General features: G+C 70.7%; 53 protein-coding genes and 1 pseudogene (1 of these 54 running past the window's edge). 27 read left to right on the forward strand and 27 right to left on the reverse strand.

Annotation, left to right across the window (positions count from 1 at the left end):
- The 12 genes from ACO0E0_RS12575 to ACO0E0_RS12630 form a co-directional block, all read right to left on the reverse strand.
- Positions 1–657, reverse strand: partial view of a zinc-binding dehydrogenase gene (locus ACO0E0_RS12575; protein ID WP_422871773.1) — the 5' portion only. Its footprint begins 381 nt before the window's first position; only the first 657 of its 1,038 coding nucleotides appear in the window; the start codon lies at positions 655–657; the stop codon falls past the left edge of the window.
- Between the two features lie 75 nt (positions 658–732).
- On the reverse strand, positions 733–1,698 hold the full coding sequence (locus tag ACO0E0_RS12580; protein ID WP_422871774.1) for a ketopantoate reductase family protein: 966 nt from the start codon (positions 1,696–1,698) through the stop codon (positions 733–735).
- A gap of 53 nt (positions 1,699–1,751) precedes the next feature.
- Positions 1,752–3,494 carry a DUF885 domain-containing protein gene (locus ACO0E0_RS12585; RefSeq protein WP_422871775.1) on the reverse strand — a complete coding sequence of 581 codons (1,743 nt, stop codon included), beginning with the start codon at positions 3,492–3,494 and terminating at the stop codon, positions 1,752–1,754.
- A gap of 24 nt (positions 3,495–3,518) precedes the next feature.
- The gene (locus ACO0E0_RS12590; protein ID WP_422871776.1) at positions 3,519–4,238 is read right to left on the reverse strand and encodes an SDR family NAD(P)-dependent oxidoreductase; all 720 of its coding nucleotides are present in this window, start codon (positions 4,236–4,238) and stop codon (positions 3,519–3,521) included.
- Entirely contained in the window at positions 4,235–5,197 is a 963-nt protein-coding gene (locus ACO0E0_RS12595) for a MurR/RpiR family transcriptional regulator (protein WP_422871777.1), read from the reverse strand. The genes ACO0E0_RS12590 and ACO0E0_RS12595 overlap by 4 nt, the downstream gene beginning before the upstream one ends.
- Before the next feature lie 129 nt (positions 5,198–5,326).
- Complete coding sequence (locus tag ACO0E0_RS12600) at positions 5,327–6,289, reverse strand: isoaspartyl peptidase/L-asparaginase family protein (protein WP_422871778.1); 963 nt, start codon at positions 6,287–6,289, stop codon at positions 5,327–5,329.
- A gap of 1 nt (position 6,290) precedes the next feature.
- Positions 6,291–7,124 carry a M55 family metallopeptidase gene (locus tag ACO0E0_RS12605; protein WP_422871779.1) on the reverse strand — a complete coding sequence of 278 codons (834 nt, stop codon included), beginning with the start codon at positions 7,122–7,124 and terminating at the stop codon, positions 6,291–6,293.
- Positions 7,121–8,419, reverse strand: a complete 1,299-nt coding sequence (locus ACO0E0_RS12610; RefSeq protein ID WP_422871780.1) for an oligopeptide/dipeptide ABC transporter ATP-binding protein — start codon at positions 8,417–8,419, stop codon at positions 7,121–7,123. Before ACO0E0_RS12610 ends, ACO0E0_RS12605 begins: the two co-directional genes overlap by 4 nt.
- Positions 8,416–9,435, reverse strand: coding sequence for an ABC transporter ATP-binding protein (locus tag ACO0E0_RS12615; protein ID WP_422871781.1), 1,020 nt, complete (start codon positions 9,433–9,435; stop codon positions 8,416–8,418). The genes ACO0E0_RS12610 and ACO0E0_RS12615 overlap by 4 nt, the downstream gene beginning before the upstream one ends.
- Before the next feature lie 2 nt (positions 9,436–9,437).
- Positions 9,438–10,322, reverse strand: a complete 885-nt coding sequence (locus ACO0E0_RS12620; protein WP_422871782.1) for an ABC transporter permease — start codon at positions 10,320–10,322, stop codon at positions 9,438–9,440.
- Positions 10,319–11,278, reverse strand: a complete 960-nt coding sequence (locus ACO0E0_RS12625) for an ABC transporter permease (RefSeq protein WP_422871783.1) — start codon at positions 11,276–11,278, stop codon at positions 10,319–10,321. Before ACO0E0_RS12625 ends, ACO0E0_RS12620 begins: the two co-directional genes overlap by 4 nt.
- A gap of 102 nt (positions 11,279–11,380) precedes the next feature.
- Positions 11,381–12,946 carry an ABC transporter substrate-binding protein gene (locus tag ACO0E0_RS12630; protein ID WP_422871784.1) on the reverse strand — a complete coding sequence of 522 codons (1,566 nt, stop codon included), beginning with the start codon at positions 12,944–12,946 and terminating at the stop codon, positions 11,381–11,383.
- Between the two features lie 677 nt (positions 12,947–13,623).
- Between ACO0E0_RS12630 and ACO0E0_RS12635 the strand changes: the two genes are divergently transcribed.
- The gene (locus ACO0E0_RS12635) at positions 13,624–14,238 is read left to right on the forward strand and encodes a hypothetical protein (protein ID WP_422871785.1); all 615 of its coding nucleotides are present in this window, start codon (positions 13,624–13,626) and stop codon (positions 14,236–14,238) included.
- A 241-nt stretch (positions 14,239–14,479) separates the two neighbouring features.
- Here ACO0E0_RS12635 and ACO0E0_RS12640 read toward each other — a convergent pair whose 3' ends face one another.
- Positions 14,480–14,890 (reverse strand): ester cyclase, encoded by a 411-nt coding sequence (locus ACO0E0_RS12640; RefSeq protein ID WP_422871786.1) that lies wholly within the window; start codon positions 14,888–14,890, stop codon positions 14,480–14,482.
- A gap of 121 nt (positions 14,891–15,011) precedes the next feature.
- Here ACO0E0_RS12640 and ACO0E0_RS12645 point away from each other — a divergent pair, with 121 nt between their 5' ends.
- A complete protein-coding gene (locus ACO0E0_RS12645; RefSeq protein WP_422871787.1) occupies positions 15,012–15,455 on the forward strand; it encodes a hypothetical protein in 444 nt (147 codons plus the stop codon).
- Positions 15,456–15,614: 159 nt separating this feature from the next.
- Here the strand turns inward: ACO0E0_RS12645 and mgrA are convergent, their stop codons facing one another.
- Positions 15,615–16,655, reverse strand: a complete 1,041-nt coding sequence (gene mgrA, locus ACO0E0_RS12650; RefSeq protein WP_422871788.1) for an L-glyceraldehyde 3-phosphate reductase — start codon at positions 16,653–16,655, stop codon at positions 15,615–15,617.
- A 39-nt stretch (positions 16,656–16,694) separates the two neighbouring features.
- Positions 16,695–17,288 carry a TetR/AcrR family transcriptional regulator gene (locus ACO0E0_RS12655; protein ID WP_422871789.1) on the reverse strand — a complete coding sequence of 198 codons (594 nt, stop codon included), beginning with the start codon at positions 17,286–17,288 and terminating at the stop codon, positions 16,695–16,697.
- Between the two features lie 267 nt (positions 17,289–17,555).
- On the opposite strand from ACO0E0_RS12655, the gene ACO0E0_RS12660 reads away from it, so the two are divergent.
- The 5 genes from ACO0E0_RS12660 to ACO0E0_RS12680 all read left to right on the forward strand — a co-directional run bounded on the left by ACO0E0_RS12660 (position 17,556) and on the right by ACO0E0_RS12680 (position 23,468).
- Positions 17,556–18,728: a peptidoglycan DD-metalloendopeptidase family protein gene (locus ACO0E0_RS12660; protein WP_422871790.1), complete on the forward strand. Its 1,173-nt coding sequence runs from the start codon at positions 17,556–17,558 to the stop codon at positions 18,726–18,728.
- A gap of 225 nt (positions 18,729–18,953) precedes the next feature.
- Positions 18,954–20,141 (forward strand): zinc-dependent alcohol dehydrogenase, encoded by a 1,188-nt coding sequence (locus ACO0E0_RS12665; RefSeq protein WP_422871791.1) that lies wholly within the window; start codon positions 18,954–18,956, stop codon positions 20,139–20,141.
- Positions 20,138–21,157: an NAD-dependent epimerase/dehydratase family protein gene (locus ACO0E0_RS12670; protein WP_422871792.1), complete on the forward strand. Its 1,020-nt coding sequence runs from the start codon at positions 20,138–20,140 to the stop codon at positions 21,155–21,157. The genes ACO0E0_RS12665 and ACO0E0_RS12670 overlap by 4 nt, the downstream gene beginning before the upstream one ends.
- A gap of 131 nt (positions 21,158–21,288) precedes the next feature.
- Positions 21,289–22,755 (forward strand): hypothetical protein, encoded by a 1,467-nt coding sequence (locus ACO0E0_RS12675; protein ID WP_422871793.1) that lies wholly within the window; start codon positions 21,289–21,291, stop codon positions 22,753–22,755.
- Between the two features lie 5 nt (positions 22,756–22,760).
- Positions 22,761–23,468 carry a pentapeptide repeat-containing protein gene (locus tag ACO0E0_RS12680; RefSeq protein ID WP_422871794.1) on the forward strand — a complete coding sequence of 236 codons (708 nt, stop codon included), beginning with the start codon at positions 22,761–22,763 and terminating at the stop codon, positions 23,466–23,468.
- 134 nt (positions 23,469–23,602) lie between these two features.
- Here ACO0E0_RS12680 and ACO0E0_RS12685 read toward each other — a convergent pair whose 3' ends face one another.
- The gene (locus ACO0E0_RS12685; protein ID WP_422871795.1) at positions 23,603–24,196 is read right to left on the reverse strand and encodes a TetR/AcrR family transcriptional regulator; all 594 of its coding nucleotides are present in this window, start codon (positions 24,194–24,196) and stop codon (positions 23,603–23,605) included.
- A gap of 147 nt (positions 24,197–24,343) precedes the next feature.
- Here ACO0E0_RS12685 and ACO0E0_RS12690 point away from each other — a divergent pair, with 147 nt between their 5' ends.
- Both ACO0E0_RS12690 and ACO0E0_RS12695 read left to right on the forward strand, forming a co-directional pair.
- A complete protein-coding gene (locus tag ACO0E0_RS12690) occupies positions 24,344–24,985 on the forward strand; it encodes a TetR/AcrR family transcriptional regulator (protein ID WP_422871796.1) in 642 nt (213 codons plus the stop codon).
- A gap of 66 nt (positions 24,986–25,051) precedes the next feature.
- Positions 25,052–27,745 (forward strand): MMPL family transporter, encoded by a 2,694-nt coding sequence (locus ACO0E0_RS12695; protein ID WP_422871797.1) that lies wholly within the window; start codon positions 25,052–25,054, stop codon positions 27,743–27,745.
- Between the two features lie 945 nt (positions 27,746–28,690).
- On the opposite strand, the gene ACO0E0_RS12700 is transcribed toward ACO0E0_RS12695, so the two are convergent.
- Positions 28,691–29,683 carry an NAD(P)/FAD-dependent oxidoreductase gene (locus ACO0E0_RS12700; protein WP_422871798.1) on the reverse strand — a complete coding sequence of 331 codons (993 nt, stop codon included), beginning with the start codon at positions 29,681–29,683 and terminating at the stop codon, positions 28,691–28,693.
- Between the two features lie 66 nt (positions 29,684–29,749).
- Between ACO0E0_RS12700 and ACO0E0_RS12705 the strand changes: the two genes are divergently transcribed.
- The 3 genes from ACO0E0_RS12705 to ACO0E0_RS12715 all read left to right on the forward strand — a co-directional run bounded on the left by ACO0E0_RS12705 (position 29,750) and on the right by ACO0E0_RS12715 (position 32,697).
- The gene (locus ACO0E0_RS12705; RefSeq protein ID WP_422871799.1) at positions 29,750–30,361 is read left to right on the forward strand and encodes a helix-turn-helix domain-containing protein; all 612 of its coding nucleotides are present in this window, start codon (positions 29,750–29,752) and stop codon (positions 30,359–30,361) included.
- Positions 30,362–30,479: 118 nt separating this feature from the next.
- The gene (locus ACO0E0_RS12710) at positions 30,480–32,234 is read left to right on the forward strand and encodes an MDR family MFS transporter (protein ID WP_422871800.1); all 1,755 of its coding nucleotides are present in this window, start codon (positions 30,480–30,482) and stop codon (positions 32,232–32,234) included.
- Between the two features lies 1 nt (position 32,235).
- Positions 32,236–32,697, forward strand: coding sequence for a MarR family winged helix-turn-helix transcriptional regulator (locus tag ACO0E0_RS12715; protein ID WP_422871801.1), 462 nt, complete (start codon positions 32,236–32,238; stop codon positions 32,695–32,697).
- A 3-nt stretch (positions 32,698–32,700) separates the two neighbouring features.
- Here ACO0E0_RS12715 and ACO0E0_RS12720 read toward each other — a convergent pair whose 3' ends face one another.
- Positions 32,701–32,919, reverse strand: a complete 219-nt coding sequence (locus ACO0E0_RS12720) for a hypothetical protein (protein ID WP_422871802.1) — start codon at positions 32,917–32,919, stop codon at positions 32,701–32,703.
- A 121-nt stretch (positions 32,920–33,040) separates the two neighbouring features.
- Here ACO0E0_RS12720 and ACO0E0_RS12725 point away from each other — a divergent pair, with 121 nt between their 5' ends.
- Complete coding sequence (locus ACO0E0_RS12725) at positions 33,041–33,718, forward strand: HAD family hydrolase (RefSeq protein WP_422871803.1); 678 nt, start codon at positions 33,041–33,043, stop codon at positions 33,716–33,718.
- Between the two features lie 124 nt (positions 33,719–33,842).
- Positions 33,843–34,355: a GNAT family N-acetyltransferase gene (locus ACO0E0_RS12730; protein ID WP_422871804.1), complete on the forward strand. Its 513-nt coding sequence runs from the start codon at positions 33,843–33,845 to the stop codon at positions 34,353–34,355.
- A gap of 64 nt (positions 34,356–34,419) precedes the next feature.
- On the opposite strand, the gene ACO0E0_RS12735 is transcribed toward ACO0E0_RS12730, so the two are convergent.
- The 5 genes from ACO0E0_RS12735 to ACO0E0_RS12755 are packed head-to-tail and all read right to left on the reverse strand — an operon-like array spanning position 34,420 to position 37,873.
- Entirely contained in the window at positions 34,420–35,103 is a 684-nt protein-coding gene (locus ACO0E0_RS12735) for a zinc metalloprotease (RefSeq protein ID WP_422871805.1), read from the reverse strand.
- Positions 35,100–36,563, reverse strand: a complete 1,464-nt coding sequence (locus tag ACO0E0_RS12740) for a hypothetical protein (protein ID WP_422871806.1) — start codon at positions 36,561–36,563, stop codon at positions 35,100–35,102. Before ACO0E0_RS12740 ends, ACO0E0_RS12735 begins: the two co-directional genes overlap by 4 nt.
- Positions 36,560–36,835 (reverse strand): hypothetical protein, encoded by a 276-nt coding sequence (locus ACO0E0_RS12745; RefSeq protein ID WP_422871807.1) that lies wholly within the window; start codon positions 36,833–36,835, stop codon positions 36,560–36,562. Before ACO0E0_RS12745 ends, ACO0E0_RS12740 begins: the two co-directional genes overlap by 4 nt.
- The gene (locus ACO0E0_RS12750; RefSeq protein ID WP_422871808.1) at positions 36,822–37,625 is read right to left on the reverse strand and encodes an ABC transporter ATP-binding protein; all 804 of its coding nucleotides are present in this window, start codon (positions 37,623–37,625) and stop codon (positions 36,822–36,824) included. The genes ACO0E0_RS12745 and ACO0E0_RS12750 overlap by 14 nt, the downstream gene beginning before the upstream one ends.
- The gene (locus tag ACO0E0_RS12755) at positions 37,622–37,873 is read right to left on the reverse strand and encodes a hypothetical protein (protein ID WP_422871809.1); all 252 of its coding nucleotides are present in this window, start codon (positions 37,871–37,873) and stop codon (positions 37,622–37,624) included. The genes ACO0E0_RS12750 and ACO0E0_RS12755 overlap by 4 nt, the downstream gene beginning before the upstream one ends.
- Positions 37,874–37,981: 108 nt before the next feature.
- Here ACO0E0_RS12755 and ACO0E0_RS12760 point away from each other — a divergent pair, with 108 nt between their 5' ends.
- Both ACO0E0_RS12760 and ACO0E0_RS12765 read left to right on the forward strand, forming a co-directional pair.
- The gene (locus tag ACO0E0_RS12760; protein WP_422871810.1) at positions 37,982–38,614 is read left to right on the forward strand and encodes a TetR/AcrR family transcriptional regulator; all 633 of its coding nucleotides are present in this window, start codon (positions 37,982–37,984) and stop codon (positions 38,612–38,614) included.
- Entirely contained in the window at positions 38,611–40,422 is a 1,812-nt protein-coding gene (locus tag ACO0E0_RS12765; protein WP_422871811.1) for an MDR family MFS transporter, read from the forward strand. The genes ACO0E0_RS12760 and ACO0E0_RS12765 overlap by 4 nt, the downstream gene beginning before the upstream one ends.
- Here ACO0E0_RS12765 and ACO0E0_RS12770 read toward each other — a convergent pair.
- On the reverse strand, positions 40,376–40,876 hold the full coding sequence (locus tag ACO0E0_RS12770; protein WP_422871812.1) for a hypothetical protein: 501 nt from the start codon (positions 40,874–40,876) through the stop codon (positions 40,376–40,378). The two genes, ACO0E0_RS12765 and ACO0E0_RS12770, sit on opposite strands and share 47 nt — an antisense overlap.
- Before the next feature lie 276 nt (positions 40,877–41,152).
- Between ACO0E0_RS12770 and ACO0E0_RS12775 the strand changes: the two genes are divergently transcribed.
- The 3 genes from ACO0E0_RS12775 to ACO0E0_RS12785 are packed head-to-tail and all read left to right on the forward strand — an operon-like array spanning position 41,153 to position 43,628.
- Complete coding sequence (locus ACO0E0_RS12775; protein WP_422871813.1) at positions 41,153–41,680, forward strand: hypothetical protein; 528 nt, start codon at positions 41,153–41,155, stop codon at positions 41,678–41,680.
- 35 nt (positions 41,681–41,715) lie between these two features.
- Entirely contained in the window at positions 41,716–42,690 is a 975-nt protein-coding gene (uriH, locus tag ACO0E0_RS12780; RefSeq protein WP_422871814.1) for a uridine-preferring nucleoside hydrolase UriH, read from the forward strand.
- Entirely contained in the window at positions 42,687–43,628 is a 942-nt protein-coding gene (locus ACO0E0_RS12785; protein ID WP_422871815.1) for a ribokinase, read from the forward strand. Before uriH ends, ACO0E0_RS12785 begins: the two co-directional genes overlap by 4 nt.
- Before the next feature lie 50 nt (positions 43,629–43,678).
- On the opposite strand, the pseudogene ACO0E0_RS12790 reads toward ACO0E0_RS12785, so the two are convergent.
- Positions 43,679–44,275 (reverse strand): annotated as a pseudogene (locus ACO0E0_RS12790) (antibiotic biosynthesis monooxygenase).
- 92 nt (positions 44,276–44,367) lie between these two features.
- Complete coding sequence (locus tag ACO0E0_RS12795; protein WP_422871816.1) at positions 44,368–44,877, reverse strand: HAD family hydrolase; 510 nt, start codon at positions 44,875–44,877, stop codon at positions 44,368–44,370.
- Positions 44,878–45,175: 298 nt separating this feature from the next.
- Between ACO0E0_RS12795 and ACO0E0_RS12800 the strand changes: the two genes are divergently transcribed.
- From ACO0E0_RS12800 to ACO0E0_RS12815, 4 genes are read left to right on the forward strand one after another with little or no spacing between them, the layout of a single operon-like run.
- Complete coding sequence (locus ACO0E0_RS12800; protein ID WP_422871817.1) at positions 45,176–45,499, forward strand: hypothetical protein; 324 nt, start codon at positions 45,176–45,178, stop codon at positions 45,497–45,499.
- Positions 45,500–45,555: 56 nt separating this feature from the next.
- Positions 45,556–46,161, forward strand: a complete 606-nt coding sequence (locus ACO0E0_RS12805) for a DUF5819 family protein (RefSeq protein ID WP_422871818.1) — start codon at positions 45,556–45,558, stop codon at positions 46,159–46,161.
- Positions 46,158–47,123, forward strand: a complete 966-nt coding sequence (locus ACO0E0_RS12810) for an HTTM domain-containing protein (RefSeq protein WP_422871819.1) — start codon at positions 46,158–46,160, stop codon at positions 47,121–47,123. Before ACO0E0_RS12805 ends, ACO0E0_RS12810 begins: the two co-directional genes overlap by 4 nt.
- A 28-nt stretch (positions 47,124–47,151) precedes the next feature.
- The gene (locus ACO0E0_RS12815; RefSeq protein WP_422871820.1) at positions 47,152–47,952 is read left to right on the forward strand and encodes a serine hydrolase domain-containing protein; all 801 of its coding nucleotides are present in this window, start codon (positions 47,152–47,154) and stop codon (positions 47,950–47,952) included.
- A gap of 433 nt (positions 47,953–48,385) precedes the next feature.
- On the opposite strand, the gene ku is transcribed toward ACO0E0_RS12815, so the two are convergent.
- Complete coding sequence (ku, locus tag ACO0E0_RS12820) at positions 48,386–49,417, reverse strand: non-homologous end joining protein Ku (RefSeq protein WP_422871821.1); 1,032 nt, start codon at positions 49,415–49,417, stop codon at positions 48,386–48,388.
- A gap of 243 nt (positions 49,418–49,660) precedes the next feature.
- On the opposite strand from ku, the gene ACO0E0_RS12825 reads away from it, so the two are divergent.
- The 4 genes from ACO0E0_RS12825 to ACO0E0_RS12840 are packed head-to-tail and all read left to right on the forward strand — an operon-like array spanning position 49,661 to position 55,174.
- Positions 49,661–50,230, forward strand: coding sequence for a helix-turn-helix domain-containing protein (locus ACO0E0_RS12825; protein ID WP_422871822.1), 570 nt, complete (start codon positions 49,661–49,663; stop codon positions 50,228–50,230).
- On the forward strand, positions 50,227–51,639 hold the full coding sequence (locus tag ACO0E0_RS12830; protein ID WP_422871823.1) for an MFS transporter: 1,413 nt from the start codon (positions 50,227–50,229) through the stop codon (positions 51,637–51,639). The genes ACO0E0_RS12825 and ACO0E0_RS12830 overlap by 4 nt, the downstream gene beginning before the upstream one ends.
- A 53-nt stretch (positions 51,640–51,692) precedes the next feature.
- A complete protein-coding gene (locus ACO0E0_RS12835) occupies positions 51,693–52,592 on the forward strand; it encodes an SDR family oxidoreductase (protein WP_422871824.1) in 900 nt (299 codons plus the stop codon).
- 29 nt (positions 52,593–52,621) lie between these two features.
- Positions 52,622–55,174 (forward strand): ATP-dependent DNA ligase, encoded by a 2,553-nt coding sequence (locus ACO0E0_RS12840; protein WP_422871825.1) that lies wholly within the window; start codon positions 52,622–52,624, stop codon positions 55,172–55,174.

Genomic DNA, 55,174 nt, shown 5'->3' on the forward strand with positions numbered 1-55,174 from the left:
GGCGATGACGTCCGTCGCACCGTACGCCCGGCCGAGTGCCGCTCGGTCCTCGTGCCGACTCATCAGGATGACGCGCTCGGCACCGAGGACGTTCCGAGCACCGAGGACCGCCGCGAGTCCGACGGCGCCGTCACCGACGACCGCGACCGTGGAGCCCTCGGTGACGTCGGCGAGGACGGCCCCGTGCAGTCCCGTCCCCGCGACGTCGCTCAGCGCGAGGAGTGACGGGTACAGGGACTCGTCCGCGCCGCCGGGCACGACCACGAGCGTCCCGTCGGCCTCGGGCACGCGGACCGCCTCGCCCTGGCCGCCGTCGGTCCCGGGCGCGCCGAACGTGCCGCCGTGCTCACAGCGGGTGTGGATGCCGTCCTGGCACGCCGGGCACGTGCCGTCGGACCACTGGAAGGGTGCGACGACGAGGTCACCGACCGCGACTGTGCGGACGTCGGCACCGATCTCCTCGACCACGCCGATGAACTCGTGCCCGAGGCGCGATCCCGGCTGGCGCTGGATGACGCCGCGCCACGACCAGAGGTCGGACCCGCAGATGCAGGACCGGAGGACGCGGACGACCGCATCGGTCACGGACTGGAGGGTCGGGTCCGGAACGTCCTCGACGGTCACGTCCCCGGCGGCTCGGTAGACGGCTGCGCGCATGGTGCTGCTCCTCGCTGATGGGTGCTGGTGGTGGTGCTGGTGTGCGTTCGTTGGTGACGGGTGTCGGCGGGCGGTTCAGGACCGCCCGGCGACGAAGTCCGCGAGCTCGTCCAGGTTCCGGACCTCGCACGTGCGGCGGCCCTCCTCGATGTCGTGGATCATCGCGACGACCCGGTCGAACACCGGCCCCTGGATGTCCTTGTGCACCTCGTCGATCTCGGTCTTCCGCTTCCGGACCATGAGGTCGCGGTAGATGCCCGAGCGGGCCTTCGCACTCCGCCGGTTGAAGGCGGCGAGGCGGTCGAGGGACCCGGGCAGGTCGTCGGGCTCGAACCCGTCGAAGGACTCGACCTGGACGGGCGACTGGTCGATCGCCTCTTGTGCGACGGCGATCATGAGGTCGCGGTACCGGGGGAGGGAGAGCGAGTCGGCGATGGTGAGGTCGGACACCGCACCGGCCCAGAGCATCGCGCCGTAGGCCTCCTTGCCCCACAGGTACCCGAGGACGTTGTCGGTCGGCAGTGCGTACGGCAGCGAGTCCGCGAGGAGTCCGACCCGCGGGGTGATCGGGCCGCCCGCGAGCTCGCCGATCCGGAACGCGGCGATGTTGCCCTGCAGGATGCGCCCGGGCTCGAGGTAGTCCGCCCCGACGTTGATGAAGCTCGCGACGACCCGCTCGGCTCCGACGGCGGTGGACAGGGTGTCCGCGGTGAGGCCGTTCTGCGTGGTGAGCACGAACCCGTCCGGCGCGAGGAGGTCGGGCAGGAGGGCGGCGGCCGATGCGGTGTGCAGGCTCTTCACGGCGACGACGGCCGCCCCGATCCCGCCGGAGCCGACTCGGGCCGCCAGCTCGTCCGGGGTGACGGCCTCGACCTGGACGGTGAACTCCTCGACCGGTCCCTCGATGTGGAGTCCGTCGTCGTTGATGGCTCTGACGTGGTCGACGTCGGCGTCGACGAGCAGGACGCCGTGCCCGGCACGGACCATGTGCGCGCCGATGGTGCCGCCGATGGCGCCGGCGCCGATGATGGTGATGTCCACGGGGTGGCTCCTCAGGGTCGGGGTGTGTCGGGCAGTCGGTGTCGCAGCGGGTCTCAGCGTGCGGCGAGGACGTCGTCCTGCCAGCGGCCGACGGCCCCGGCGAGGACGGTGAGCGGCACGGCTCCGTTGCCGAGCACCGCCCCGTGGAACGCCCGGATGTCGAAGGCGTCGCCGAGGGCCTGCTGTGCGCCGGATCGCAGCCGCAGGATCTCCCGCCGGCCGATCATGTACGCGAGCGCCTGTCCCGGCCAGGCGATGTACCGGTCGACCTCGCTCCGGACGTGCTCCTCGGTGGTGGCGGTGTTCGCGAGCATGAACTGCACGGCGCGCTCCCGGGACCAGCCCTTCGCGTGCATGCCGGTGTCGACGACGAGGCGGCAGGCCCGGACCGCGCGCATCGAGAGCATGCCGAGGCGCGAGAGGTCGTCGGAGTACAGCCCGGCGTCGTCCGCGAACTGCTCGGAGTACAGCCCCCAGCCCTCGTTGAAGCTGCAGGCCTCCACGTCGAGGTGCCGACGGTAGCGCGGGATGTCGAGTCGCTGCGCCATCGCGAGCTGCATGTGGTGCCCGGGCACGGACTCGTGGAACGTCAGGGCCTCGTACTCGTACCGGTAGTGGGTGGCCGGCGCCGACGCGTTCACGAAGAACGTGCCCGGCCGCGAACCGTCGACCGCGGGCGGCTGGTAGTAGCCGAGGGCGCTCGAGGCGGCGTCGATCTCGTTGATCGGCTCGATGACGCACACCGAGATGTCGTCCTCGGGGAAGTACCGGTCCCGCACGGACTCGGCCCGGTCGAGCGCGGTGTGCGCGACGGCCATGATCTCGTCGCTCGTGGCGAACCGGAGGGCCGGGTCCTGGCGGAGCCGATCCGCGATCGCCGCGAAGTCCCGCTCGCCGAACAGGCGCTCGCCGATCGCGGCGGCTTCGTCGCGGAGGATCTCGAGCTCGTCGAGCCCGATCTGGTGGACCTCGTCCGGCGTCAGGTCGGTCGTCGTGTGCCGTCGGACGGCGGCGGCGTAGCCCTCCGCCCCGCCCGGGACCTCGGTGATGCCGACGTGGTCGTCGTCACGAGCGGACGGGAGGATCGTGGTGCGCAGGCGGTCCGCCAGCGCTGCCATGCCGGGCCGGACCTCCTGCTCCAACAGCGACGTCGCCCGGTCGAACAGCGCTGCGACGGTCCCGTGGCCACCGCGGACCGGGTCGAGCAGGGCGTCGGCTTCGAGCGGCTGGCCGAGGTACCCGTCGAGCTGCTCGATCGCGTGCTCCACACCCATCCGCGTGGGGACGCGTCCGTCGGCGCGCTCCTCCGCGTAGCGCTCGCCGAGGGAGCGGAACATCGCGCCGAGGCCACCGAGTCGGGAGAGGTACCGGTCGGCGGCGTCCGGGTCCGCGACGGTCATCGTCGGGACGGCCTGGAACACGAGCCCCTGTCGGCTGACGTACCCCTTGGCGGACACGTTCGCGGCCCAGAGCGCGTGGTGCGCGTCCTCGGCGGCACCGCGGGCGAGAGCGACGAGGACGTCGCGGTCGACCTGTCGTGTCGCGTCGAGCTCGGCCTCTGGCAGCGCAGCGGCCTCGTCGGCGATGGCCCCGAGCGCCGCGGCGGCACGGTCGCTCGCCGCGCGCGAGGGGTCGCCGGCGAGCCCGTCGAACTCCGCGATGCCGAGCAGCGTCGCGTTGTACGGGTCGTAGGTGTGCTCGGCGACGAAGTACTCTTCGCCGAGCTCCGCGAGCCGGGCGGCAGCGGCAGTCGTCGTCGGGCCGGTGGCGTCCGTCGTGGCGTCAGGGTTCGTCATGGTGTCTCCCGGGGGTGTCGGTCATCAGAAGAGTGCGGTCCCGCCGTCGATGGAGAGCGTCTGTCCGCTCACCCATCCGGCATCGGGGGCGACGAAGAACGACACCCCGCGGGCGATGTCGGCGGCGGTCCCGGTGCGTCGGACAGCGATCCGCTCGACGAGTGCCCGCTGACCGTCGGGGCCGTAGGAGTCCCACTGCGCCTGGGTCGTCGGGTTCGACAGGACGAACCCGGGCGCGATGCAGTTCACCGTGATCCCGTGCTGTCCGAGCTCGTGCGCCATCTGCCGGGTGAAGCCGATCTGCGCTGCCTTCGACGCCGTGTACGCCTGGATGCCGGTGAGGCTGACGCTCCGGCCGGCACCCGAGGCGATCATCACGATCCGGCCGTACCCACGCTGTTTCATCACCCGGGCGGCGGCGCGGGTGCAGTTCCGCGTCGTCGTGAGGTTCGCGGCGAACACGGCGTCCCAGGCGTCGTCGGTCAGCTCGTCGATCGGGGTGTGCGTCTGCCCGACGACCCCACCGGCCACGTTGACCAGGACGTCGACCGGGCCGATCCGTGCGAACCACGCCTCGGTGTCGGCGGTGACGCTGAGGTCGACGTCGTCGCGGTCGACCCGGTGCACCGTTGCGCCGTCCGACTGGAGCCGGTCCGCGATCGCGGAGCCGATGCCCTGCGCCGCACCGGTGACGACCGCGACCTGCCCGGCGAGTGCTGCCCCGGGACTCCGGTCCGTGGTCATGACGCGCTCCCCACCGGAGCCAATGTGTGTGCATCGAGTGTTCCGGCACCGACCTCGCGCGGCCCGGTGCCGGTGCCGGATCCGCCCTGGTCCGGGTCGGAGCCGTCGGCGGACGCCGGTCTCGAGGCGCGGGTGATCCGTACCGAGTCCTCCCACTGTCGCATCCGGTCGAGGCCCCGCTGCCCGGTGGCGCGGAGCACACCCTCGACCAGCGCTTCGATCAGGACGAGCAGTGGTGTCATCGAGTCGAACGGGATGCCGTCGACCATGACCGGCAGGACGACGTCGGCGTGCTCCACGACCGGCGACAGCGACGTGTCGGTGATGAGCACGACGGTCGCGCCCTGCCGTTTCGCGGCGGCGGCGGCCTGCTGCGCGACGAGCTCATGGCGACGGAAGTCCATGATCACGGCGACACCGCCACGGCCCAGCCGGAGGAACGTGCCGACGTCGTGGCCGAGTGGTTCCGCGACGAAGTCCACGTTCGGCAGGATCTGGTCGAGCTGCCCCGCGAGCACCATCGCGAAGTACCGGCTGAAGTACCCGCCGAGCAGTGCGACGTGCTTCGGGCGGTCGGCGAGGACGGCGACGGCGCGGTCGAACTCGCTCGGCGGCACGCTCGTCGCGAGCGATCCGACGAGCGCGATCCGGTCGGCGATGGCGCGGCCGAGCGTGCTGCCGTCGCCGTGCGCGATGCCTGCCTGCGATCGGCGCAGCGGGCTGTTCAGGTGGTCGGCGATCTCGTAGCGGATCCGCGTCTGGAACTCCGGGTAGCTGCCGAAGCCCAGGCGACTGGCGAGCCGCAGCACGGTCGGCGTGCTCGTCCCGGCGGTGCGTGCGAGGCTCGCCGCGCTCTCGAGTCCCGCGCCCGGCCACGCTGCCAGGAGTGCCCGCGCGACCTTGCGCTCGGCCGGACTCAGCTCGTCCATCCGCGCGAAGATCTCGTCGTTGATCGGCATGGGTTCCTCCTGGAGGTCGGTGGGTCGGTCGCAGTTCGAGAGCTTTCCAGGTCTCGGTCCCCGCGGGGCAGCGATCCGCCCCGCCTGTGGAGAACGGCAGCGGCCTGGCAGCTGTGGACGAGTGACCGCTCAGGTCCGGAGCACGAGCCCGCTGCCGTCGTGGAACGCCGCGAACATCGTCGGGGAGTTGTGTGCGACGACGACCCGGCCGTCCGCCGAGACGGCCACGAGTCCGCCGCTGGCATGCTCGGCGGTGAGCTCCTCGGCGATCGTGGCGGTGACGGCGTCCGCGAGCCCGGCGTCGAGGTACCGCATCCGCGCGACGATGTCGTAGGACACGACCCCGCGGATGAACGCCTCGCCCTCACCGGTGCAGGACACCGCGGCCTGTCCGTCCATCGCGTACGTCCCCGCACCGATCACGGGGGAGTCGCCGACCCGGCCGTCCTCCTGGTTCGCCATGCCGCCGGTCGAGGTGGCCGCCGCGACGGACCCGGAGGCGTCCCGAGCGACCGCACCGACCGTGCCGTGCCGCGGTGCGACGAGACCGTCGCCGAGGATCCGGGCGAGCTGTGCCCGTCGGGCCTCGGTCACGAAGTAGTCCTGCTCCGCCGTCGCGAGCCCCCACGAGTCGACGAGCGCCCGCGTCGGGTGCACGAGGAAGAGGTGCGCGGACCGCTCCATGACGGCGCGGGCGAGCATGATCGGGTTCCGGGCGTGCCGGGAGGCGGCGATCGCCCCCGCCAGGCCGGTCGCGCCGTCCATCACGGAGGCATCGTGCTCCGCGTCGCCGTCCGTCGTGAGCGCGGCACCACGGCCGGCGTTGAACAGCGGGTCGTCCTCGAGCTGTTCGACCGCAGCGCACACCGCGTCGAGGGCCGTGCCGCCGCCGCCGAGCACCGCGGCTCCGGCGTCCCAGGCGCGGGTGAGCCCGGCCTCGAACGCCTCACGTTCCTCGGCCGCGAGCTCCTGGATCCGGCCGCCGGCACCGCCGTGCAGCGCGAGGGACCAGTCCCCGATCGGCGGGACCTCGAACAGGACGGTGTCCCGCGGCGGTGCGATCGACTCCTCGCCGGGCCCGGGCTGCCCCATCTCAGCGACCCCCGGCCTGACGGGTGATGTAGTTCACGGCGACGAACCGGGTGAACACGGACAGCAGGTCGTCGCCGGAGATGGCGACGGTCCGGTCGGCGATCCGGTCGACCCCGCCGACCCAGGTCGCGACGTCGGCCATGTCGGCGGTCTGCACGTCGAGTTCGAGGGTCGCGGTGCCGTCGATCGGCCGGTCGCGCATCGAGCCGACGCGCGACACTGCGGTCGAGGCGGCTGAACGGATCCGCCGGCAGGACTCCGTCGGGTGCAGGTTGTCGGCGCTCGCGCGGGTGATCGACGTCTTCGTGAGCACGTGCTCGGCGTCGGGGGCGAAGGGCTCCGTCTCGTCCCAGGTGACCTCGTCGCCGGTGACGAGGGCGATCGGCACGCCGAAGTGCGACGTGACGAGGGCGTTGATCCCGCTCTCGCCGACCCAGGTCCCGTTGACGCGCGCCCCCGAGAACACCTGCGGGTTGTAGGTGTGCGACATCGTGGACGGTGCTCCGGAGATCGAGCCGTGGTAGCCGATCAGGAACGCGCCGTCGACCGACTCGTCGAGCCCCTGCATCATGTACAGCGGCTTGTGGCGGCCGGTGACCATCCGCACCTTGTCCGGGTGCACGACGAGCCGCGGGTCGAGGTTCGACATCGTGCTGTGCGAGTCGTTCAGCAGCACCTCGGTCGCACCGCCGGCGACGGCACCCTCGATCGCGGCGTTCACCTCGTCGAGGAGCAGCGCACAGCCGAGCGGGTAGGCGGGACTCCCGGGGCGGCACTGGTCCCAGTCGACGATGCCGGCCACGCCCTCCATGTCGTACGAGATCCAGATCTTCATGCGCGGCCTTCTTCCTGGTGGTGCGGTGCGCCCGCGGCGGGGTCGAGGAGCACGTCCTCGTGGGTCAGGGCGGGGTCGTCGAGCTCGATCGCCGGCTCGCGGAGTGGGTCGACGTCGCCGAGTTCGTCGGACCGGATGCAGGCGGCGACGTGCGCGCCGGGGCCGAGCGCGGAGGTCGCGACCGACGAGGCGGACGCGGCCGTTCCTCCCGTCCGATCACCAGCAGACGGCTGACCGTCGGGCGACGGCCGCCGCCCCAGCACCAGCGGCACCGCCGCGAGCGACGGGTCGGTCGACCGGCACGCGTCCACCGCGTACGGGCACCGCGGGTGGAACCGGCAGCCGGTCGGGATGTCGAACGGACTCGGCGGGTCGCCCTGCAGCGCGAGCCGCGCGTTGACGCTCTCCGCCCCCATCCGCGGGATCGAGTCGATGAGCGCCCGCGTGTACGGGTGCCGGGGGTTCCGGAACAGCTCCTCGGTGTCCGCGACCTCGACGATCCGCCCGAGGTACATCACGGCGACCCGGTCGCTGAGGTGCTGCACCACGGCGAGGTTGTGGGCCACGAACAGGATGCTCAGCCCCAGCGTCCGACGGAGCTCTGCGAACAGCTCGAGGATCGTCGCCTGCACCGACACGTCGAGCGCCGACACGGGTTCGTCCGCGATGAGGACCTCCGGCCGGACGGCGATGGCACGGGCGATCGCGATGCGCTGCCGCTGCCCACCGGAGAACTGGCTCGGGTAGGCGTCGAGTGCGTCCTCCTCGAGGCCGACGAGGTTGAGGATCCGGATGCTCTCGGCACGCACCTCGTTCCGCGGCACGATCTTGTGGAGCAGCAGGAGTTCTCGGAGCATCGACCCGACCGAGATCCGCGGGTTCAGAGACGAGTAGGGGTCCTGGAACACCATCTGGATGCGGCGCGCGGCCTCGCGGTCGCGGCGCGCCGGCACGGGCGACCCGTCGGCGTCGAGGCTGCCGGTCGATGCGGGGACGCTCCCGACGAGGATCTTCGCGAGCGTCGACTTGCCCGATCCGGATTCCCCGACGAGGGCGAGGATCTCGCCCTTCCGGAGCTCCAGGTCGACCCCGTCGAGCGCGGTGAGGGCCGTGCGGCCCGCCTTCCGGACCCGGTCGATGACGGTGGTGGGGAGTTGGTAGCGCTTCGTCACGCCGATGGCCTGGAGGACCGGGGCGGCTCCGTCGGTCGGCCTGCGATCCCGCAGGGCGGTCGCGCCGGTACCCCCGCTGGTCGCCTCGGTGCTGGACGGCTCGGTGCTGGACGGCTCGGTCATGCGACGGCCTCCTTCGCGAGCTCGTGCGTGCGGATGCAGGCAGCGGTGCGGCCGGGGCCGACGTCCTCCTGCGGCGGCATCGCCGTGGTGCACTCCTCGATCGCGAAGCGGCAGCGCGGAGCGAACGGGCAGCCGGACGGGCGCGCGGCGAGGTTCGGCGGGAACCCGGGGATCGGGACGAGCTCGCGGTCCGGGTCGTCGAAGTCCGGCGCCGACTCGAGGAGACCGCGGGTGTATGGGTGCCGCGGGTCCCGGAAGACCTCCTTGACGGGCCCCGCCTCGACCCGGTGCCCGGCGTACATCACCGCGAGGTCGGTGCACGTCTGGTTCACCACCGCGAGGTCGTGCGTGACGAACGCGAGCGCGGTGCCGGTCTCCTCGCAGAGCTCCTCGATGAGCTGGAGCACCTGGTGCTGCACCGTGACGTCGAGCGCGGTGGTCGGTTCGTCGCAGAGCAGCAGGCGGGGCGAGCACGACAGCGCCATCGCGATCATGACGCGCTGGCGGAGGCCACCGGAGAGCTCGTGCGGGTAGGCCTTGAGCCGACGTGCGGGGTCGGGGATGCCGGTGCGGCGCATCATCTCGACGGCGACGTCCATCGCGTCCGCGCGGGAGAGCCCGAGGTACCGCCTGGGGCCCTCCGCGATCTGGTCACCGACGCGGATGACCGGGTTGAGCGCGGTCATCGGCTCCTGGAACACCATCGCGATCTGCGGGCCCATGAGCCGGCGTCGCGCGTGGACGGACATGGTGGCGAGGTCCTGGCCGGCGTACCGGATGGCACCCGACAGCACCTCGACGCCCTTCGGCAGGAGCCCGGCGATCGCGCGGAGCGTCAGGGACTTGCCGGAGCCGGACTCGCCGACGATGCCGAACCGCTGACCGGCCGCGATCGTGAACGACAGGTCCTCGACGATCCGGACGTCCTGCTGACCGCGGCGACGGATGCCGATGGTCAGGGAGTCGACCTCGAGCAGCGGGGTCTGGGCGTTGGTGCTGGTGGTCGTGTCGTCCACGGTCACTTCCTCCGGTCCGGGCTGAGCAGGTCGCTGATGCCGTCGCCGAGCCACGACAGACCGAGGCTCGTGACGACCACGACGAGTCCGGGGATCGTCGTCTGCTGCCACTGGGTGGTGATGAACTCCTGGCCGTCGACGATCATCGAGCCCCACTCGGCGGTCGGCGGCTCGATGCCGAGCCCGAGGTACCCGAGGGTGACGATCGCCATGATGTCCATCACGATGTCGCTCATCGCGTAGATCACGGCCTGGGACATCACGTTCGGGGCGATGTGCCGGACGAGGAGGCGCGAGTGCGACATCCCGCCGAGCCGTGCCGCGACGACGTAGTCCTGTTGGCGGGCGACGATCACCTCGCCGCGGACGATCTTGGCGTACGAGACCCAGGACACGGCGGCGATCGCCAGGTAGATGCTCGTCTCGCCGGCGCCGAGCACGAAGACCAGGACGATCACCATGATGTAGAAGGGGAACGCGAAGAACACGTCGACGATGCGCATCAGGATCGTGTCGACGATGCCCCCGACGTACCCGGCGATCGCACCGACGATGCTCCCGACGACGAACGGGATGAGCACCGCGAGGAACCCGACCCGGAGGTCGACCCGGGCGCCCCAGATGAGGCGGGAGAGGACGTCTCGGCCGTACTTGTCGGTGCCGAGCCAGTGCGCCGCGCTCGGCGACTCGAGGGCCTGCTGCAGATGCTGCTCGATCGGGTCGTACGGGGCGATGACCGGGGCGAGGACCGCGACGAGCACGAGCAGGCCGGTGATCACGATGCCCGCCATGAGGGACCCGTTGCGGTACCAGGCGCGGAGTGACCGGCTCTTCGACGCACGGCGGCGTTGCTTGAACCCGACGAGGGCGGCGGTGGGGGTCGTCATGCGGTTGCGCCTCCAGCGAGGTCGACCCGGGGGTCGAGGAGCGTGTAGACGACGTCGGTGAGGATGCCGACCACGACGACGAAGATCGCGACGAAGAGCGTCACGCCCTGGATCGTCGGGAAGTCGCGGGCGAAGATCGCGTTCACCATGAGCGAGCCGAGCCCGGGGAGCGCGAACACCTTCTCGATGACGAGCGAGCCGCCGACGAGGTACCCGAGATTGACGCCGATGATCGACACCGTCGGGATCGCGGCGTTCCGGAGCACGTGGTCGCGGAACAGTGGGAACCCGTACGCCCCCTTCGACTTGGCGGTCCCGACGTACTCCGACTCGAGCACGCCGATCATCGAGGCCCGGAGGCTGCGGATGATGGTCGGGGACATCGCGATCGCGAGCGTCAGGGCCGGCAGGAACAGGAAGTAGAGGTGCTCGCCCGCGCCGTCGCCGTAGCCGCCGACGGGGAACGCCCGGACGGTGACGCCGAGCAGCAGGATGAGCATGATGCCGACCCAGAACTGCGGCATGCCCTGGCCGAGGAGGGTGAAGCCGCGGGCGACGAGGTCACGGCCGCCGTTCGGTCGGGTCGCGGCCATCGCGGCGAGCGGGATGCTGATGACCAGGGACATGAGCAGCGCGAGCCCGAGCAGCGACAGTGTGACCGGGACGGCCTGCATGACGAGCTGCCCGACGGGGAGCTGGTACGTGAGGCTCGTGCCGAGGTCGCCGTGCAGGATCTGTCCGAGGAACCGGAGGTACTGCTCCCAGAGCGGCTGGTCCAGGCCGAGCTGCTTCGTGAGGGCTGCGACGCTCGCCTTCGTCGCGCGTTCGCCGAGGAGCGCGAGGGCGGCGTTCCCGGGGAGCAGGTGCGACAGGAAGAACACGATGATCGTGACGCCGAACGCGACCGGGATCGCCTGGACGAGTCGACCGGGGATGAACCGGAGCCGATGGATCATGACGGCCTTTCGGGGCTCGCGAGCAGATGGAGCAGGGTGGGACGGTGGGGCCCGGCAGGAGGACCGGACCCCACCGGGTCTCGGGAGGAGGCGGTGCCGCCGCTACTTGGACTTCGAGACGTCCTCGAGCTGGTAGTTGCCGAGCGGGGTGACGTGGAAGCCGGACACCTCGTCCGTCGTCGCGAACACGTACGGCGAGTAGTAGAGGTAGGCGAGGAACGCGTCGTCGCCCGTCTTCTGCTGCAGCTCGGAGTACAGCTCCTGACGCTTCGAGGGGTCGGTCTCCTGCTGCGCCTGCCGGTTGATCGCGATGACCTCCGGGTTGTCGTAGTGCGTGAAGGCCGAGTCGGAACCGCCGTCGGGGTCGACCGCGAACGAGGTCCACTCGTCGGGGTCCGGGATGTCCATCGTCCAGGCGGACCATGCCATGTCGAAGTCCCCGGCCAGTCGCGCCTGCTTGTTCGCGGTCGGGTCGAGCTGCTTGATCTTCATCGTGATGCCGATCTTCTGCAGTTCGGACTGCATGATCTGCGAGATCGACGTCTGGTTCGGGTCACCCGACCGGATGAGCAGCGTCGTCGTGAACCCGTTCGGCTGCGAGGACTTCGCGAGCTCGGCCTTGGCCTTCGACACGTCGTAGGTCGGGCCGTCCGCGTTCTTGTCGTAGTACGGGGTGCCGGGGGAGAGCAGCGAGTTCGCCGCCGTGCCGTTGCCGAACAGGACCGCCTTGACCATGGCCTTGCGGTCGATCGCGTAGGCGATCGCCCGGCGGATGTGCACGTCGTCGAACGGCTTCCGGGTCTGGTTGAAGGCGATGTAGTCGAGCTGCGTCGAGTCGAACGTCTCGGCCTTGACGCCCGACGCGGACTTCAGCGACGCGAGGCTCGACCAGTCCGGGGTGTCGTCGATGTCGACCTGTCCGCCCTGGACCTGGAGCTTCCGGGTGTTCGCGTCCGGGACGACGGTCCACTTGACCCCGTCGAGGTACGGCTTGCCGGACTGCCAGTAGTCGTCGTTCTTCGTGAGGGACAGCGACTGCCCCTTCTTCCAGGAGCCCCAGACGAACGGGCCGGTGCCGACCGGGTGCGTGTAGAACTCCTCCTTCGACTCGCCGCCGTAGTTCGCCGGGACGATGCCGTTGCTGAACAGGGACAGGTCCGCGATGAGCGGTGCCCACGCGTACTTGAGCTTGATGTCGACGGTGTCGTCGTCGACCACGGAGACGGTGTCGATCGCGGCGTTGATGTAGCCCCAGCCGGACGACCCGGTCGCGGTGTCGGCGTCGATCGAGAACTTGACGTCCTTGGCGGTCATCGGGTCGCCGTTGGAGAACTTCACGCCCTTGCGGAGGTGGATCGTGTAGTCCTTCTTGTCGCTCGAGATGTCGTAGCTCGTCGCGAGCCACGGCGTGAGCTTCTTGCCGTCGGCGCTGACGTTGAACAACGGCTCCATGATCTGCTGCTGCACGTGGATGGAGTTGTTGTCGAACGTCGTGGTGTTGTCCATCGAGATGATGTCGGCCGACCGTGCCATCGTCAGCGTGCCGCCCTTGGGGTGCGCGCCGGAGGACGTGTCGGAGCCGGCACTCGCGCCGTTGCTGCAGCCGGCGAGGACCAGGGCTGCCGCAGCGGTCACCGCGGCCACGGCGATCCGGTTCCGTTGTCTCATGGTTGCCTCTTCACTTCCGTGCACCGATCGGGTGCGTCGTCGTCGAACTCGGGGAGGTGCTGTACAGAAGATTACAGTAAGGCTAATTCATCCCCCGATTGTTACGTTTGGAAGAAGATGACGAAGAACGTCGCGGGACCGCTCCGCGCGCGATGGAGGCGGCCGGGAGGCTCGACCGCGTGATGCTCGGACCGCACCTCCGCGGTCAGCGGCTCGCGAGCGTGCGCTCCGCATCGGCGGACGGGGCGGATGCGGCCGGGCGGATGCGGACGAGGCGGCTGCGGTCGAGCGGATGCGGGCAAGGCGGATGCGGGCGAGCGGTGGCGACGAGGAGGCTGCTGACGGATCCGACCGACCGGCCGCGCGTGACGCCCGTGCTCGTGCTCCGCATGACGCCCGTTATCGTGCTCCGCGCGACGCCCGTGTCGCGCTGACGTGTGCAGGGGCAGATCCCAGGGAAGACCCGCCCCCGGTGATCGACGCTACTGGCCCTCCTGAGCGTCCGTCATGTCGGCACTTCGACCCACAGCCGCGACGTTCCCGCCGACCGTGGTGCCACCGAGCCGACCGTGCAGTCGTGCCCCGTCTCCGCGAGGAGCACCGGGCACGACTGCACGGTCGGCGGATCGCACCGCGCGGACTCGCAGACCGCAGCGAGGTGCGGAGTAGGCAGGAGCATGCAGTTCTACGCGACCACGCCCTCCCGACGGATCCGACAGGTGCTGGCGGACGTTGTCGCCATCGTCGTCATCGTGCTCGCGATCGTCCTCGGGACCGCCGTCGGCAGGTCGATCGCCGCCCTCGGCGCGGTGGGCGTCCGGATGGAGTCCGCCGGATCGGGGTTCCAGTCCACCATGTCCGACGCGGCGAAGCGTCTGGCGGACATCCCGTTCGGCGGGCAGGCGCTCGGTGCACCGTTCCGGAAGGCGAGTGACGCCGCTGCCGGACTCGCGGCCGCGGGACGGGACCAGCAGGCGGCCGCCGAGCACACGGCGCTCCTCGTCGGACTAGTCATCACGGTCCTGCCGAGCCTCGTCGTCCTCGCACTGTGGGCGTTCGGCCGAGGCGGCTTCATCCGGCGCGCGGCGGCGATCCGGGCATTGCTCAGGACGCCGCTCGGGGAGGAGGCGCTCGCGGCGCGAGCCCTCGCGCACGCTGATGCCCGAGCGCTCCGGGACATGGACCCGTCGATCGTGGAACGGTGGCGGGCCGGGGACCCGGAGGCGGTGTCGACCCTCGCCGGCATCGCCGTCCGGCGGGCGGGCGTGCCGGAGCGGCTCCTCCCGCGCTGAGCGGCTCGGACCGCCCTGCTCCGCGGGTCGCCGCCCTGCCCTCCGAGCCGCCGCCCTGCGCCCACTCGCCGCCGCCCTGCACCGACCGTGCAGTTGTGCCGCGTGTCCGAGCCGGGGACGCGGCACTGTTGCCCTCTCGGCGGAGCGCGCGCGGCGGAGTGCGCTCGGCGTGAGGGCGCACGGAGCCGGGCGCACGGAGCCGGGCGCCCCGAACCCGGCGCCCGCCCCGCGCCAGCCCGCCCTAGATGAGGCCGAGCTGCTGGAGGATCCCGAGCTGGTCGGTGGAACCCCAGCGGTCGACCGCCCGGCCGTCCCGGTAGCCGATCACCTGCACGTTCCGCACCGTGAACCGCTTGCCCGTCGGCGCGTGCCCCATGAACTCACCGGTGTGCGTGCCGGAGAGGTCCATCACGGTGACGATCTTCGTCGGGGTCGCGATCGTCTCGATGACGTCGCGCTCGAGGTCGGAGAACGACTCGCCGAACCGCTCCCAGAACCACGCGATGCCGCTGCCGTCGGACGGCTGCCCGGGTGCCGGGTCGTGGTCGGTGAAGTCCGGGTCGAACCGGTCCTCGAGTGGTGCGTCCTGGTCGCGCATGCGGTCCCGTGCGTCGAGGGTGGCCTGGCCGCCCTCGGTGATCTCGGTCGCCATCCGATGTTCCTTCCCGGGCCCGGTGTCTCCGTGCCCACATCCGTTCGTACGCCGTTCGTCCAGTCGACCTGCGCGAGACTGGAACGTCCACAGGAAACGCACCACCTGCACAGAAGGTCACATGCTCCACCTCAGCTCCACCACACGTTCCACCTCCACGAAGGCCGTCAGCGCCGGTGTCACCGTGCTCGCGGCGGCCGCACTCCTCTCCGGATGCGCGACCGGTCCGAGCGGTTCCTCCGCCACCGGTCCGGCGTCGGCGTCCTCGACCTCCACCCCGTCCTCGGCAGCGCAGGAGCTCCCGGCGAACTTCCCGAAGGCGGTCCCCCTCGTCGACGGCGACGTCATCGTGGCCCGCGGCGACGCCGACAACGGCTGGAGCGCCACCATCTCCCCGGACACCAAGGGCGGCTTCGCACGTGCTGCCGCAGCGCTCGAGAAGGCCGGGTTCACCAAGAGCGACGGCGGCTCGGGGACGCAGGCGACCTACACCGACGCCGACTACTCGGTGAGCATCAGCACGCCGGGCACCTCGGTCTCGTACCTCATCTCCACGACGCACTGACGGCCCGCCGCACTGACGGCCCGCGCCGCGCTGACGGCGCCCGACGCACTGACGGCCCACGACGCACTGACGGCCCACGACGCCGGACGGGAGGCCCCACCCGCGTGACCGACGCCGGTCACGCGGGTGGGGCCTCCCGTCCGTCAGCCGTCGGTGGGCTCAGACGTCACCGACGCGCGCACCCGCCCACAGGTCGACCCCGGCGGCCTCGACGGCGTGCTCGTCGATCGTGCGGAGCTCGTCCTCGGTGAAGGACAGGTTCCCGAGCGCGGCGACGTTCTGGTCGACCTGCTCGACCCGCGACGCGCCGATCACGAGCGACGTGACGCGTTCATCGCGGAGCGCCCACGCGAGGGCGAGCTGCGCGAGGGACTGTCCACGGGCGGCCGCGATCTCCGACAGCGCGCGGAGGTGTCCGACGACCTCCTCGGTGATCACCGACGGGTCGAACGAGTCGCCCTTCGACGCCCGCGACCCCGCCGGGACGCCATCGAGGTACTTGTCGGTCAGCAGCCCCTGTGCCAGCGCGGTGAAGCCGATGACCCCGGCGCCGACCTCCGCCGTGGCGTCGAGGAGTCCCTCGGTCTCGATCCAGCGGTTCAGCATCGAGTACGACGGCTGGTGGATGAGGAGCGGCGTCCCGAGGTCCCGGAGGATCGCGGCGGCCTGCCGGGTCCGCTCGGCGTCGTAGGACGAGATCCCGACGTACAGCGCCTTGCCCTGCTGGACGGCCGTGTGCAACGCGCCCATCGTCTCCTCGAGCGGCGTCGACGCGTCGAGCCGGTGCGAGTAGAAGACGTCGACGTGGTCGAGACCCATCCGCCGCAGGGACTGGTCGAGCGAGGCGAGCATGTACTTCCGGCTGCCGCCACCCTGGCCGTACGGGCCGGGCCACATGTCCCAGCCGGCCTTCGTCGAGATCACCATCTCGTCGCGGTACGGGCGGAAGTCCTCGCGCATCAGCCGACCGAAGTTGACCTCGGCCGCACCGTACGGCGGGCCGTAGTTGTTCGCGAGGTCATGGTGGGTGATGCCGAGGTCGAACGCCCGGCGGCTGATGGCGCGCTGGGTCTCGAACGACCGGTCATCGCCGAAGTTGTGCCAGTAGCCGAGGGAGAGCAGCGGGAGGTCGAGGCCCGAGCGACCGGAGCGGCGGTAGGGCATCGAGTCGTAGCGGTCAGGTGAGGCGACGTAGGTCATGGGACAAGCTTGCCCGGGATCGACCGCGGGTGTGACCGCTCAGGGTGCGGGTGTCGCCGGCGGTGCGTACGCCGTGTTCCACCCCCACCGGAACCGTGCCACCGCCCGGTCCCACGTCGGCAGCAGGTCCGTCACCGCGCCGAGGGCGTGCTGCAGCTGGAGTCCCTCGTAGAGCGCAGTGAGCTGGTGCGCGGCGGACGCAGCCGACATCGTCCGCGGCTCACGGTGACCGATCACGTCCCTCGTCAGGAACAGTCCGACGTCCTGCACGAACGCGTCGTACTGCTGCCGGTACCAGCCGCTCGCCGGGTAGGTCGGTTCGGACGCGGCGACGAGCACCGCGAGCCGGACCCGGACCATCGCCGGGTCGGCGGCTGCGTCCTCGAGCATCGCTCGTAGGTAGGCGACGGTGCCGTCCTGTTCGGCGACCGAGCGCAGCGCTCGCCGCGACGCACCCTGCCACCGGTTGACCACCGCGACCACGAGCAGTTCCCACACCGGGAACGCCCGGGACACCTCCGCGACGGGCACACCGGCGCGTTCGGCCACCGTCTCCGGGGACACCGACGCGAACCGCTCCCCGCGGAACGTCTCGATGGCAGCGTCCGTGATCGTGCTCCGGAGCTCCGTCAACCTCGTTGCGTCGTCCACTGCTGCGCCCCCGCTCAGTGCGCCGATCCTGATCTGGTGACCCCGGCGACCCCGTCGGCATCGGCGGCATCGGCGCTGGTGAGGATGCTAGCCGGATCGCCGGTCGGATGGGTCGCGACCTCCTCCGCCTGCACAGCTCCCGCGTCGCGGCCAGCCCCCCGAGGTGGGACTGCCGTTCGTCCGCGGCTGCGACGAGCATGCTCTGACGGGCCCCACCGGGTCGCGGGAGACCAGCAGGGGACCACCACCATGACCACGACGCGCACACCTCGGACGCTCGTCCTCCTCGTCGCCCTCGTCGTGAGCATCGTGCTCACGGCGGTGGCGCTCGTCAGCGGTGTCCCCGCGCAGGCGGCGCCGGCACCGTACGTCGGGAGCGTGCCAGCCGGGACCGTGCTCGTCGGCGGGAGCGTCGTGACGTCGCCGAACGGGCAGTTCCGGCTCACGGCGCAGGGCGACGGCAACCTCGTCATGTACGGCATCGGGAACCGGGTGCTCTGGGCGAGCAACACCTCCACCGCGACCGGGGCCACGTTCGTCCCGCAGGCGGACGGCAACCTCGTCATCTACCGCGGGACCGGCGCCGTCTGGTCGACCGGGTCGAGCGGCCGCGGTGCGACGGCGCTGGTCGTCAATGACGACGGCGACTTCGGGATGGCCCAGGGCAACGGCGGGACGGCGTGGCACGCGAGTGCGTTCCAGGACCGGGTGGCCGCGGGGCAGGTGCTCCTGCCGGGCACGACGCTCCGCGCGGCGGCGAACAGCGGCATGCGCCTGTCGATGCAGCCGGACGGCAACCTCGTGCAGTACGACGGCGCCACGGCGGTCTGGTCCACGGGGACCTCGCGGTTCCCGGGGTCGACGGCCGCGGTGCAGACCGACGGCAACCTGGTGGTCTACGGCCCGGACCGCCGAGCGGTGTGGGCGAGCGACACGAGTCGAGCCGGGGCCGGGCAGCTGCTGGTGCAGGTCGACCGCAACGTGGTCCTGTACGGCGCATCCGGGGCACGGGCGTGGTCGAGCCGTCCGGTCGCCGGGCTGCGGTGGCCGGTCGTCAGCCAGCGGATCACGGGTCGGTTCGGCGACGACCGCGGCGTCGGACACGTGCCGCGCTACCACGAGGGCACCGACGCCGGGGTGGGCACCGGCACGACGGTCTTCGCGTCCGGGACCGGCACCGTGACGACCACGGTCATCGGCAACGCGACCTACGGCAACTACGTCGTCGTCACGTACGGGCTCACCACCGTCCTGACCGCGCACCTCAGCGCGATCTCGGTCACGCCGGGCCAGACGGTCGCGCTCAGCACGGTTCTCGGCGCCTCCGGGGCGACCGGCCAGGTGACCGGACCCCACGTGCACGTCGAGACCCGGGTGAAGGGCGTCCTGGTCGACCCGTTGTCGATCCTGTCGTTCCGGTGACGACCTGACCGCGTGCCCGAGCGCGGGGGCGTGGCGGTGCGCTGCCCGAGCGCGGGGGCGTGGCGGTGCGCTGCCCGAGCGCGGGGGCGTGGCGGTGCGCTGCCCGAGCACGGGGGCGTGGCGGTGCGCTGCCCGAGCACGGGGGCGTGGCGGTGCGGGAGCAGGCCAGTGCGTGAACAGGAGGGTGCCGGGCCGACTCGGAGCAGCCCGGCGTAGTCAGGCCCCATGCGAGCACTCACATGGCAGGGCACCGAGAAGGTCAGCGTCGAGACGGTCCCGGACCCGACGATCGAACAACCGACGGACGCGATCATCCGGATCACCTCCACCGCGATCTGCGGCTCCGACCTGCACCTGTACAAGGTGCTCGGGCCGTACCTCGACAAGGGCGACGTCCTGGGACACGAGCCGATGGGCATCGTCGAGGAGGTCGGGTCCGCCGTCTCCCGGCTCAAGGTGGGCGACCGGGTCGTCATCCCGTTCAACATCGCGTGCGGCCACTGCTGGATGTGCGAGCGCGGGCTCCAGTCGCAGTGCGAGACCACCCAGGTCACCGAGTACGGCTCCGGCGCGTCGCTGTTCGGCTTCTCCAAGATGTACGGCCAGGTCCCCGGTGGCCAGGCCGAGCTCCTCCGCGTCCCGCTCGCCGACAACAACCACATCGTCATCCCGCCGGAGGGTCCCGACGAGCAGTACCTGTTCCTCAGCGACATCATCCCGACGGCCTGGCAGGGCGTCGACTTCGCGAACGTCCCCGAGGGCGGCACCCTCGTCGTGCTCGGCCTCGGCCCCGTCGGCCAGTTCGCCGCCCGGATCGGCGTGCACCGCGGGTACCGGGTCCTCGCGGTCGAGCCGGAGGCCGTCCGACGTGCGATGGCGGAGCGCCACGGGGTCGAGACGTTCGACATGCAGGACGACATCGCCGACCGGCTCCGCGACCTGACCGACGGTCGCGGCCCCGACGGGGTCGTCGACGCGGTCGGGATGGAGGCGCACGGCAGCCCCGCGGCGTCGGCCATCCAGACCGTGGCGGGGCTCCTCCCCGACAAGCTCGCGCAGAAGGCCTTCGAGACCGTCGGTGTCGACCGGCTCGCGGCGGTCACCACCGCGATCGACGTCGTCCGTCGCGGCGGCACGATCTCGCTGAGCGGGGTCTACGGCGGGGTCGCCGACCCGATGCCGCTCAAGACGATGTTCGACAAGCAGATCACCCTCCGCGAAGGGCAGTGCAACGTCCTCCGCTGGATCGAGGACATCCGCCCGCTCGTGGAGGACCCCGCCGACCCGCTCGGCACCCTCGACCTGACGACGCACCGCGTCGGACTCGATGCGGCACCGCACATGTACGAGGTCTTCCAGAAGAAGGAGGACGGCTGCGTGAAGGTCGTGCTCGACCCGGCGATGACGACATGACCAGGATCGCGGTCATCGGTGCGACCGGCAACGTCGGCACCGCGGTGCTCCGGCGGCTGCACCGGGAGCCGGACGTGCAGATCGTCGGCGTCGCCCGGCGGATCCCCGACCGGGCCGTCGCACCGTACGCGGACGTCGAGTGGCACAGCCTCGACGTCTCGCTGCCGACGGCAGCCGATTCCCTCGTCCCGGTCCTCGACTCGGTCGACGCGGTGATCCACCTCGCGTGGGCGCTGCAGCCGACCCACGACATCCCGGTGCAGTACGCCACGAACGTGGACGGCACCGCTGCGGTGCTCGACGCGGTGGCGCGGGCGGGCGTCGCGCAGGTCGTCGTCGCCTCGAGCGTCGGTGCGTACCGGGCGGCGGACAAACGGCTCCGCGTCGACGAGTCCTGGCCCGTCGACGGCATCCCGACGGCGACCTACAGCCGACACAAGGCCATCAACGAGGCCGTGCTCGACGAGTTCGCGGCCGCACACCCCGACGTCGTCGTCACGCGGCTCCGGCCGGGACTCATCTTCCAGCGGGCCGCTGCCGCCGAGATCCGCGGGCTGTTCCTCGGCCGGGTCGTGCCCATGCGGATCGTCGAGTGGATCCGCTGGGCGGTGCTGCCACTGCCCGGGCCGTTCGTGTTCCAGGCCGTGCACGCCGACGACGTGGCCGAGGCGTACTGGCTCACCGTCGCCGAGCGCGCTCCCGGAGCGTTCAACATCGCCGCCGGGCCCGTCATCACACCGCCGCGCATCGCCGCGGTGCTCGGGATGCGGCGCGCGGTCCGCATCCCGCTCGGGTTGCTCCGGGGCATCGTGACCGCGACGTGGCGACTGCACCTGCAGCCGACCGACGCGGGGTGGATCGACATCGCGGCCGGTGTCCCGATCATGCGCACCGACCGGGCGCGGCAGGAACTCGGATGGGAGGCGCGCCACACGTCCGTCGAGGCGCTCGCCGACCTCGTCGCCGGGTTCCGGGACGCCGCCTCCGAGCCGGCGTCGGCGCCGCTGCGCGGCTGACCTCCAGCTGCGGAGTCGGCCGTGTCGGGCGCGTCGGCGCACGATCGGCGGTCCCGGGGAGTTTGCTGGACGGAGGGCGTTCGTTCCACGCGCCCGCACGCGATCCGGCCGACGGCCCCAGGAGGACCACGATGAGCGATCCCGACGACGACCGACGCCCGATCCCGGCGGACGGTCAGCACGACGAGCACCGCGGGGACGCTGCGGCGGACGCTGCGGCGGGCGACCAGCAGGGCCAGCGCGACGGCGACCAGTACGGCGGCGGGCACGACGGCGGCGAGCAGCACGACGGCGGGCACGACGGTGGCGGGCACGACGGCGGCGAGCAGCGTGACGTTGCGCGGTACGACGAGCGTCCGGACGCCGAACCGCCGGTCGAGCCCGGTTCCGACGAGTCCGTCCCGGCCGACCGTCCCGCGGTCGACCCTGCCGATGCACCGAGCGGGGTGTCGGCGGCCGAGCGCGTCGACGACGGAGCGCACGACGCCGGGCAGCACGACGCCGCCCCGGACGAGGTCGCGGCTGCGGACCCGGACTTCGGCTCGATCGAGCAGCAGGCCGGAGACGACTCCCTCGCGGCCCCCGGCACACCGCCACGCACGATCGACATCGACGACCCGACCGCGGACGAGACCCGGCCGAACCCGATGGCCGACGCTCCCGACGTCGTGGAATCCACCGACGCGCGCGATGACCAACCGACCGCGGCGTACGACCGCCTGCCGGCCGAGGCTGCCGCCCCTCCACTCGTCGAGCCGGCACCACCGGAGCCGACGCGCGCGATGCCGATCGGTCCCTACGACCCGCTCGACGAGCCGACCCCCGCACCGTCCAGGCAGGACGAGCCGGTCGCGGACGACGCCCAGACCGCCCGGTACCCGGCTGCCGCGCCCCTGCCCCCGGTCGGAGCGCCGGTCGTGCCGCCCACCGCGGCGCCCGCCACCGAGCACCAGGACTCGCTCCACTCGTACTTCCCGGAGGACGCGCAGGACGGCACGACCGCCGCGGTCCCGTCGGGTCCCCTCACGCGCGAGGAGATCCTCGACCGGCAGAAGGAGTCGTTCTCCGGCTTCAAGTTCGGGTCCGCGTTCTTCGGAGCGATCGTCACCACGGGTGTCTTCGTCATCCTCAGTGCGATCGTCGGCGCCGTGGTCGTCGGCCTCGGGCTCCGGTCCGGTCGGCCCATGACGGCGAGCAACGGCGACCTGTCCGTCGAGGCGATCGTCGGAGCCTCGATCGTCGCCGTGGTGCTGTTCCTGGCGTCGATGGCCGGCGCCTACGTGACCGGACGCATGGCGCGGTTCGCGGGCGTGAAGCAGGGCCTCGCCACCTGGTTCTGGGGCATCCTGTTCGCGGTCCTGGCCGGCCTCTACGGCTGGTACCTCGGCGCCGACCGGACTGGCTCGTTCATGGGACGCGGCACGACCGGCGCGGACATGGACCTCGGGCGTCAGCTCGACGGCGGAGCCTGGTGGGTGGGCGTCGTGGCGATCGTCGTCGTCCTCGCCGTGACGCTCCTCGGCGCGATCGCCGGTGGCGCCCTCGGCATGCGGTACCACCGCAGGGTGGACCGCGCCGGGTTCGAACCGCTGGTCTGAGTGCGATGGCGAGCACGGGCCGGATGCGGTCCGGTGGTGTCCGGGCGCCCCGCCACGACCGGGTCGACCCGCAGCGCCTCCAGTCGGGGCTCCCCGGTGGATCGCTGGACGCGCCCGCCGGACCGGCCGACCTGCGTCCAGGTGACGTGCTCGAGCGGCGGGACGTCGGCGATCTCGACGTCGGCGGACGCGTCCTGACCGAGCTCGACATCGAGGAGTGCGCCATCGGCGTGCTCCGGGCCGACGCTGCCGACCTCCGCGGGCTGCGGATCCGCGACGCCACCATCGGCGTCCTCGACACCCCGGTGCTGCGCGCCCCGGGGTCGATCTGGCGCGGTGTCCGGGTGGCCGCGGGTCGGGTCGGGTCGGTGGAACTCCACGACGCCGTGCTCGACGACGTCCGGATCGTCGGTGCGAAGCTCGGGTTCGTCGACCTCCGCACGTCGACCATCCGCGACGTCACGTTCGAGGACTGCGTGATCGACGAGCTCGACCTCGGGTCCGCACAGCTCGAGCGCATCGCGTTCCCGGGCTGCCGGATCCGCGAACTGACCGCGTCCGGGGCTCGGCTCCGCGACGTCGACCTGCGCGGCGCGGACATCTCGGTCATCGCGGACGCTGCGCAGTTGCGCGGTGCCGTCCTGGACCGCGAGCAGGTCCTCGCGATGGCCGCGGCCCTCGCACGGGCGGTCGGGATCGTCGTCGAGGACTGACCGTGCCCGGGGCGGGGACACCCGCGTCCAGACCCGCGGCACGCCGCCCGGACCCGCAGCACACCGCTCCGACCCGCGCCAGGCCCCGCGGCACCCTGCGCTCAGCACCGGGTTACCCGCGCCGGCGAGCACGCCTACAGCTCGGCTGCGACCTCGACCCATCCGCGGCGCAGGGCTGCGACCCCCTGGTCGAACGCGACCTCGATGGGGACGTTCGGGACCAGGAGCGACTGCAGGCGGAACCCGTCGTAGAGGGCCAGGAGCTGACGGGCCGCGTGCTCCGCCGACACGGCGGAGACCTCGCGCCCGGACGCGAAGTCGCGGACCAGGGACTCCCGGATGGTGGTCGCGAACCGGTGGTAGATCTCGCGGTAGTAGGCCGCACCCGGCGAGTGCGGGTCGGTGGCCGCGCCGAGCACACCGGCGATGAGCTGCATGAGCTGCGGTTCCCGGGCGAAGGTCGCGACGAGGGCCTGCAGGTAGGCGACCGTGCCCTGCTCCGTGGCGATCGGCAGCAGCGGGTCGGTGAGCGCTCCGCCCCAGCGGTCGACGACGGTGGCGGTCATGCTGTCGCGGCTCGGGAACTGGTCCTCGACCACCGGGACGTCGACCCCGGCGAGCTCGGCGACCCGTCGGGACGAGAGCGCCGTCGGTCCGCCGTCGATGACGCAGATCACCGCCGCGTCGATGATCCGCGCGCGGAGCTGGGCGGTGGCGTGGGGGTCCATGCCTGTCATTCTGTCAAGGGATCGAGGTCCGCGTGGCACCGGCCGGTCCGGTGACGGTTCGTGGATGACGGTCGGCGGGTCACCCGTGCCTGAGAGTCCTCCGAATCAACGTGCACGACGTGCATCGTTGCACTTAGTGTCATGAGGGTGACCAGTCCCGCGCTCGACCGTCGTGCCGCCCTCAAGGCCCGGCACCGTGACGCGATCGTCGACGCCGCGCGCGAGCTGGTCGACGAGCGTGGCGGGCCCACGTTCACGGTCGACGAGCTCGCCACCCGCGCCGACGTCGCACGGCGCACCGTCTTCAACCACTTCACCTCACTCGACGAGATCATGCTCACCGTGTGCGAGCACGCCCTCTCCGACGTGGTCGACGCGTTCCTCGCGCGCATCGACCGGACGCCCGTCGGCGACGGCAGCCGTGCGGCGATGTTCGACGAGATCGCCTCCGCGATGCGCGCGAGCGACCTCGTCACGGCGATCAGCACCATGGTCCGGATCCTCGGCAAGCCCGAGAAGACCGACGACCGCGCCGGAGCGCTCACCCAGTCCGCGTTCGCCCGGGTCAGCGGTCGTCTGCTGGCCGAGGTCGGCCGCCGGCACCCCGGCGTCGACGCGCTCGACGCAGAGCTGCTCGTCGACTCCCTGATGGGCGGTCTCGTCGTCATCGCGAGTCACTGGGTGGAGACGACGAACGGCATGACCGGCACCTCGGCCCGCGCCGCCTGGGACACGCTCCTCGATCGCCTGATCGTGAGCGTCCGGACCGGGTACCTGCCCGAGCACTGACAACCCCTGGGGTCCACCGGCGCACCCCGTCACCGCGATCAGCATCACCGAAAGGAACGGACCCGCATGGCCGGTCTCCTCTACCGACTCGGACGGTTCGCCGCCCGGCGCCACTGGCTCGTCATCGTCAGCTGGATCGTGATCCTCGGCGTCAGCGGCGGCACGTACGCGCTGTTCGCGGGCACGATCTCGTCGAGCATCAGCATCCCCGGCACCGCCACCGAGAAGGTCCAGAACCAGCTCGCGGACAAGTTCCCGAAGGCGGACGGCGGCTCCGGCACCCTGGTGTTCGAGACGAAGGACGGCAAGTCGTTCTCGGCGAGCCAGAAGGCCGACGTCAAGACGTTCCTCGACGGTCTCGCCGACATGAAGGGCGTCAAGAACGCATCCGACCCGTTCACGCTGCAGCAGCGGATCGACTCCCAGCGCAGCAAGCTGAGCAACGGGGAGTCCCAGATCACGGCGGCCGAGCAGCAGATCGCGGACGCGCAGTCGAAGCTCGACGCCGGCAAGCAACAGCTCGCCGCTGCGCAGTCCCAGCTCGACGCGCAGAAGGCCCAGGCCGAGGCGGCAGGTGGCGCCGCGGCGTCCGCCGCTCAGGCACAACTCGCCGCCGCTCAACAGCAGCTCGACGCGCAACAGGCACAGATCACCTCCGGACAGCAGCAGATCGACACCAACACCGCGAAGCTGCAGGACCAGAAGCAGCAGCTCTCGCAGGGTGCGGCGCTGCTCGACCTGTCGAAGAACATCCGGTTCGTCTCGAAGGACGGTTCCGCCGGTCTCGCCACCGTCCAGTTCACCAAGTCGACGTTCGAGGTCCCGCAGACGCTGAAGACCGCGATCGGGGCCAAGGCCGACGCGGCCGACATCAGCGGCGTGGACGTCTATGTGTCGAACGACATCGCCCAGGGCGTCCCGAGCGTCCTCGGCCCGGGCGAGGTCGTCGGACTCATCGTGGCGGCGGTCGTCCTCGTCGTCCTGCTCGGCACCGTGCTCGGTGCGGCCCTCCCGCTCGCGAGTGCGATCCTCGGCGTCGCCGTGGCGTCGCTCGCAGCGCTGTCCTTCTCGAGCCTCGTCCAGTTCATCTCGGTCACCCCGGTCCTCGGGGTGATGCTCGGGTTGGCGGTCGGCATCGACTACTCCTTGTTCATCCTCAACCGACACCGGACCCAGCTCAAACAGGGCATGTCGCTGCACGAGTCGATCGGCCTCGCGAACGGGACGTCCGGGAACGCGGTCGTGTTCGCGGGGGCGACGGTCATGATCGCCCTGCTCGCCCTGAACATCACGGGGGTGCCCTTCCTCGGCCTGATGGGCACCGTCGGGGCGGTCGCGGTGTTCGTCGCGATCTGCGTCGCGATCTCGTTCACACCGGCGATGGCCGGCCTCGTCGGGATGCGACTGCTCCGCCGGAAGGAGCGCGCCGCGATCGGCACGACCGGCGCCGTCCGCGTGCCGAACACGCCGATGCCCACGTGGCGCGCCCTCGTGACGCTCGTGGTCGGCATCGCGGTGCTCGGCACGATCGCGCTCCCCGCGATGCACATGCGCCTCGGACTCCCCGACGGCTCGTCGGAAGCCACCGACTCCAGCCAGTACAAGGCGTTCAAGGTCGCGGAGGAGAAGTTCGGCGGGGGTCAGAACGGCCCGCTCGTCGTCGTCGCGGACATGCCGAAGGACGTCGCGGAGTCGGACGTCACCGCCCGCGAGGTCACGATCGGTCAGGCCATCGCGAAGCAGGACGACGTCGCTGCGGTCGCACCGATCGGCGCCTCCTCGGATGGTTCGGTCATCGCGTTCCAGGTCGTGCCGAAGTCGGGCCCGTCGAGCGTCGGCACCGAGCAGCTCGTCAAGGACACCCGCGACCTCACGGTGCGGACCGACGAGGGGACCGTCACGCTCGGGGTCGCCGGCAACGCCAGCGCGAACATCGACGTGTCGGAGAAGCTCGGGAACGTGCTGCCGCTCTACCTCGTCGTCGTGGTCGGGTTGTCGCTCGTCATCCTGATCATCGTGTTCCGGTCCTTCCTCGTCCCGATCACGGCGACTGCCGGCTTCGTCCTGTCGCTCCTCGCGGCCTTCGGCGGTCTGACGGCGATCTACCAGTTCGGCTGGCTCAGCGCGGTGTTCGGGGTGCACGACCCCGCCCCGATCCTCAGCTTCCTGCCGATCCTCGAGGTCGGGATCCTCTTCGGGTTGGCGATGGACTACCAGCTGTTCCTGGTCTCCGGCATGCGCGAGGCGTACGCCCACGGCGCGTCGGCCAAGGTCGCTGTCCAGCGCGGACTGCACGCTGGCCGGGCCGTGGTCACGGCCGCGGCGATCATCATGATGTCGGTGTTCTCCGGGTTCGTGTTCTCCGACTCGTCCACGATCCGGCCGATCGGGTTCGGGCTCGCCTTCGGCGTCCTGGTCGATGCGTTCGTGGTCCGGATGCTCCTGATCCCGGCGGCGATGCACCTGCTCGGTCGGTCGGCATGGTGGTTCCCGAAGTGGCTCGACCGCATCGTGCCGGACGTCGACGTCGAGGGAGCCGGGCTCGAGCGAGCACATCCGAGCACGGCCACCGGCTCGACGCCGACGGCCACGGGCGCCCCGCAGGACGCGGTCGGGCACGGCTCGCACGCGGCGGACGTCCCGGTCGACGAGCCGGCCGCGACGTCGCCGCACCCGCACCACGGCGCGCACGCGGCCGGTGCCGAGGGGCCTGCCACGACGGGGCCCACCCCGCACCACGGCGCGCACGCGGCGGAGTGAGCGGAGCAGCCTGCCCCGCGCAGGTCGCGACGTGACCGCACGGGAGGCGCGACCCGCCCTGACAGGTGAGTCGCGCCTCCCGTGCGTGGTCCGGCCGTGCTGCCCGCGTGCATCGCTGCGGTCGTGCCGCGCCCGTCGAGCTCGTGACCCCGCTCGATGCATACGCACGAGGCGACATCCCGTGGCTCGAGCGACGTCGCATACCCCACGCGATGTCGCTCGATGACCACGTACCGGATGCGTCCGCATGGAGCGACATTCCGTGGCTGGAGCGACGTCGCTTATCCCACGCAATGTCGCTCGATGCACGGTCATGGAGCGACGGGTGCCTCTCCACGGAGCGACGGAAGCGGCAGGTGCGTCCGCATGGAGCGACATTCCGTGGCTGGAGCGACGTCGCTTATCCCGCGCAATGTCGCTCGATGACTGGTCATGGAGCGACGGGTGCGACTGCGCGCAGCGACGGGCGCGGCAGGTGCGTCCGCATCGAGCGACATTCCGTGGGTAGAACGACGTCGCATACCCCACGCAATGTCGCTCGATGACCACGTACCGGATGCGTCCGCATGGAGCGACATTCCGTGGCTGGAGCGACGTCGCTCATCGCACGCGATGTCGCTCGATGACTGGTCATGGAGCGACGGGTGCCTCCCAATGGAGCAACGGGTGGCTCCGGCCGGAGCGACGGGTGCCTCCCAACGGAGCAACGGGACCGACGGGAGCGGCAGGTGCGTCCGCATCGAGCGACATCCCTCGGCTGGAACGACGTCGCACACCCCACGCGATGTCGCTCGATGCAAAGTAGTGGAGCGACCAGCGAAACGAGATCATCCCTCAGGACTATTGCCCGGGCATCCGACCTGTGGGAATCTCAAGCCGCACCTGTCGAGGGCCCGGGTCTGGACGTCGAGTCCATGGGGGGACGTCCAAGCCCGGCCCCGCAGGTCATCCGGCCGGGACGGCGTCCCGCAGGGCCAGCTCGACGTCCTCCGCCACGAGGTCGGCGTGGACCTGGGCGCCCACCCCGGTCCCTGCCGCACTCGCCGCGATGACGATCGTCGCCACGTTCGTCGGGTTCCCCGCGGCCCAGACACCGCGCACCGAGGTCTCCCCGGTGGGCCCGGTCGGCAGGACGCTCCCGAACCGCGCGCCGTTCACCACCTGGTCCTCCGGCTCGAGTCCGAGCCCGGCGAGGAAGTCGACCCGAGCCTCGACCGTGCTCGACGCGGCGAGGGCGTCCACCTCGACCAGGCGTCCGTCCGCGAGCTCGACGGCGGTCAGTACGTCGTCCGTCGACACGACCCGCGCGACGGGCCCGTCGACCACGACGATCCCGCGCACGTCCAGACGACGTCGCGCATCGTCGTCCAGGAGCGCGGGATCGGTCGCGAACACCGTGACGTCGTCGCTGAGCTGGCGGAACAGCTGCGCCTGGTGGACCTGTATCGCCGACGTCAGCAGCACACCGATGCGCCGGTCGCGGACCTCCCACCCGTGGCAGTACGGGCAGTGCACGACGCCGCGGCCCCACTGCTCGGCGAGCCCCGGGACGTCGGGCAGCACGTCGACGGAGCCGCTCGCCACGACGAGGCGACGGGCCTCGACGACCCTGCCGCTGTCCAGGACCACCCGGAAGGCCGGTCGGTGGTCCCCGTCCGCGGTGTCCGCGCGCACGGCGGACGCGGCCACGACCCTCCCGTCCGCGATCTCGACCCCGTACCGCGTGACCTCGGCACGCCCGATCCGGGACAGCTCCGCCGGCGCGGTGCCCTCCTGCCCCAGGTAGTTGTGCACGCCTGCGGCCCGCGCGTTCCGCGGGTCGCCTGCATCCACGAGGAGGACGGAGCGGCGGGACCGCCCGAGGACGAGGGCTGCACTGAGGCCGGCGGCACCGCCGCCGACGACCACGACGTCATGTCGGTCTGTGTTCTGTTCCATGCGCCCACTGTGGGCGTCTTGAGAACAGATCGGCAAGTGCATTTGCCACCCTGGCAAGATGGGGCCATGCACGGACAGGAGGCGCAGCCCACCCCAGCCACGACCGATGCGGTCATCGACGCGGTCGGCCCGCGACTGCGCGCACTCCGCTCCCGCCGGGACACCACCCTCGCGGAGCTGTCCGCGCAGACGGGCATCTCGGTGAGCACGCTCTCACGCCTGGAGTCCGGGCAGCGTCGTCCGACCCTCGAACTCCTGCTGCCGTTGGCCCGGGCCCACCGCGTGGCGCTCGACGACCTCGTCGGTGCCCCGGAGACGGGCGATCCGCGCGTGCACATGCGGGCGAGGACCCACAACGGCATGACGATCGTGCCGCTGACCCGGCGCACCGGCGGTGTCCGCGCGTTCAAGCAGCTGTTCCCGCCGCACTGGCCCGGCGGTGAGCCCATGGCGAACACCCACGAGGGCCACGAGTGGATCTACGTGCTCTCCGGCCGACTGCGCCTCGTGCTCGGCGGCCACGACTTCGACCTGGTGGCGGGGGAGGTCGCCGAGTTCGACACGCGGACGCCGCACTGGATCGCGAACGAGACGGACGCGGTCGTCGAGGCGCTCTGCCTGTACGGGCCGCAGGGGGAGCGCGTGCACGTCCGAGCCGCCCCCGCACCGCGGAGGTAGTTCATGCAAGCAACCAAAGTCGTTGACATAGATCAAGTAATGGGTGCATAGTTGACGTAGATCAACCAACGATGCAGCGTGGCATCGCTCCGCCCTCTCCCGAGACAGGTCATCACCGATGTCACACACCGCCACCGCGCCGTCCGAGGCCAGCGCGTCCGCCCCCGCGTCGACGGACACGCCGGCGAAGATGTCGCACCGGCAGGTCCTCGAGGCGCTCTCCGGGCTCCTCCTCGGCATGTTCGTCGCCATCCTCGCGTCCACCGTCGTCAGCACGTCGCTCCCGCGCATCATCGGGGACCTGCACGGTGGCGAGTCCGCGTACACCTGGGTCGTCACCTCGACGCTCCTCGCCACGACCGTCACCACACCGGTCTGGGGCAAGTTCGCGGACCTCTTCGACCGGAAGCTGCTCATCCAGCTGTCGCTCGTGGTCTTCGTGCTCGGGTCGGCTCTCGCCGGGTTCTCGCAGAACCCCGGCACGCTCATCACCTTCCGCGTGCTGCAGGGCATCGGCGCCGGCGGCCTGACCGCGCTCAGCCAGATCATCATGGCCGACATCATCAGCCCGCGAGAGCGTGGCCGCTACATGGGCCTCTTCGGTGCCGTCATGGCGGTCGGCACGGTCGGCGGTCCGCTCTTCGGCGGGTTCCTGACCGACGGTCTCGGCTGGCGCTGGAACTTCTTCGTCGGCGTCCCGTTCGCGATCGCCGCGATCGTCCTGCTGCAGCTGACGCTGCGCCTGCCGAAGCGTGCGGCGCGGAAGGTCTCCATCGACTACCTCGGCGCCACGCTCATCGCCGGTGGCGTCTCGTTGCTGCTCATCTGGGTCACCCTCGCCGGCTCGCAGTTCGGCTGGGCGTCCCTCGTCACGGTCCTGATGGTCGGCGGCGCGGTCGTCGCACTCGCCCTCGCGGTGGTCGTCGAACTCCGCGCCGAGGAGCCGATCCTGCCCATGTCGCTGTTCCGGAACCGCACGTTCTCGCTCGCGGTCGTCGCCAGCATCGTCATCGGCATCGCGATGTTCGGCACCTCGGTCTACCTCGCGCAGTACATGCAGCTCGCCCGCGGTGCGACGCCGACCGAGTCCGGGCTCCTGACGCTCCCGATGATCGTCGGCCTGCTCGTGTCGAGCACCGTCATCGGGTCGCTCATCACCAAGTCCGGCAAGTGGAAGCGCTACATGGTCGGCGGGACGGTCTCGCTCGCCGTCGGCATGGCCCTGATGAGCACGATCGCGTACGACACCGCCTACTGGATCGTCGCCGTGTTCATGTTCCTGATGGGGGCCGGCATCGGCGCCGTCATGCAGAACCTCGTCCTCGTCGTGCAGAACACCACGGAGACCCGGAACATCGGCTCCGCGAGTGCGGGGGTCGCGTTCTTCCGGTCACTCGGCGGCACGCTCGGCGTCTCCGTCCTCGGCACGGTCCTCGGGTCGCGCATCACCACGCTCCTCGGCGACCGACAGGCCGACCTGACGCAGGCGATCTCCTCGCTCGGAGCCCGGGGCGCGGTCGTCGCGAAGGAACTCGCCTCGGGATCGATCCCGAACGTCGCCGAGCTGCCCCGAGCGGTCCGGATCATCGTCGAGTCGGCGTACGGCACGGGGGTCGCGAACGTGTTCCTCGTCGCCGCACCCGTCGCGCTCATCGCCATCGGCGCGGTCGCACTGCTGCCGAACCGGGAGTTGACCAGCCAGACGGTCGCGGAGCGTGCCGCCGAGCAGCCCGGCATCGACCCGGCGTCGATCGCCCCGGGGATGCCCACGCAGTCGAGCGTCTCCGCACCGGTCGCCGACGCCGGTGACGATCCGCAGGACGACCGTCGCGATTCCCAGCCGGTCCCGGCCGGTCGTGCGTCAGACTCCTGAGATGACCACCGAACGGCCGGCCACCGACGAGGTGACGGGCGCAGACGTCGACCGGCTCGAGGAGGAGTTCGTCATCCTGTTCGAGGCGTACCGACTCCGCGCGCGGGACTACGCCGCACGGATCGACCCGCGACTGCAGCCCTCCGGGTTCCGGACGCTGAGCGTCCTCATCCACCAGGGGTCCTGCGGCGCGAAGGGTCTCGCAGACATGCTCGGCTACGACAAGAGCGTCCTGAGCCGCCAGCTGCACCAGCTCGAGGAACTCGGTCTGGTCGAGCGGGCCCACGACCCGAACGACGGGCGGGCCGTGGTCCTCACGGCGACGCCCGCCGCGATCGCCCGGGTCGGACAGCTCCGCGCCACCGAGCGCGGCGACTTCCGGGCACGACTCATGGAGTGGGACCCGACCGACCTCCGCGAACTCGTCCGGCTCCTCGGCGCACTCCGGGCGATGCGGGCCTAGGTCCTACTTCTCCTCGAGCTTCAGCGCGACGCCGAGGGCCATGAACGTCGGGGCCCAGTGCCCGATGAAGATGCCCCAACGGTCGGACTGCGCCTTGTCGTCGCCCTTCTTGCCGCGCGACACGGCCCATGAGAGCAGTGCGAGGGCGATGGATGCGAAACCGGCCGTGTAGGCCCACTCGCTCTTGAAGCCGAAGCTCGAGATGTACTTGACGGGGTTCATGGGGAACACCTTCCTGGTCGTGTACCGCCGATGATGCTCGGCCGACCGACAGCGGCGCACAGCCATCGCCGGAATCCGTACCCCGTGGTCGGCCGGTGTGCGGGGCGGGTTGGCTGGGGCGATGGCCGATCACCCCCGCACCGCCGTCCTGTTCGACATCGACGGCACCCTCGTCGACCCGAACTTCCAGCACGTCGACGCCTGGCGACGCGCGTTCGACGCCGTCGGGGAGCAGGTCGACGCGTGGCGGATCCATCGGCTCATCGGCATGGACGGGTCGATGCTCCTCGAGGAGCTCCTCGGGACGAGCGAGTCCGACGCCGCGCAGCAGGCGAAGGCGTACCAGACGGCCTACTTCGCCGAGCACCTCGACCGGCTGCACCTGCTCCCGGGGGCGCGCGAACTGCTCGGCGAGCTGAGCGACCGCGGGCACGCCGTCGTCCTCGCCACGAGTGCGCCGGAGAACGAGCTGAAGACCCTGCGCGGGCTGCTCGGCATCGAGGGGGCGCTCTGGGCGGTCACGGGTGGCGACGACGTCGAGGCCGCGAAGCCCGATCCCGGCATCGTCCAGAAGGCCCTCGAGCAGGCCGGTGTCGACGCGGACCACGCCGTGATGGTCGGGGACGCGATGTGGGACGTCCGTGCCGCCGCGAGGGCAGGCGTCCGGTGCATCGGGGTGCGGAGCGGCGGGGTCGCGGACTCCGAGCTGACCGATGCCGGCGCGATCGCGGTCTACGACGACCCGGCGGACCTCCTCGCGCACCTCGGCGACAGCCCGCTCGGCAGCCTGCGACCGTAGGTCGCCGACGCGACCACCCGCCGGACTGGAGGGACGGTGCCAGGCTGCACCGTGCCTCCAGTCCGTCTCCCCGTCCGTCCGGCGGGTTCGTGGACCGCGCCGATGTGCGGGAGGATGGACGATCGTGATCACCATCGAACGTGTCTCCTGGGACGACCCGCGCGGTGTCGCGCTCCGCGCGGCCATGGACGAGGACATGCACGTCCGCTACGCCCGACCCGCGGACGACCCGGAACCGAAGGACGTGACCGACGCGCGCGACCGGGCGCTGTCGGTGGATCCCGACCGGGTCGTCACGAGCATCCTGGCGATCGACGAGGCGGGCGTCGCCGTCGGGCACATCGCCGTCCGTCGACTCCGCACCGCGATCGAGGGCGCTGAGCCGACCGACGAGCTCGAACTGAAGCGGCTGATGGTCCTCGACAGTGCGCGGGGCAAGGGCGCGGCGTCGGCGCTGCTCGCGGAGAGCGAGTCCGTCGGACGCGAGGTGGGCGCTGCGCGGCTCATCCTGCAGACCGGCGACAAGCAGCCGGAGGCGGTCGCCCTGTACGGCAAGCAGGGGTGGCGGCGCATCGAGAACTACGAGCCCTATGCCGCGGTGATGCCGTTCTCGATCTGCTTCGCGAAGGACCTGTAGCCCCTCGCGCGCCGGCCTTCGCGAACGACAGCAGCGCATCGATGAAGTCACGATCATCGATGGATCATGGCGTGCGACCGTCGTTCGCGGGTGGTGACCGCAATGCCCGTCGAATCGCACCTCCATCTCCGCTTGGGAGGCCGAGCTGCGCGAGATGAATTCCTCCGAGTGAGAACGCGATCGTCGCACTGAGTGGCGACTGCAGCACCAGGCCCACGGTGATCAACATCACCGCAGCCAGGAGTGGCCCGCTCAGGACGACTGCGACCTCGCGACGGCGAGTGGTCCGCTGTCGGATCACATGCGCAATGCCGAGCCGCGTCACGAGGTGGACGTGACGGTTCGAAGTCCGCACTGCCAGCAGCGCCAGGAGATGGCCCATCTCGTGCACCCACCCGGACATCAGGAAGACCAGGATGAAGAGGAGCACCGCGATCAGTCCCAGTCCTTGACCGGTGCACACGAAGACGGCCCCCATCAGGGCCGACAGGCCCAGGAACGGGAGCGCAGATGCCATCATCGCCACGATGACGGGTCTCAGCCAGCCGACTCCGGCGATGGTCAACGGCTCTGCCCATTGCCGAGCACTCAACGATGCCGTCCAGCGGGAGGAGGTGCTGGTCGCCAAGCCGAGGTCGATCAGTTCGTGAGGAGCTGTGAGACCGCGCGATCCATCCAAGCCGAGCGCATCGCAGACGAACGCCCTCCCCGCCAGCCGTCCACAGGCGCTCGTCACGAGGCTGCTCATCGTGCGTCGTGGTGCGCGCGCCATCCAGCGGCCGCCGTTCCGACCACGACAGATCCGCAACCGATCGCAGCGCTGATGAGGAGCGTGGTGTGTGAAGGCATGGCAGTTGCTCCGAGCGCCACCGGCAGCGTGAGAAATCCGTACAGCAGGATCATCACGACCGCTGCCACGGCCCCTGAAGTGGCTTGATCGTCCGACCACGGTACAACCGACCCCGCAATGAGTGCGGCGCTGAACAATGTGACCATCTTGAGCGCAGCGGGCAGCGCGTCAGACCACTGCAACACGTCTGCGGCGAGCCCGATCCCACCCAAGACGATCCCGAAGATCACGGCCACGGTCAGATGCGCGACGATGGACGGAGCCACCCACCAGTCTCTCCGAGCCGTCAACATCGTCCCGAGCCATGACCATCGAGTGAACCGCCCGGGAACGAAGATCACCGTGAACGTCAGTGCCAACAAAGAGGCGCCTGCCAACGCGTGTGCGATCGCCTCGGGAACGACTCGAGGCAGCAGCAAGCCTGATGCGATGAGCAGGGCTGTTCCGCCCGTGGCGGCAAGGGCTGAGCGGGGGTCACGAATGAGTGTCTTCGACGCTGTCAGGCCGATTGCGGGTGCAGCACGCTCCGTGCGCCAGCGTGGGAGAGGAAGGAGCATGACCCCGCGATCGCGCGGGGATCCGCGGTAGCGCGACGCGGCAAAGCAGACACAGGCGCTCACGACGATCCAGAACGCTGCGACGCAGAGCGCGAGAGGATCGCGGCCTACGATACCGATGACGACTGCGTTGCTGAGGAGCAGGTGTGACGACACCCCGCCGGCTCCGGGCACGACGAGCTGTGACCCGAAGAGGAACGTACTGGCGACGATGATCACACCCGCCGCTACCGCCTCCGCGAGTTGCTCGGGCACATGCACGAGCTGACGTATGGCCGAACCGACGAGGGTCAGCGTCCCGAGCGCGAGGCACTGCACCACGATGAGAGCGAGAGGGAGCGCGGCCGTGAGCAGTGCCGCGTCCCCGGAATCGAGATCCGCCCAGGCCAACACGAAGGTGCTCATACCGAATGAGCACGCGGCGACGAACGCTAGGGCGAACAACGGGGCGTTCAAGCCGATCCGGACGGACGTTCGGGCGACGGGGAGCAACTCCAGCATCGCCTGGATCGAGGTCCGTCTCGGTCCGACAAGAAGCAACAACACGCTGAAAGCCACGGCCTCGAGCAGCGCGCCCGAGGTGGATGTCGTGAGGATGAGTTCCGCGATGTCCGTGGGCGGTGGAGTTCCCGACGCGGACGTCAGTGACACCCTGGCGAGCCCGTAGCCACCTGTCAGCGTCGCGATCAGCAACACCACAGTGGCGCAGACGACTGATCGGCGCGACATGTTCAAGGACGCGGCGGTCTCGCTGAACCAGACCCGCAGCGCGATCTCCGTGACTTTGTACGCGTCTTTCACCGCCGTGTTCGTGACCAGACGCTGACGACGGCCGTCGTGCAGGCTGCGGCGATGATCGCGGAAAGCGCTATGAGCCCAGCGCCGTTCGGCGTGAACTCCACCGCGGGAAGATCGTTCACCGTCGTCACGGAGGCACTGAACACCCACGGTATGCCGACAGGGGTGCGCAACATCGCCGCCGCCGCAACGACCGCGACGATCGTGATGAACGTGCCAGCCACACCCGTCAGGATGGACAAGAGGACGGTCGAGATGAGCTTAGTGGCGGTCAATCGAGATACCTTCCTCTTCAAACATGGCTTGTATGTTCTTCCTCCGGTTGACGCTGTTTAGCTGCTTGCCCGTTGCCTCGAGGAAAACATTCTCAATCGAGCCATGAATGCTCTCCAATTCCGACACCGTCCCGCGAAGAGTCGTCATCCCGTCATGAAGGACCACGAGGGTGTCGCAGTGGCGACTGACTTGATGGAGATCGTGGGTGGCCAGGAGAACTGCGCCGCCGGATGCGGCGAAGGCTGCGATGAGATCCTGGAGCGTCATGCTGGCGTCTGGATCGAGGCCGCGGAACGGCTCATCGAGTATCAGCAGGGATGGTCGGTGGGCCAGCGCTGCGATCAACTGCAGCTTGCGTTTCATGCCGTGCGAGTACGACGCCATCGGAGACGGGAGTGCGTCCGAGAGCTCCAGCAGCGCGGCCAGTCGTTCATCGAGACCCCGCGGGCCCTCTCGGCGAAGCGACGCATGGACGTCAAGGAACTCCCGACCGGTGAGTGACGAAGGCACCGGCAGGTCGTCGGGAGCGAATCCGAACTTCTGACGCGACTTCTTGCTCGTCACATGCTCGTCAGCGTGCCAGACGTCACCGATCTCAGCGTCCACGAGGCCAGCTATCACATGAAGCGCTGTGCTCTTCCCCGAACCGTTGGAACCGAGAAGGCCGCAGACTTGTCCGGTAGCCAGTTGCAATGAGAAATCGTCCAGGACGGTGCGCTTCCCGTACCGCTTCGATATTCCGGCAACATGGAGGATGACATCCGCGGCCTTCTCGATGACATCAGTCACTTCTTGCAGTACGCCTTCCAGGTCCCGCCCGCGTTCCATGACGGCATGTCGAGCGCTGGGTACAGGCCCTTGCTCTGACATGCGGCCCACCACGCCACGGCGATGCCCGCTGCGAGGATGATCGCAATTGCGAGGATCACCACGACGAATCGGTCGCGAGACACTTCGGTCCGACCGATGACGGCGTCGAGCCCGCGGGCCCTGGCGATCTGCAAACCCACCACTGTGTCGACTACGAGGTTCGACATCGAACCCCTCCTTTCCGTTGGGCTGCCAACATACTGATACTGCGGTGTGAAACACAAGCATCGCCGCACTACTTGCACTATTGGGCTGAAAGTGCAATTCTGGTCCGCATGACCCCCGCCGTCGCCGTGCGCACCCGTGCGCTCCGCCAGAACCTGATGTTCGTGGCGCGTCGGATGACAGCAGAGCTCGGCCTCACCGGGTTCACCATCGAGCAGCTCTGCGACGAGGTCGGGGTCTCCCGCCGAACCTTCTTCAACCACTTCTCGTCGAAGGAGGACGCGGTCGTCGGCATCGAGCTCGGTGCCGCGGACGCGCTGCTCGAGGAGTTCCGGAACGGCGGACTCGTCCCGCGGGGCATGAGCCTCGTCGAGACGGTCTGCCGAGCCGCGCTCGTCCACGTCGAGCGGCACGGCATGACGCGCGAGGCCGGCCTGCAGTTCAAGGCCGCCCTCGACCGCGAGCCGAGCCTGCTCCCGAAGGCGATGTCGAACGGGATGGAGCAGTCCCGCCTCCTCGTCGACGCGCTCCGCGACCGGGAGGGGCTCTCGCCCGACGACCAGCGCCCGGCGGTCGCGGTCGCCGTCGCCACCGCGGTCATGCAGACCGCGGCGGAACGGTACTTCGCCTCCCCGGACACCGCCGCCGATCCCGAGGACCTCGACACGCTCGTCCTCGACACCCTCCGTGCCGCCACCGACGCCGTCACACCGACATCCATCCCCCTGGAGACGACAGCATGAGCACCCCCACCGCGCCGACCCGCCCCGGGCGCCGCACGACCGGAGCTGCCGCCGGGCCGCTCCTCCTCACCCAGCGTCGGATCTGGATCATCTTCTCGGCGCTCATCGCGGGGATGCTCCTGTCGAGCCTCGACCAGACGATCGTGTCGACGGCCATGCCGACGATCGTCGGCGAGCTCGGCGGCGTCGCGCACCAGGCGTGGCTGACGACCGGCTACCTGCTCGCCTCGACCGTCGTGATGCCCATCTACGGCAAGTTCGGTGACGTCCTCGGTCGCCGGAACCTGTTCCTCATCGCCATCGCGCTGTTCACCATCGCGTCCGCCGGATGCGCCTTCGCCGGCGACTTCTGGCAGCTCGTGGTCTTCCGCGCCATGCAGGGCCTCGGCGGCGGTGGCCTGATGATCCTGTCGCAGGCGATCATCGCGGACATCGTCCCGGCCTCCCAGCGCGGCAAGTACCTCGGCCCGCTCGGGGCGATCTTCGGGCTCTCCGCGATCGGCGGCCCGCTCCTCGGCGGGTTCTTCGTCGACCACCTCACGTGGAACTGGGCGTTCTACATCAACATCCCGGTCGGCGTCGCGGCGTTCTTCATCGCGTGGTTCGCGCTGACGCTGCCGAGCAAGAGGGCCACCAAGCAGGTCGACGTCCTCGGGGTCGTCCTGATGTCGGCGGCGACCGCGTGCCTGGTGTTCTTCACCGAGTCCGGCGGCAACGCCGAGCACGGCTGGGGTGCCGCCGTCACGTGGCTCTGGGCCGCAGGGCTCGTCGTCGCGGCGTCGCTCTTGGTGTTCGTCGAGTCCCGCGCCGAGGACCCGGTGCTCCCGCTCTCGCTCTTCCGCAACCGCACGTTCCTCACCGCGACCGGGATCGGGTTCGTCCTCGGCGTCGGCATGTTCGCGGCGATCGGCTTCGTCCCGACGTTCCTGCAGATGTCGTCGGGCACCTCGGCGGCCGTGTCCGGGCTCCTCATGCTCCCGATGATGGTGGGCCTCATCGGCACCTCGATCGTCTCCGGCAACCTGATCACCAAGACCGGGCGCTATCGGATGTTCCCGATCGTCGGCACGCTCCTCGTGGCCGTGGCGATGCTCTGCATGACGACGCTGGCAGCCAGCACGCCGATCTGGCTCATCTGCGTCTACCTGTTCGTGTTCGGTGCCGGCCTCGGGCTCATCATGCAGGTCGTGGTGCTCGTCGCGCAGAACTCGGTGCCGGCGCAGGTCGTCGGGACCGCCACGAGCACGAACAACTACTTCCGTGAGGTCGGTGCCTCCCTGGGCGTCGCGGTCTTCGGGGCGCTGTTCACCTCGCGGCTCACCTCCTCGCTCACCGACGTGTTCGCGGGTGCCGGTGGATCGGCGTCGCAGGCGGCGTCGTCCGCAGGCAGCATCGACCCCGCGACGGTCGCGAAGCTCCCCGAGGCGGTGCAGACCGGGATCGTCAACGCCTACGCGGACTCGCTCGCGCCGGTGTTCTGGTACCTGCTGCCGTTCGTGGCGGCGGCGTTCCTGCTCGCGCTGTTCCTGCCGCAGATCACGCTCGCGGACGTGGCCGGCATGGTCGCCCGCGGTGAGGCCGTCGGCGGTCCGGAGGCGGACGAACTCGAGCGGGCGCACCGGGCCCGGGTCGGTGGGGCCGCCGTCGCCGCCGACGCCGGTCCCAGCACCGCCGTCCCTGGTGACAGCGCCGCCGTCGCCGACGATGCTGAGGCCGGTGCTGACGACGCTCGCGACGGCGACGCGATCGATGACGGTCGCGTCAGCGGCGACGTGACCGGAGGACGGCGATCACGAGCAGGGCGATGACCCCGACGCCGACGGCTCCGCCGATCCGCACGCCGCGACGGTAGCGACGACGCAGCTCGTCGACGGTCTCCATGGCGACGAGCGCGACCGTCTCGGCGGCGCTCTCGGCCCGGTCGGTGACGTCGTGCACGACGGCCTCGGCCCGGTCGGTGACGTCCTGCACGACGGTCTCCGCGTGGTCGGTGACGTCGGTCACCACGGTCTCGGCTCGACCGGCGACGTCGTCCACGACGGTCTCGGTGCGGTCGGCGACGTCGCGCACGAGGTGCTCGGCACGGTCCGCGAGGTTCCGCACCGCGTCGCTCGCGACCACCGCGTGTGCGGCGTCCTGCGCCCGGCCGGCGAGGTCGTGCAGGGCGTTCCGTCCCTCCGCGGGCACGACACCCGCAGCGTCGATCGCGTCGTGGACCTTCTTCGCGGCCCGAGCGATGATGTCGTTGTCCTCGTCGGTCATTGTCGTCGTCTCCTCGTCCCCGACGGTGTCGGAGCCATCTCATGGTGCCTGCCCGCGCAGTGTCCCGCCCGCTCATGCCTGGACGCGTGACGGTACACGCGCCTCCAGGCCGGCGGATCGCGCGCCCGGAGTCGCAGGTCCGCGCCGGCGGATCGCGACCCCGACGTCGCAGCTCCCTGCCGACGGGTCGGCGGATCGCGACCATCACGCGATGTCCCCCGTTCGGGGGACCGTGCGCCTGTCGACCAGGACGACGCTTCGCGAGAGGATGACACCGTGCGAGGACCGAAGTCGTGGCGGCGTCTCCGGAGCAAGCCGTTCTGGCAGCGCCCGCTCCTGCAGCTGTTCCCCCTGTTCGGCGCACTCTGGGGTGCGGTGTTCGCGATCGTGTTCGTGGTGGTCGTCCTCGTCCCGCAGGTGCACGAGTCGACGGCCGACACCGGGTTCAACGTCGGGAGCGCCGTCGGGATCGTGTTCCTCATCACCGGCCTCGGCATCCTCATCTGGGTGTCCGTCGGTGCGATCCTCGGGGCGGTCGCGGGGCTCGTGACCCTCGCGGGGCGGACCGGTGTCGCGCGGATCGTCGCCGAGGCCGCTTCGGTCCTCGTGATCGCGGTCGGGTCGGGGTTCCTCGGGAACTACCTCGGGACCGTCGTCGGGTTCGCCGAGCCGCGGCTGACGGCACTCGGAGCACTCCTCGCGTCCGGGGTGCTCGCCGCGCTCGTGGTCGTGCGGAAGCGCGGTGCGGAGCGGCGCGCGGAACGGTCGACGTCCGCGCGTGCGACCCTGGGAGGTGTGCGCTGAACCCGGCGCCGATTCACCCCTGACGAGGAGCCCGCATGCCCGAGAAGATCATCCTGGACTGCGATCCCGGACACGACGACGCCGTCGCAATCCTCCTCGCGCACGGCAGCCCGGAGATCGACCTGCTCGCCGTCACCACCGTCGTCGGCAACCAGACGCTCGACAAGGTCACGCGCAACGCCCTCGCCGTCGGGACGATCGCCGGCATCACCGATGTGCCGTTCGCCGCCGGGGCCGACCGGCCGCTGCTGCGGACCATCGAGACCGCCGGTGACATCCACGGCGAGTCCGGGATGGACGGCCCCGTGCTGCCCGAGCCGACGATCGAGCTCGACCCGCGGCACGCCGTCGACCTCATCATCGACATCGTGATGGCGCACGAGCCGGGGACCGTCACCCTCGTGCCGACCGGCGGTCTGACGAACATCGCGCTCGCCGCCCGGAAGGAGCCCAGGATCGTCGAGCGGGTCAAGAAGGTCGTGCTCATGGGCGGCGGCATCCACGTCGGCAACTGGAGCCCGGTCGCCGAGTTCAACATCGTGATCGACCCGGAGGCCGCGCACATCGTCTTCAGCGCAGGCTGGACGGTCGTCATGGTCGGACTCGACGTCACGCACCAGGCGCTCGCCACCCCGGACGTCGCCGCGTCCATCGAAGCCGTCGGGACCGGTCCGTCGCGGTTCGTCGGGGACCTGCTGGAGTTCTTCGCGGACGCCTACCGCGACGTGCAGGGGTTCGATGCGCCGCCCGTGCACGACCCGTGTGCCGTCGCCCATGTCATCGACCCGACGATCATCCGGGCGGTGCAGATGCCGATCGGGATCGAGACGACCGGCACGCTGACCCTCGGCATGACGGTCGCGGACCTCCGGACCCCCGCGCCGGCCGACTGCCGCACGTGGGGCGCGACCGAGCTCGACCACGAGCGGTTCTGGGGTCTCGTCGTCGACGCACTCGAGCGCATCGGCGAGGGTGGCGTGACAGCCGGAACGACGGCGGTCTCGGCATGAGCGCCACCACGACCACCGGGGAGCGCGGGCGCATCGTCGTCGTCGGCTCGCTGAACGCCGACCTCGTCGTCCGCACCGAGCGCTTCCCGAAGGCCGGTGAGACCCTCCGCGGCGAGGACCTCGCGATCCTCCCGGGCGGCAAGAGCGCGAACCAGGCGGTCGCGGCCGGGCGGCTCGGCGGCCGGGTGGCGATCGTCGGGGCGGTCGGGTCGGACGGCAACGGCACCATGCTCCTCGACAGCGTCGGGGGAGCCGGCGTCGACGTGTCGGCCGTGCGGGTCCTCGACGACGTCGCGACCGGCACCGCGGTGATCACGGTCGACGCCGACGGCGAGAACACCATCGTGATCTCCGCCGGCGCGAACGGTCGGCTCACGGCGTCGGATATCGATGCCGCCACCGAGGTGTTCGAGGGTGCGGCGGTGCTCGGGCTCTGCCTCGAGGTCGACCTCGACGTCGTCCTCGCGGCGGCTCGACGCGCGCACGACGCCGGGGTCACGGTGCTCACGAACCTGTCGCCCTTCGGCGAGGTCCCGCCCGAGCTCCTGGAGCGCACCGACGTGCTGCTCGTCAACGAGCACGAGGCCGCCCAGCTCGTGGACTCGTCCGGTGACGCCGACTGGCGGAGTCTCGCGGGCCTCCTGGCCGAGCGTGGCGTGCGCCGCACCATCGTGACGACGGGAGGCGCGGGCTGCGTCGTCCTCGACGGCGACGCGGATCCGGAGACGGTCGCGTCGGTGCGGGTGCAGGCGGTCGACACCACCGGGTGCGGGGACGCGTTCATGGGGGCCGTCGCGCTCAGGCTCGCGGCGGGCGACGCGCTCGTCGACGCCGCACGGTTCGCGGTCGGTGTCGGGGCGTTCGCCGCGACGCGTCCCGGCGCCCAGGCGTCCTACCCCGCCCCGGCGGAGCTGTCGGAGTTCCTCGCCGCGCACTGAGGCGGACCCGCCCGCCGGAGCTACCGGGACCGGAGCTACCGGGATCGGAGCTACCGGGACCGGAGCAGCCATGGGCGGAGCAGCCTCGTGGCGAGGGGCAGCACCCAGTACGTCATGATCGGCGTCAGGATCAGCGTCGTGACGAGGACCTTCGGGAACACCGGTACGGCACCCTAGAAGGGCACGAACGCCATCACGAGGAGCGTGAACACGAGGTTGACCGGGAAGAACCCTGTCCAGATGCTCACGGCCTGCTTCCAGCGCGGCGGTGCCGAGGTCGCCGGGGTGTCCGCCGGCACGTCGAACCAGCCCTCGATGCCCGTCCGCTTCTCCACCCGGGACTCGACGACGAGGTCCCGGCCGAGGTCGAGCCACCGCAGCCGGTCGTCGGAGTTCTCCCACGTCGCGAGGGTCCCGTGGTCGGCGAAGCGGTACAGCATGTGCCACTCGAGCGAGTCGGCGTGGGAGCGGACCCACCCAGAGCCGAGGAACCCCGGGTAGCGGTTCGCGAGGTTCACGCCGGACTGCACCCAGCGGGTGACCTCCGGGATCCGGTCGGGTTCGACGAGGCGGGTGATGGACACGGTGACGGGGAGCCCCGTGGTCGCTTGTGGCGACGCGGCTTCCCCAGGCTCGGCTGGAGTCATGACAGCAGTATCGCGCGCACGTGTTTCGCCCGCGTGACGCTCGCGCTCCCCTCTGCCGAGCGGGCGCGTACCGCGGGTGTCGAGCCTCCGGACTAGCGGGAATCGACCGCTCGGGGAGCAGCCCGGCGGACCATGTGCAGGACGAGGGCGACCGCGTCGAGGAGGGAGGGCACCACGACGTCGGCGTCGTCGACCCCGTCGTCCCGGGTACCGTCCGACGGCACGAGGATGCCGGCCGCGCCCGCCGCACGGGCCGCACGCATCTCGGGGCCGCCGTCGCCGATCACGACGAGTTCCGCGGGCACGATCCCCAGGGCGCTCGCCGCCTGGCGGACCGTCGCCTCGTCGGCAGGGCCGCCCGTCCCGGCGAACCACGCGTCGAGCGGGCCGACGAGCGATTCGACACGGTGGTCAGCGGCAGGCCGCTCCGCGACCGCACCGACCGGGAGGCCCGCAGCGCGCAGTGCGTCGACCGCACGTCGGGCGCCGGGTCGCGCTGTGCCGGCGGCTGGTTCGGCCGGGTCGGTGCCGGGGTCGACCACCATCGAGCCCGCGTGCCCGAGGAGGACGCCCCGGACGATCGCGTGCTCGTGGAGGGTCATGCACCCGTGCTACCCCTCGACGGCCCGTCCCGTCACACCCGCGACTCGCGAGGCTGCAGGACCGCGCGGTCCGGACAGCCCCGCCCCGGATTCCGTGTCCTCACCGATCGCCTCGCCTCAGCCTCCGGCTCGCACACGTTCGGTCCCTGTCGGGAGGTCGTTGACCTCTCGTGCTCTTCTTCGTCGGTCACGACCGTCCTCGTCGACGGGTTGCGGCAACTCGAGTCGAATGTTGCCATGGGCTTGTGCTCCGATTTCAGATGTGAAACGTTAACGGCCACGACGAAAGGGAGTCACCATGAAGCGATTGACCATCACCTTCGCAGCGCTGGCTGTCCTGGGCGGGCTGGTGGTAACACCGGCAATCGGAGCGCATGCCAGTTCCGAGCAGACCGCGATGGCCTTGAATTCCGTTGCGGACGCCCCGGAGTCCGTCAGTGACGGTCCTGGCGCTGACCAGCGTGGGATTGCGGGAGTTGCAAAGGCCTTGCATGCCGGCTTCAAGGCTGCCAGTGCCTACAAGGCGGCGGCGCAGGTCGCTGGCTGGGCGAGCATCCTCGGACGATCGGAAACCCCGAACTCCGTCGACGCTCAGCTCGAGTCCGCCTACTTCGACCGCTGAACTGTCGGGCGCCTCGCAGCAGTGCGGGGCGTCCGACACTCTCTGAAGGACGATTCATGTCTCGCCTCAAGATGTCGCTGAGCGCCGCGGCGATGCTGGTCTTGGTTCTCTATGTCTCGGTCGCGTTGGTGATCGCAGGACCCGTGACTCCGATCAGTCTCGCGCTGTCCCCCGTCGCCGCGAGGTTCGAGCCATACCTGGCGCAGAGTTGGCAACTCTTCGGCCCGGACCCCGTGAGTGAGGAGCGAGGTGTTCTCGCGCGGACCAGCTGTCGCGGTGCAGTCACCGGGTTCAGAGACGTGACAACGCCATCCGTCATCAAGGCGCAGTCATCTCGGCTGTTCCCCTCGCGCGAGAACAGGATCCTCGGCAACCTCCTGGTAGCGCGATTCGCAATGGACGACATCTCGGCGCGACTGGACCGGAACGAACATGCCTCGGAGATCCCCGACCTTGCGGTGCCCCGCCGCGGGGAGCAGCGCAGGACTGAAGTCCTGATCGCCCGGTATGCAGCATCGAAGCTTCCATGTCGAGACGGCTCAGTCCCGAAATCTGTGCAGGTCCGGTACGTGTTCCACAGCTTTCCCGGTTGGAGCGAACGAACTGATCCTGCCGCCGTGGGTGAGGTCCGGTACTTCGACTCTCGTTGGATCGAGCCGTGACCAACAAGGCCGGTGCCTTTCTCGAACGCGGGACATCGTGGATGACCGGATCGCCACGGGCTCCAGCTTCTCTCGGTCTGCTCCGTTCGACGATCGGGCTCGTGTCGTTCGTGTACTACGTCAGCGCGGCTTCGGACCGGCATTTCTTGTTCGGTCCGGATGGCCTCTTCGGGCGTGACCTCCTGGCCAAGGAACTCGATCGGACTGGCAGCTGGAGTTTGTTCGCGGTCTTCGGTGATGGCTCCATCTTCGACGGCTTGTACTTCGTCGGGACGTTGACGTCGACTGCGGTGCTACTCGGACTGGGTGGGCGGGCCGTTCTTGCCCTGCATTGGGTCTTGTTGTGGTCGTTGTACGCGGCCAACCCCACCTTGATGGATGGCGGAGACAACCTCGTGGTCCTACTCATCCCGTTCTTGATGCTGACACGGTGCTTCGACAGGATCCGAGTGACTCGGCCCAGGTTTCCTGCGCCACACTGCGCCGTCGCGAACGCGGCGAACAACCTCGGAGTTCTGCTCATCGCTTCGCAGGCCTGCATCGTCTACCTCTTGGCGGGGCTGTACAAAGTGCAGGGAGAGCTCTGGCAGGACGGAACGGCTCTGTATTACGTCCTTCGCATCCCGGAGTTCTACCTCCCCGGTGTCACTCCATTGCTGTTTCACCTTGGATGGGTCCTCGTGGCCGCGGCATATGCGACAGTCCTGACCAGCGTGTTCTTCACCCCGCTCGTGTTCTTCCGTGCTGGGCGGCCCTGGGCGGTGGCGAGCATGCTCCTGTTTCACATCGCCATCGCGGTGCTGATGGGACTCACCTCATTTGCGCTCGTGATGATGGCAATGGACCTGATCTTCATCAATGATCACGCGGACAAGGTGCGGTCGTGGTTCGTTCGCGAGGTTCAGATGTGCTTGAGCAAGCTCAGGGGATCGCGACGGGGAGGGGCGGATGTTGCGAGGTAAGGGTGGTGGGCAATGGATCAGCGCTCTGGTGGACGTTGACGGAACCGTCCGGTACGACGGGTCTCGCGGCACCGATCACTCGCCCCATGCGTTGCGCGAGTGGGGCAGCGTCACCAAGAGCCTCACCGCAGCTGCAGTGGAGGAGGCTGCGCGGCAGGGCATTCTCGACCCCGACGCTGAGGTCCGGTCGATCGTGAGCAGGTTGCCCACCGCCCGGTATTCATGTCGTGAACTCATCGAGCACCGGAGTGGCCTCCTCCGCGTTCCGTGGCAGATGCTCCTCAGCCCGGCGGCGGATCCGTACCGACGTGTGAAGGGAGCGCCGCTCCCGGCGAAGTGGACGCGCCCTGTCGGCACCCGCGGTGAGCACCTCTACTCGAACACGGGCTATGCAGTTCTGGGCGAGGTACTCGACACGGTCACCGGCGACTGGCTGGGGTGGACGAAAGCGCACGTGTTCGGCGGCCAGGAGTTCCCCTCTCTCACCCTCGATCCCGCGGACGGGCTTCGGGCACTGCACCGCGGGCGAGATGGCGATCTTCGTGAACCGTGGTCGGTCGGACAGGGGCCCTTCGCGGCGGCAGGAGGTGCCTGGTCAACCTTCGAGGATCTCGTCGCGTTCGCGCGATGGAGCGTCCGCGGTCCCGACCGTCCGGCGGCGTGGGAGCGACGTGGTGGAGCGGATTTCATCAACGGCGAGACGCGAGACGCTCACACGAGCATCGTCAGGGCGGTCTCCGACGGGCGTGTGGCCGTGGTGCACTCGCTCGGCATCGGTACGAGAACCGACATGCTCGCCGTCGACCTGCTCCGGGCCTCGTCCCGCTGACGCCCGCCTGTGTGTCCGGCGGAGGTGCGGCGGGGTCGCCGGGCGAGGCGACCCGGAGGTCAGCTCGCCTTCTTGGCGGCCGTCTTCTTGGGGCGTCGCGCTTCGCCGGGGCCGGTCCGTCGTATGATCCGTCTACCCGGTCTGTACGAAGGAGTACACATGATCGCCATGCTCGGCATCGCCATCGGTGGGGTCGTCACCGCCGTGTTCCTCGGCGTCGCGACGCTCATCTCCCGCCTCCGCCAGGCCAGGCGCCCCGTCCGCACCCCGTAGCCCGGGCATCTGTGCGCACCCCGTCCGCACCCGCACCCGCACCCGCACCCGTCTTCGAACGGGCAGTTGTGGCCGGTGTTCCGCTCAGACACCGGCCAGAACTGCCCGCTCGACGGGTGACGAGGGCGATGGGTGTGGACGGGGCGGTCGAGGAGGCGGGCTAGCTGGCTTTCTTGGCCCCGGACGCAGCGGGCTTCTTCGCGGGGGACTTCTTCGCCGGGGTCTTCTCGGCGGTCGACGCCTTCGACCCGGACGTCGCGGACGCCTTCGCGGGAGCCGTCTTCTTCGGGGCTGCCTTCTTGGCGGTGCTCGACGTGCGCGTCTTCCGGGCCGGGGTCTCCTCGGCGTCGTCAGCCGCGCCTCCAGACCGCTTGCCGGCGGAGCCGGACCCGCTGCCCTTGCTCGCCCGGTTCTTGTCGACCGAGGCGCGGAGCGCCGCCATCAGGTCGATGACGTCGCCACCCTCGTCGTCGTCATCGCCGTCGGACGCGGCGAACGTGTCGGAGGTGTCGACGTCGTCACCCGCCTCGAGCTTGGCATCGATGAGCTGCTGCAACTGCGCCTGGTAGTCGTCGGTGAACTTCTCCGGCTCGAAGTCCGTCGACATGCTCGCCACCAACGACGACGACATCTTGAGCTCGTTGGCGGAGACCTTGACGTCCTCGTCGAGGGCCTTGAAGTCGGCGGCCCGGACCTCGTCGCCCCACAGCAGCCCCTGCAGGATGAGGACGTCGCCGTGGACCCGGAGCGCCCCGAGCCGGGTCTTCTGGCGGAGCGTGAACGACACGATGGCGGTGCGGTCGGTCTCCTCGAGGGTCCGTCGGAGCAGCACGTACGCCTTGGGGGAGCGGGAGTCCGGCTCGAGGTAGTACGACTTCTCGAAGAGCATCGGGTCGACCTGGTCCGTCGGGACGAACTCGAGGACCTCGATCTCGTGCGACTGTTCGGTCGGCAAGGACTTGAGGTCGTCGGCGGTCAGCACGACCGTCTTGTCGCCGTCGTCGTACGCGCGCTCGATGTCGCCGTAGTCGACCTCGTGGCCGAACTCGCAGACGCGCTTGTACCGGATGCGGCCCTTGTCCTCGTCGTGGACCTGGTGGAGCGAGACGTCGTGCGTCTCGGTGGCTGCGTAGACCTTGATGGGCACGTTGACGAGCCCGAACGCGATGGAGCCCTTCCAGATCGACCTCATGGGGCCATGATGCCCGCTCCGGCCTCGCGCCGCGCGTGGGACGTCCCCATGCCGCGCGTGCCCTGTCTCCTCGCCGTCCGTGCGGCAGTACCCGTCGAGGCGCACCGACGCGGTCGCCTCGCGGACGACAGCGGATGTGGATGACGGACTGCAGGCGCGGGGCACGTCTTGCGGACCGGCCCGCGTCCGTCTACAGTCCTGAAAGAGCCTTTCAGAAAATGTCTTTCAGATCGGAGCACCGCCGTGGACGAACGCCGCCCGAACCTCGCCGACCCGGCCGTCCTCGACGCGCTCGCGCACCCCGTCCGGCTCGACGTCCTCGGCTTCCTCATGTCGTCCGGCCCGGCGACCGCGTCGGACTGCGCGCGAGCCGTCGGGGACACCCCGTCGAACTGCAGCTACCACCTGCGCGTCCTTGCCCGGCACGGCCTCGTCGAACCGGCGGAGGGCGCGGACGGTCGGACCCGGCCGTGGCAGGCCATGATCACCGGGTTCACCAACGACGTCGACCCCGAGGACCGGGCGGGCGTCGACGCGATGCTCGCCGCGGCGCTCGAACTCGACCACCACCTCGCCCGGGAGCACTTGCGGACCAGGGCGTCCCTCGCGCCGGAGTGGCAGGGCACGGACGTGCACGCGCAGTACGGGCTGACGGCCTCGCCGGACGAGCTCCACGACCTGCTCGCCCGGATCGACGCGATCGTGCGGCCGTTCATCGCCCCGGCCCGTGCTGATGGGGACGTGCCGGGTGACGCCGAGCACGTCCACCTGACGCTCACCGCGTTCCCCCGCCCGCAGTTCGGCCGGCGGTGAGCACCCCCGCGACGGGCGGCTCGGCGACGGGCGGCTCGGCGACGGGCGGCTCGGCGACGGGCGGCTCGGCGATGCGCGGCTCCGCGTTCCGGGTCCCCGCGTTCCGGCGGCTGTGGATCGCCGGGGTCGTGTCGGACTCCGGCGACTGGCTGCTGTTCATCGCACTGCCGCTCGTCGTCCTGCAGCTGAGCGGATCGGCGCTGACCACCTCGGTCGCGTTCCTGCTCGAGCTGGTGCCGCCGATCGTCCTCGCGCCGTTCGTCGCGCGGCTCGTCGCCCGGGTGGACCGGAAGCGGCTCATGGTGGTCGTCAACATCGTGCAGGCGTGCTGCCTCGCGCCGTTGCTCCTCGTCGACGGGCGGGCGGACCTGCCGATCGTGTACGGGGTGATCGTGGCGCAGGCGGTGTGCAGCGCGGTCTTCGAGCCGGCCAAGAACTCGCTGCTGCCCGACCTCGTCGACGGGGACCGGATCGTCTCCGCGAACGCGCTCGTCGGGCTCGGGCAGGACGTCGGGCGGCTCGTCGGGGGCCCGCTCGGGGGTGTGCTGCTCGCCGTCGGACACCTGCCGCTCGTCGCGGCGGCCGACCTCGTGACGTACGTCGGGTCGGCGATCCTGCTCGGGACGCTGCCGTCCGTGGCGGGGGCGGGTCGCGCCTCCCGTCCGACCGCCGTGCCGGACGGGACGACCCGCCCGGACGGGACGACCCGCCCGGACGAGACGACCCGCCCGGACGGGACGACCCGGCCGGACGCGACCGCCCACCGGGCTCCGGCGCCCCGCGTGCACGGCGTGCTCGCGGCCCTCCGGTCGCCCGTGACCCGCGGCACGCTCGCCGTGCTGTTCGTCGCCGCGATCGCGCAGGGCCTGTTCGTGGTGCTGTTCGTGTTCTTCGTGACCGACGGCATCGGCGGGAACGACGCCGACGTCGGACTGCTCCGGGGTGTGCAGGCGGTCGGCGCGATCGCCGCGGGGGCCGTCCTCGCGGTCGCGGCGAGCCGGTTCCCGGTGGCGCGGGTCGCCGTGGTCGGGCTGGCCTCGTTCGCGGTGATCACCATCGTCATGTGGAACCTCTCCTGGGTCACCCACGCGCTGTGGCCGTACGTGCTCCTGTTCGCGCTCGTCGGAGCGCCCGGCGTGCTCTCGGGCGCCGGGACGACGAGCATGCTGCAGCTCCTGACCCCGGTCCACGGGCGGGCGGCGACGTTCAGCGCGCTCGGGCTCGTCGCGGCGGCCGGGCAGGCGATCGGGATGCTCGGGGCGGGACTCCTGCAGGGGCCGGTCGGGACGATGCCGCTGCTCGAGGTGCAGGCGGGGACGTACGTCGTCGCGGCGGTCCTGGCGGCGGTGCTGCTCCCGCGCGCCGTCCGGAGCGCATCACGGGGGACGGGGACCGCGCGGACAGCCTGACGCTTTGCGGAGAGAGCGTCCCGGACCGGGAGCCCGAGGGGTTCGATGGCCGCATGAGCCAGCTCGACAAGCAGGACCCCCGCACGCAGTTCCCGGTGCCGCCGTTCCCGCACCCCACCGGCGGCGCGGGCGCAGGGACGGGGGACACGAACGCGATGGACCCGACACCGGACCACGGCGAGGTCTCCTACCTCGGGACGGGTCGGATGCCCGGGTACCGGGTGCTCGTCACGGGGGCCGACTCGGGCATCGGTCGCGCGGCGGCGATCGCGATGGCCAAGGAGGGTGCGGACGTCGCGCTGAACGGCCTCCCCGCCGAGCAGCAGGAACTCGAGGACGTCCGCGACGTGATCGCCGACCTCGGCCGGAAGGCGATCATCCTCGCCGGCGACCTCACCGACGAGGCCACGTGCGAGCAGGTCGTCGCCGACGCGGTGTCCGAGCTCGGGGGGCTCGACTCCCTCGTGCTCGTCGCGGGCCACCAGAAGGTCCACGAGGACATCACCGAGCAGTCCACCGAGGACTTCGACCACACCGTCAAGGTGAACCTCTACGCGATGTTCTGGCTCACCCGCGCGGCGATCCCGCACATGGCACCGGGCTCGACGATCGTCACGACCGCGAGCGTCTCCGCGTACCAGCCCCAACCACGGCTCGTCGACTACGCGATGACCAAGGCCGGGATCATCACGTTCACGAACGGCCTCGCCGCGCAGCTCGCACCGAAGGGGATCCGGGCGAACACGGTCGTCCCCGGCCCGGTGTGGACCCCGCTGCAGCCCGCGTCCTACGACGGCGACGAGATCGAGCACTACGGCGAGCAGGCACCGTTCGGGCGTCCCGCGCAGCCCGTCGAGCTCGGTGCGGCGTACGTGCACCTGGCGGGTCCGGAGTCGAGCTACACCTCCGGGTCGACCCTGACGATCGCCGGGGCCACCGGCGTCGCGCTCTGAGCGCCGCGAGCGAGCAGAACGGAGCACGGATGCCACGCGGTACGAGCGTCGTCGTCGGGGGCAGGACCCTGACGCTCACCAACCTCGACAAGGTGCTGTACCCGGAGACGGGCACGACGAAGGGCCAGGTGATCGCCTACTACGCCGCCGTGGCCCCCGTCATGCTCCCGCACTGCCGTGACCGTGCGGCGACGCGGAAGCGCTGGGCGGACGGCGTCGACGGGCAGGTGTTCTTCGAGAAGAACCTGCCGCAGAGCGCTCCGGACTGGATCCGCCACCACACCATCGAGCACTCCGACCACGACAACGAGTACCCGGTCGTCGACGACCTGGCGACCCTCGAGTGGATGGCCCAGCAGGCCGCGCTCGAGCTGCACGTGCCGCAGTGGCGGTTCGGACCACGCGGGGGTGTCCAGAAGCCCGACCGGCTCGTGCTCGACCTGGATCCTGGCGAGGGCGTCGGACTCCCGGAGTGCGTCGAGGTGGCGCTCGCCGCGCGCGAGGTCCTGCACGGGATGGGTCTCGATCCGTACCCGGTGACGAGCGGCAGCAAGGGCATCCACCTGTACGCCGCCCTCGACGGCAGATCCACCCCGCAGCAGGTCAGCGACGTCGCCCACGAACTCGCGAAGGCGCTCGAGCAGGACATGCCCGACCTCGTGCTGTCGTCGATGTCCCGGAAGGCGCGCGAGGGCAAGGTGTTCGTCGACTGGTCCCAGAACAACGGGAACAAGACGACGATCGCCCCGTACTCGATGCGCGGACGGGCGTCCCCGACTGTCGCCGCACCCCGCACCTGGGACGAGCTGTCCGAGCGGGGCCTCGCGCAGCTGACGATCGACGAGGTCGTCGAGCGCGTCCGGAGTTCCGGCGACGTGCTCCACCCCGTCGCGGCGGCGTCACTCGCGGTCGGGCGCGCCGACGGCGGGCACTGGGACGGGGAGCGGACCGAGCAGGCGAACGAGCGGGAGCACGCGTCGCGGCCGGCACGTGGCCCGGGAGCGCGGACGGGAGGCGCGGCTGACGACCGGCTGACCGCCTACCGTTCCAAGCGGCACGCGTCGCGCACCCCGGAACCGGTGCCGTCCGACGCGCCGACCGTCCGGACCGACGGCGTGCCGACGTTCGTCATCCAGGAGCACCACGCCTCCGCGCTGCACTGGGACTTCCGCCTGGAGCACGACGGCGTGCTCGTCAGCTGGGCGCTCCCGAAGGGCGAACCGGACGACCCCGGCCACAACCACCTCGCGGTGCAGACCGAGGACCACCCCCTGGAGTACGGCGGGTTCGAGGGGACGATCCCGGGCGGCGAGTACGGCGGTGGGACCGTCACGATCTGGGATTCCGGCACCGTCGAGTACGAGAAGTGGCGGGAGGGCAAGGAGGTCATCGCGACGCTCACCGGGTTCTCGCGCGGGACCCGGCGGCTCGCGCTCCTCCACACCAAGGGCCGCGGCGGTGACGAGAAGAGCTGGCTCATCCACCGCACCAAGGAGCAGCCGGACGGACTCCCGGCGGAGCACACCGGCGTGACCCGGTCGACGAGCCGGACCGGCGGGTCGGGCGGGAGCAGTGCCTCCCGGCCGTCGCCGACCGCGCGCGGCGCGGAGGCCGCACCGTCGGACGCGGGGGATCACCGGCCGATGCTGGCGTCGCCGGCGACGACGCCCGGCGCGCTCACCCCGGACGACTGGGCCTTCGAGATGAAGTGGGACGGTGTCCGGGCCCTCGCCGCGGTGCGGGACGGCCGGGTGACGCTGACGAGCCGGAACGGCAACGACCTGACCGCGCAGTACCCCGAGCTCGGGGAACTGGCCGAGCGGGTCGGGGTGGACGCCGTGCTGGACGGCGAGGTCGTCGCGGTCGACGAGCACGGGCGGCCGGACTTCGGCCTGCTGCAGAACCGGATGGGGCTGACGAAGCCGCGCGAGGTGGCGGCCGCGCAGCGGGCGACCCCGGTGCGCTACCTCGTCTTCGACGTGCTCGAGGCCGACGGGCACGACCTCACCCGTGTCGGCTACGAACACCGGCGCGAGGCACTCGGGACCGTCGTCGAGCCGGGCGGCGCGGTCGAGGTCCCACCGGCGTTCGCGGGGACGCTCGACGCCGCGATGGCGGCGAGCCGAGAACGCGGACTGGAGGGCGTGGTCGCGAAACGACGGACCTCGCGGTACGCGGAGGGCGCGCGCTCCGAGGCGTGGGTCAAGGTGAAGCACCATGCGACCCAGGAGGTCGTCGTCGGTGGGTGGAAGCCCGGCGCCGGACGTCGTGCGGGCGGCGTCGGGTCATTGCTGCTCGGCGTCCCGGGCCCGGACGGGTTGGCGTACGTCGGGAAGGTCGGGACGGGGTTCCGGGACCGCGACCTCGACGCGATCGGCGCGGTGCTCGACGAACTCGCGACCGACTCCTCGCCCTTCGTCGACGTGCCGCGGGCGGATGCCCGGGATGCTCGGTGGGTCGACCCGTCGCGGGTCGCCGAGGTCGAGTTCGCGGAGTGGACCGCGGCGGGGCGGCTCCGACAGCCGTCGTGGCGGGGTTGGCGGACGGACAAGCTGCCGGACCAGGTCGTCCGGGAGTCCTGA

It is taken from the genome of Curtobacterium phyllosphaerae, assembly GCF_049341865.1.
GTDB lineage: Bacteria > Actinomycetota > Actinomycetes > Actinomycetales > Microbacteriaceae > Curtobacterium > Curtobacterium phyllosphaerae.

Excerpts from the sequence above, each read along its gene's own strand:
- ACO0E0_RS12735 (WP_422871805.1), bottom strand. The coding sequence starts at position 35,103 with ATGAGCAGCCTCGTGACGAGCGCCTGTGGACGGCTGGCGGGGAGGGCG.
- ACO0E0_RS12590 (WP_422871776.1), bottom strand. The coding sequence starts at position 4,238 with ATGACCACGGACCGGAGTCCCGGGGCAGCACTCGCCGGGCAGGTCGCG.
- uriH (WP_422871814.1), top strand. The coding sequence starts at position 41,716 with ATGCCCGAGAAGATCATCCTGGACTGCGATCCCGGACACGACGACGCC.
- ACO0E0_RS12675 (WP_422871793.1), top strand. The coding sequence starts at position 21,289 with ATGAGCGATCCCGACGACGACCGACGCCCGATCCCGGCGGACGGTCAG.
- ACO0E0_RS12620 (WP_422871782.1), bottom strand. The coding sequence starts at position 10,322 with ATGACGACCCCCACCGCCGCCCTCGTCGGGTTCAAGCAACGCCGCCGT.
- ACO0E0_RS12835 (WP_422871824.1), top strand. The coding sequence starts at position 51,693 with ATGAGCCAGCTCGACAAGCAGGACCCCCGCACGCAGTTCCCGGTGCCG.
- ACO0E0_RS12700 (WP_422871798.1), bottom strand. The coding sequence starts at position 29,683 with ATGGAACAGAACACAGACCGACATGACGTCGTGGTCGTCGGCGGCGGT.
- ACO0E0_RS12695 (WP_422871797.1), top strand. The coding sequence starts at position 25,052 with ATGGCCGGTCTCCTCTACCGACTCGGACGGTTCGCCGCCCGGCGCCAC.
- ACO0E0_RS12785 (WP_422871815.1), top strand. The coding sequence starts at position 42,687 with ATGAGCGCCACCACGACCACCGGGGAGCGCGGGCGCATCGTCGTCGTC.
- ACO0E0_RS12665 (WP_422871791.1), top strand. The coding sequence starts at position 18,954 with ATGCGAGCACTCACATGGCAGGGCACCGAGAAGGTCAGCGTCGAGACG.
- ACO0E0_RS12755 (WP_422871809.1), bottom strand. The coding sequence starts at position 37,873 with ATGTCGAACCTCGTAGTCGACACAGTGGTGGGTTTGCAGATCGCCAGG.
- ACO0E0_RS12715 (WP_422871801.1), top strand. The coding sequence starts at position 32,236 with ATGACCACCGAACGGCCGGCCACCGACGAGGTGACGGGCGCAGACGTC.
- mgrA (WP_422871788.1), bottom strand. The coding sequence starts at position 16,655 with ATGACCTACGTCGCCTCACCTGACCGCTACGACTCGATGCCCTACCGC.
- ACO0E0_RS12705 (WP_422871799.1), top strand. The coding sequence starts at position 29,750 with ATGCACGGACAGGAGGCGCAGCCCACCCCAGCCACGACCGATGCGGTC.
- ACO0E0_RS12795 (WP_422871816.1), bottom strand. The coding sequence starts at position 44,877 with ATGACCCTCCACGAGCACGCGATCGTCCGGGGCGTCCTCCTCGGGCAC.
- ACO0E0_RS12610 (WP_422871780.1), bottom strand. The coding sequence starts at position 8,419 with ATGACCGAGCCGTCCAGCACCGAGCCGTCCAGCACCGAGGCGACCAGC.
- ACO0E0_RS12840 (WP_422871825.1), top strand. The coding sequence starts at position 52,622 with ATGCCACGCGGTACGAGCGTCGTCGTCGGGGGCAGGACCCTGACGCTC.
- ACO0E0_RS12805 (WP_422871818.1), top strand. The coding sequence starts at position 45,556 with ATGTCTCGCCTCAAGATGTCGCTGAGCGCCGCGGCGATGCTGGTCTTG.
- ACO0E0_RS12585 (WP_422871775.1), bottom strand. The coding sequence starts at position 3,494 with ATGACGAACCCTGACGCCACGACGGACGCCACCGGCCCGACGACGACT.
- ACO0E0_RS12680 (WP_422871794.1), top strand. The coding sequence starts at position 22,761 with ATGGCGAGCACGGGCCGGATGCGGTCCGGTGGTGTCCGGGCGCCCCGC.
- ACO0E0_RS12595 (WP_422871777.1), bottom strand. The coding sequence starts at position 5,197 with ATGCCGATCAACGACGAGATCTTCGCGCGGATGGACGAGCTGAGTCCG.
- ACO0E0_RS12640 (WP_422871786.1), bottom strand. The coding sequence starts at position 14,890 with ATGGCGACCGAGATCACCGAGGGCGGCCAGGCCACCCTCGACGCACGG.
- ACO0E0_RS12660 (WP_422871790.1), top strand. The coding sequence starts at position 17,556 with ATGACCACGACGCGCACACCTCGGACGCTCGTCCTCCTCGTCGCCCTC.
- ACO0E0_RS12685 (WP_422871795.1), bottom strand. The coding sequence starts at position 24,196 with ATGGACCCCCACGCCACCGCCCAGCTCCGCGCGCGGATCATCGACGCG.
- ACO0E0_RS12635 (WP_422871785.1), top strand. The coding sequence starts at position 13,624 with ATGCAGTTCTACGCGACCACGCCCTCCCGACGGATCCGACAGGTGCTG.
- ACO0E0_RS12770 (WP_422871812.1), bottom strand. The coding sequence starts at position 40,876 with ATGACCGACGAGGACAACGACATCATCGCTCGGGCCGCGAAGAAGGTC.
- ACO0E0_RS12765 (WP_422871811.1), top strand. The coding sequence starts at position 38,611 with ATGAGCACCCCCACCGCGCCGACCCGCCCCGGGCGCCGCACGACCGGA.
- ACO0E0_RS12630 (WP_422871784.1), bottom strand. The coding sequence starts at position 12,946 with ATGAGACAACGGAACCGGATCGCCGTGGCCGCGGTGACCGCTGCGGCA.
- ACO0E0_RS12645 (WP_422871787.1), top strand. The coding sequence starts at position 15,012 with ATGCTCCACCTCAGCTCCACCACACGTTCCACCTCCACGAAGGCCGTC.
- ACO0E0_RS12720 (WP_422871802.1), bottom strand. The coding sequence starts at position 32,919 with ATGAACCCCGTCAAGTACATCTCGAGCTTCGGCTTCAAGAGCGAGTGG.
- ku (WP_422871821.1), bottom strand. The coding sequence starts at position 49,417 with ATGAGGTCGATCTGGAAGGGCTCCATCGCGTTCGGGCTCGTCAACGTG.
- ACO0E0_RS12600 (WP_422871778.1), bottom strand. The coding sequence starts at position 6,289 with ATGGGGCAGCCCGGGCCCGGCGAGGAGTCGATCGCACCGCCGCGGGAC.
- ACO0E0_RS12625 (WP_422871783.1), bottom strand. The coding sequence starts at position 11,278 with ATGATCCATCGGCTCCGGTTCATCCCCGGTCGACTCGTCCAGGCGATC.
- ACO0E0_RS12670 (WP_422871792.1), top strand. The coding sequence starts at position 20,138 with ATGACCAGGATCGCGGTCATCGGTGCGACCGGCAACGTCGGCACCGCG.
- ACO0E0_RS12710 (WP_422871800.1), top strand. The coding sequence starts at position 30,480 with ATGTCACACACCGCCACCGCGCCGTCCGAGGCCAGCGCGTCCGCCCCC.
- ACO0E0_RS12605 (WP_422871779.1), bottom strand. The coding sequence starts at position 7,124 with ATGAAGATCTGGATCTCGTACGACATGGAGGGCGTGGCCGGCATCGTC.
- ACO0E0_RS12760 (WP_422871810.1), top strand. The coding sequence starts at position 37,982 with ATGACCCCCGCCGTCGCCGTGCGCACCCGTGCGCTCCGCCAGAACCTG.
- ACO0E0_RS12800 (WP_422871817.1), top strand. The coding sequence starts at position 45,176 with ATGAAGCGATTGACCATCACCTTCGCAGCGCTGGCTGTCCTGGGCGGG.
- ACO0E0_RS12725 (WP_422871803.1), top strand. The coding sequence starts at position 33,041 with ATGGCCGATCACCCCCGCACCGCCGTCCTGTTCGACATCGACGGCACC.